The organism is Pseudomonas psychrophila HA-4 (assembly GCF_000282975.1).
GTDB lineage: Bacteria > Pseudomonadota > Gammaproteobacteria > Pseudomonadales > Pseudomonadaceae > Aquipseudomonas > Aquipseudomonas psychrophila_A.
This window is the reverse complement of record NZ_ALJC01000087.1, coordinates 115,344-172,566: the sequence shown is the minus strand read 5'-3', so window position 1 is coordinate 172,566 and position 57,223 is coordinate 115,344. Positions and strand designations below refer to the sequence as shown.

General features: G+C 56.1%; 56 protein-coding genes and 1 pseudogene (2 of these 57 only partly in view). 25 read left to right on the top strand and 32 right to left on the bottom strand.

The genetic code is table 11. From position 1 onward, the window contains the following. From B347_RS24980 to B347_RS0112945, 3 genes are all read right to left on the bottom strand, one after another. Positions 1–566, bottom strand: partial view of an efflux RND transporter permease subunit gene (locus B347_RS24980; RefSeq protein ID WP_019410129.1) — the start only. It extends 2,653 nt beyond the left edge of the window; the window shows 566 of its 3,219 coding nt (coding positions 1–566); the start codon lies at positions 564–566; its stop codon lies off the left edge, out of view. Between the two features lie 14 nt (positions 567–580). Continuing rightward, positions 581–1,765 (bottom strand): efflux RND transporter periplasmic adaptor subunit, encoded by a 1,185-nt coding sequence (locus tag B347_RS0112950; RefSeq protein ID WP_019410128.1) that lies wholly within the window; start codon positions 1,763–1,765, stop codon positions 581–583. 188 nt (positions 1,766–1,953) lie between these two features. Next, positions 1,954–2,841, bottom strand: a complete 888-nt coding sequence (locus B347_RS0112945; protein ID WP_026014161.1) for a LysR family transcriptional regulator — start codon at positions 2,839–2,841, stop codon at positions 1,954–1,956. Between the two features lie 88 nt (positions 2,842–2,929). Between B347_RS0112945 and B347_RS0112940 the strand changes: the two genes are divergently transcribed. From B347_RS0112940 to B347_RS0112930, 3 genes are all read left to right on the top strand, one after another. Then, positions 2,930–3,841, top strand: coding sequence for a LysR family transcriptional regulator (locus B347_RS0112940; protein WP_019410126.1), 912 nt, complete (start codon positions 2,930–2,932; stop codon positions 3,839–3,841). Positions 3,842–4,563: 722 nt separating this feature from the next. Beyond that, positions 4,564–5,304: an SDR family NAD(P)-dependent oxidoreductase gene (locus B347_RS0112935; RefSeq protein WP_019410125.1), complete on the top strand. Its 741-nt coding sequence runs from the start codon at positions 4,564–4,566 to the stop codon at positions 5,302–5,304. Positions 5,305–5,411: 107 nt separating this feature from the next. Then, a complete protein-coding gene (locus B347_RS0112930) occupies positions 5,412–6,596 on the top strand; it encodes an MFS transporter (RefSeq protein ID WP_019410124.1) in 1,185 nt (394 codons plus the stop codon). A gap of 77 nt (positions 6,597–6,673) precedes the next feature. Here the strand turns inward: B347_RS0112930 and B347_RS0112925 are convergent, their stop codons facing one another. After that, positions 6,674–7,120, bottom strand: coding sequence for a GNAT family N-acetyltransferase (locus tag B347_RS0112925; protein ID WP_019410123.1), 447 nt, complete (start codon positions 7,118–7,120; stop codon positions 6,674–6,676). A 147-nt stretch (positions 7,121–7,267) separates the two neighbouring features. Continuing rightward, a complete protein-coding gene (locus B347_RS0112920) occupies positions 7,268–7,852 on the bottom strand; it encodes a DUF6630 family protein (protein WP_019410122.1) in 585 nt (194 codons plus the stop codon). 240 nt (positions 7,853–8,092) lie between these two features. Here B347_RS0112920 and B347_RS0112915 point away from each other — a divergent pair, with 240 nt between their 5' ends. The 3 genes from B347_RS0112915 to B347_RS0112905 all read left to right on the top strand — a co-directional run bounded on the left by B347_RS0112915 (position 8,093) and on the right by B347_RS0112905 (position 10,422). After that, on the top strand, positions 8,093–8,713 hold the full coding sequence (locus B347_RS0112915; protein WP_019410121.1) for a LysE family translocator: 621 nt from the start codon (positions 8,093–8,095) through the stop codon (positions 8,711–8,713). Between the two features lie 56 nt (positions 8,714–8,769). After that, positions 8,770–9,171 (top strand): GFA family protein, encoded by a 402-nt coding sequence (locus B347_RS0112910; protein ID WP_019410120.1) that lies wholly within the window; start codon positions 8,770–8,772, stop codon positions 9,169–9,171. A 186-nt stretch (positions 9,172–9,357) separates the two neighbouring features. Beyond that, positions 9,358–10,422 (top strand): NAD(P)/FAD-dependent oxidoreductase, encoded by a 1,065-nt coding sequence (locus tag B347_RS0112905; protein WP_019410119.1) that lies wholly within the window; start codon positions 9,358–9,360, stop codon positions 10,420–10,422. Positions 10,423–10,500: 78 nt separating this feature from the next. On the opposite strand, the gene B347_RS0112900 is transcribed toward B347_RS0112905, so the two are convergent. Continuing rightward, positions 10,501–11,712, bottom strand: coding sequence for a YeeE/YedE family protein (locus B347_RS0112900; RefSeq protein ID WP_026014159.1), 1,212 nt, complete (start codon positions 11,710–11,712; stop codon positions 10,501–10,503). 261 nt (positions 11,713–11,973) lie between these two features. Here B347_RS0112900 and B347_RS0112895 point away from each other — a divergent pair, with 261 nt between their 5' ends. Next, on the top strand, positions 11,974–14,220 hold the full coding sequence (locus tag B347_RS0112895) for a TonB-dependent siderophore receptor (RefSeq protein ID WP_019410117.1): 2,247 nt from the start codon (positions 11,974–11,976) through the stop codon (positions 14,218–14,220). Positions 14,221–14,387: 167 nt separating this feature from the next. Here the strand turns inward: B347_RS0112895 and B347_RS0112890 are convergent, their stop codons facing one another. Genes B347_RS0112890 through B347_RS0112880 form a run of 3 tightly spaced genes read right to left on the bottom strand, consistent with a single transcriptional unit; the run spans position 14,388 to position 16,745 of the window. Beyond that, on the bottom strand, positions 14,388–15,602 hold the full coding sequence (locus B347_RS0112890) for a CynX/NimT family MFS transporter (protein ID WP_019410116.1): 1,215 nt from the start codon (positions 15,600–15,602) through the stop codon (positions 14,388–14,390). Then, a complete protein-coding gene (locus B347_RS0112885; RefSeq protein ID WP_019410115.1) occupies positions 15,589–16,050 on the bottom strand; it encodes a nucleoside deaminase in 462 nt (153 codons plus the stop codon). The genes B347_RS0112890 and B347_RS0112885 overlap by 14 nt, the downstream gene beginning before the upstream one ends. Before the next feature lie 20 nt (positions 16,051–16,070). After that, on the bottom strand, positions 16,071–16,745 hold the full coding sequence (locus B347_RS0112880; protein ID WP_019410114.1) for an ankyrin repeat domain-containing protein: 675 nt from the start codon (positions 16,743–16,745) through the stop codon (positions 16,071–16,073). A gap of 125 nt (positions 16,746–16,870) precedes the next feature. On the opposite strand from B347_RS0112880, the gene B347_RS0112875 reads away from it, so the two are divergent. After that, positions 16,871–17,728 (top strand): LysR family transcriptional regulator, encoded by an 858-nt coding sequence (locus B347_RS0112875; RefSeq protein ID WP_033387701.1) that lies wholly within the window; start codon positions 16,871–16,873, stop codon positions 17,726–17,728. Between the two features lie 5 nt (positions 17,729–17,733). On the opposite strand, the gene B347_RS0112870 is transcribed toward B347_RS0112875, so the two are convergent. The 4 genes from B347_RS0112870 to B347_RS0112855 form a co-directional block, all read right to left on the bottom strand. Next, a complete protein-coding gene (locus B347_RS0112870; protein ID WP_026014158.1) occupies positions 17,734–18,597 on the bottom strand; it encodes a sensor domain-containing diguanylate cyclase in 864 nt (287 codons plus the stop codon). A 326-nt stretch (positions 18,598–18,923) separates the two neighbouring features. Then, positions 18,924–19,253: a hypothetical protein gene (locus tag B347_RS0112865; RefSeq protein ID WP_019410111.1), complete on the bottom strand. Its 330-nt coding sequence runs from the start codon at positions 19,251–19,253 to the stop codon at positions 18,924–18,926. Between the two features lie 322 nt (positions 19,254–19,575). Further along, the gene (locus B347_RS25940; RefSeq protein WP_019410110.1) at positions 19,576–19,737 is read right to left on the bottom strand and encodes a DUF2986 domain-containing protein; all 162 of its coding nucleotides are present in this window, start codon (positions 19,735–19,737) and stop codon (positions 19,576–19,578) included. An 85-nt stretch (positions 19,738–19,822) separates the two neighbouring features. Continuing rightward, complete coding sequence (locus tag B347_RS0112855) at positions 19,823–20,179, bottom strand: VOC family protein (protein WP_019410109.1); 357 nt, start codon at positions 20,177–20,179, stop codon at positions 19,823–19,825. Positions 20,180–20,455: 276 nt separating this feature from the next. Between B347_RS0112855 and B347_RS0112850 the strand changes: the two genes are divergently transcribed. Further along, positions 20,456–21,151, top strand: a complete 696-nt coding sequence (locus B347_RS0112850) for a tRNA (adenine(22)-N(1))-methyltransferase (RefSeq protein WP_026014157.1) — start codon at positions 20,456–20,458, stop codon at positions 21,149–21,151. A gap of 14 nt (positions 21,152–21,165) precedes the next feature. Here B347_RS0112850 and yghU read toward each other — a convergent pair whose 3' ends face one another. Further along, a complete protein-coding gene (gene yghU / locus B347_RS0112845) occupies positions 21,166–22,005 on the bottom strand; it encodes a glutathione-dependent disulfide-bond oxidoreductase (protein WP_019410107.1) in 840 nt (279 codons plus the stop codon). 295 nt (positions 22,006–22,300) lie between these two features. On the opposite strand from yghU, the pseudogene B347_RS27175 reads away from it, so the two are divergent. The 3 genes and pseudogenes from B347_RS27175 to B347_RS0112830 form a co-directional block, all read left to right on the top strand. After that, positions 22,301–22,468, top strand: a pseudogene (locus B347_RS27175) (serine hydrolase); the annotation flags it as partial. 183 nt (positions 22,469–22,651) lie between these two features. Further along, positions 22,652–23,248 (top strand): class I SAM-dependent methyltransferase, encoded by a 597-nt coding sequence (locus B347_RS0112835; RefSeq protein WP_019410105.1) that lies wholly within the window; start codon positions 22,652–22,654, stop codon positions 23,246–23,248. Positions 23,249–23,375: 127 nt separating this feature from the next. Continuing rightward, positions 23,376–24,032, top strand: a complete 657-nt coding sequence (locus B347_RS0112830; RefSeq protein ID WP_019410104.1) for a peroxiredoxin-like family protein — start codon at positions 23,376–23,378, stop codon at positions 24,030–24,032. Here the strand turns inward: B347_RS0112830 and B347_RS0112825 are convergent. Next, on the bottom strand, positions 24,021–24,935 hold the full coding sequence (locus B347_RS0112825; protein WP_019410103.1) for a LysR family transcriptional regulator: 915 nt from the start codon (positions 24,933–24,935) through the stop codon (positions 24,021–24,023). The genes B347_RS0112830 and B347_RS0112825 overlap by 12 nt on opposite strands. A gap of 245 nt (positions 24,936–25,180) precedes the next feature. Between B347_RS0112825 and B347_RS0112820 the strand changes: the two genes are divergently transcribed. Continuing rightward, entirely contained in the window at positions 25,181–25,750 is a 570-nt protein-coding gene (locus B347_RS0112820) for a DJ-1/PfpI family protein (RefSeq protein ID WP_019410102.1), read from the top strand. A 105-nt stretch (positions 25,751–25,855) separates the two neighbouring features. On the opposite strand, the gene B347_RS0112815 is transcribed toward B347_RS0112820, so the two are convergent. Together B347_RS0112815 and B347_RS0112810 are read right to left on the bottom strand one after the other, a co-directional pair. Next, a complete protein-coding gene (locus B347_RS0112815) occupies positions 25,856–26,332 on the bottom strand; it encodes a DUF2867 domain-containing protein (RefSeq protein WP_026014156.1) in 477 nt (158 codons plus the stop codon). Positions 26,333–26,372: 40 nt separating this feature from the next. After that, positions 26,373–26,669 carry a chorismate mutase gene (locus B347_RS0112810; RefSeq protein WP_019410100.1) on the bottom strand — a complete coding sequence of 99 codons (297 nt, stop codon included), beginning with the start codon at positions 26,667–26,669 and terminating at the stop codon, positions 26,373–26,375. A 266-nt stretch (positions 26,670–26,935) separates the two neighbouring features. Here B347_RS0112810 and B347_RS0112800 point away from each other — a divergent pair, with 266 nt between their 5' ends. Further along, positions 26,936–28,123, top strand: coding sequence for an MFS transporter (locus B347_RS0112800; protein WP_019410098.1), 1,188 nt, complete (start codon positions 26,936–26,938; stop codon positions 28,121–28,123). Here the strand turns inward: B347_RS0112800 and B347_RS24975 are convergent. Next, complete coding sequence (locus tag B347_RS24975; protein ID WP_337459898.1) at positions 28,093–28,416, bottom strand: dihydrofolate reductase family protein; 324 nt, start codon at positions 28,414–28,416, stop codon at positions 28,093–28,095. The two genes, B347_RS0112800 and B347_RS24975, sit on opposite strands and share 31 nt — an antisense overlap. A gap of 121 nt (positions 28,417–28,537) precedes the next feature. Here B347_RS24975 and B347_RS0112790 point away from each other — a divergent pair, with 121 nt between their 5' ends. The 8 genes from B347_RS0112790 to B347_RS0112755 all read left to right on the top strand — a co-directional run bounded on the left by B347_RS0112790 (position 28,538) and on the right by B347_RS0112755 (position 37,043). Further along, positions 28,538–29,215, top strand: a complete 678-nt coding sequence (locus B347_RS0112790; RefSeq protein WP_019410096.1) for a GntR family transcriptional regulator — start codon at positions 28,538–28,540, stop codon at positions 29,213–29,215. Positions 29,216–29,414: 199 nt separating this feature from the next. Continuing rightward, entirely contained in the window at positions 29,415–30,149 is a 735-nt protein-coding gene (locus tag B347_RS0112785) for an SDR family NAD(P)-dependent oxidoreductase (protein WP_019410095.1), read from the top strand. Continuing rightward, complete coding sequence (locus tag B347_RS0112780; protein ID WP_237719127.1) at positions 30,142–31,206, top strand: phosphotransferase; 1,065 nt, start codon at positions 30,142–30,144, stop codon at positions 31,204–31,206. Before B347_RS0112785 ends, B347_RS0112780 begins: the two co-directional genes overlap by 8 nt. After that, positions 31,203–32,468, top strand: a complete 1,266-nt coding sequence (locus B347_RS0112775) for an aspartate aminotransferase family protein (RefSeq protein ID WP_019410093.1) — start codon at positions 31,203–31,205, stop codon at positions 32,466–32,468. The genes B347_RS0112780 and B347_RS0112775 overlap by 4 nt, the downstream gene beginning before the upstream one ends. Positions 32,469–32,694: 226 nt before the next feature. Beyond that, the gene (locus tag B347_RS0112770) at positions 32,695–33,810 is read left to right on the top strand and encodes an ABC transporter ATP-binding protein (RefSeq protein ID WP_423812780.1); all 1,116 of its coding nucleotides are present in this window, start codon (positions 32,695–32,697) and stop codon (positions 33,808–33,810) included. 39 nt (positions 33,811–33,849) lie between these two features. After that, positions 33,850–34,878 carry an ABC transporter substrate-binding protein gene (locus tag B347_RS0112765; RefSeq protein ID WP_019410091.1) on the top strand — a complete coding sequence of 343 codons (1,029 nt, stop codon included), beginning with the start codon at positions 33,850–33,852 and terminating at the stop codon, positions 34,876–34,878. An 82-nt stretch (positions 34,879–34,960) separates the two neighbouring features. Then, complete coding sequence (locus B347_RS0112760) at positions 34,961–36,208, top strand: ABC transporter permease (RefSeq protein ID WP_019410090.1); 1,248 nt, start codon at positions 34,961–34,963, stop codon at positions 36,206–36,208. 10 nt (positions 36,209–36,218) lie between these two features. Beyond that, on the top strand, positions 36,219–37,043 hold the full coding sequence (locus tag B347_RS0112755) for an ABC transporter permease subunit (protein ID WP_019410089.1): 825 nt from the start codon (positions 36,219–36,221) through the stop codon (positions 37,041–37,043). Between the two features lie 46 nt (positions 37,044–37,089). Here the strand turns inward: B347_RS0112755 and B347_RS0112750 are convergent, their stop codons facing one another. Next, complete coding sequence (locus B347_RS0112750) at positions 37,090–37,545, bottom strand: MAPEG family protein (RefSeq protein WP_019410088.1); 456 nt, start codon at positions 37,543–37,545, stop codon at positions 37,090–37,092. Further along, positions 37,542–37,859: a hypothetical protein gene (locus B347_RS0112745; RefSeq protein ID WP_019410087.1), complete on the bottom strand. Its 318-nt coding sequence runs from the start codon at positions 37,857–37,859 to the stop codon at positions 37,542–37,544. Before B347_RS0112745 ends, B347_RS0112750 begins: the two co-directional genes overlap by 4 nt. Before the next feature lie 120 nt (positions 37,860–37,979). On the opposite strand from B347_RS0112745, the gene B347_RS0112740 reads away from it, so the two are divergent. Next, positions 37,980–38,792, top strand: coding sequence for a helix-turn-helix domain-containing protein (locus B347_RS0112740; RefSeq protein ID WP_019410086.1), 813 nt, complete (start codon positions 37,980–37,982; stop codon positions 38,790–38,792). Here B347_RS0112740 and B347_RS0112735 read toward each other — a convergent pair. From B347_RS0112735 to B347_RS0112720, 4 genes are all read right to left on the bottom strand, one after another. After that, a complete protein-coding gene (locus B347_RS0112735) occupies positions 38,789–39,229 on the bottom strand; it encodes a GNAT family N-acetyltransferase (protein ID WP_019410085.1) in 441 nt (146 codons plus the stop codon). The genes B347_RS0112740 and B347_RS0112735 overlap by 4 nt on opposite strands. Positions 39,230–39,316: 87 nt before the next feature. Beyond that, positions 39,317–40,552: an MFS transporter gene (locus B347_RS0112730; RefSeq protein ID WP_019410084.1), complete on the bottom strand. Its 1,236-nt coding sequence runs from the start codon at positions 40,550–40,552 to the stop codon at positions 39,317–39,319. Beyond that, complete coding sequence (locus B347_RS0112725; protein WP_026014155.1) at positions 40,549–41,589, bottom strand: methyltransferase; 1,041 nt, start codon at positions 41,587–41,589, stop codon at positions 40,549–40,551. The genes B347_RS0112730 and B347_RS0112725 overlap by 4 nt, the downstream gene beginning before the upstream one ends. A gap of 12 nt (positions 41,590–41,601) precedes the next feature. Further along, the gene (locus tag B347_RS0112720) at positions 41,602–43,593 is read right to left on the bottom strand and encodes a TonB-dependent receptor (RefSeq protein WP_026014154.1); all 1,992 of its coding nucleotides are present in this window, start codon (positions 43,591–43,593) and stop codon (positions 41,602–41,604) included. Between the two features lie 160 nt (positions 43,594–43,753). Between B347_RS0112720 and B347_RS0112715 the strand changes: the two genes are divergently transcribed. Continuing rightward, the gene (locus tag B347_RS0112715; RefSeq protein WP_026014153.1) at positions 43,754–44,719 is read left to right on the top strand and encodes a helix-turn-helix domain-containing protein; all 966 of its coding nucleotides are present in this window, start codon (positions 43,754–43,756) and stop codon (positions 44,717–44,719) included. Positions 44,720–44,865: 146 nt separating this feature from the next. Here the strand turns inward: B347_RS0112715 and B347_RS0112710 are convergent, their stop codons facing one another. From B347_RS0112710 to B347_RS0112680, 7 genes are all read right to left on the bottom strand, one after another. Next, positions 44,866–49,206 (bottom strand): hypothetical protein, encoded by a 4,341-nt coding sequence (locus tag B347_RS0112710; RefSeq protein ID WP_026014152.1) that lies wholly within the window; start codon positions 49,204–49,206, stop codon positions 44,866–44,868. A gap of 227 nt (positions 49,207–49,433) precedes the next feature. Further along, positions 49,434–51,044 (bottom strand): gamma-glutamyltransferase family protein, encoded by a 1,611-nt coding sequence (locus tag B347_RS0112705; RefSeq protein WP_019410079.1) that lies wholly within the window; start codon positions 51,042–51,044, stop codon positions 49,434–49,436. A gap of 17 nt (positions 51,045–51,061) precedes the next feature. Continuing rightward, the gene (locus B347_RS0112700) at positions 51,062–52,153 is read right to left on the bottom strand and encodes a polyamine ABC transporter substrate-binding protein (protein ID WP_019410078.1); all 1,092 of its coding nucleotides are present in this window, start codon (positions 52,151–52,153) and stop codon (positions 51,062–51,064) included. A gap of 20 nt (positions 52,154–52,173) precedes the next feature. Further along, complete coding sequence (locus B347_RS0112695) at positions 52,174–52,953, bottom strand: amino acid ABC transporter ATP-binding protein (protein ID WP_019410077.1); 780 nt, start codon at positions 52,951–52,953, stop codon at positions 52,174–52,176. A 2-nt stretch (positions 52,954–52,955) separates the two neighbouring features. Further along, on the bottom strand, positions 52,956–53,732 hold the full coding sequence (locus B347_RS0112690; protein WP_019410076.1) for an amino acid ABC transporter permease: 777 nt from the start codon (positions 53,730–53,732) through the stop codon (positions 52,956–52,958). An 11-nt stretch (positions 53,733–53,743) separates the two neighbouring features. Further along, positions 53,744–54,550, bottom strand: a complete 807-nt coding sequence (locus B347_RS0112685) for an ABC transporter substrate-binding protein (protein WP_019410075.1) — start codon at positions 54,548–54,550, stop codon at positions 53,744–53,746. A gap of 66 nt (positions 54,551–54,616) precedes the next feature. Then, complete coding sequence (locus B347_RS0112680) at positions 54,617–55,285, bottom strand: GntR family transcriptional regulator (protein ID WP_019410074.1); 669 nt, start codon at positions 55,283–55,285, stop codon at positions 54,617–54,619. Between the two features lie 392 nt (positions 55,286–55,677). On the opposite strand from B347_RS0112680, the gene B347_RS0112675 reads away from it, so the two are divergent. Continuing rightward, a complete protein-coding gene (locus B347_RS0112675; RefSeq protein WP_019410073.1) occupies positions 55,678–57,018 on the top strand; it encodes an MFS transporter in 1,341 nt (446 codons plus the stop codon). Here the strand turns inward: B347_RS0112675 and B347_RS24970 are convergent. Next, a protein-coding gene (locus B347_RS24970) for a GlxA family transcriptional regulator (RefSeq protein ID WP_019410072.1) crosses the window boundary here: on the bottom strand, positions 57,005–57,223 show its 3' end. It continues 789 nt past the right edge of the window; only the last 219 of its 1,008 coding nucleotides appear in the window; the start codon falls outside the window, past its right edge — the gene reads right to left on this strand; its stop codon occupies positions 57,005–57,007. The two genes, B347_RS0112675 and B347_RS24970, sit on opposite strands and share 14 nt — an antisense overlap.

Genomic DNA, 57,223 nt, shown 5'->3' with positions numbered 1-57,223 from the left:
ATGCGCATGGAATAATCACCCCCGCCCCACAGCCTCGCTTCACCGACACCAGGAATTCGCGCAAGCCTGTCCCGCACGTTGATCAGCAGATAATTGCGCAGGTAGGGCATATCGTAGCGACGGTTCGGCGAGACCAGGTTCACCGCTATAGTCAACGTGGGCGATGACTTGATTGAGGTCACCCCAAGGCGCTGGACGTCTTCCGGCAAACGCGGCAACGCTTGGGCGACCCGCGTCTGGATAAGTTGTTGAGCAAGGTTGGGGTCAGTGCCGAGTTTGAACGTCACAGTGGTGGTCATGTTGCCGTCACTGGTCGCTTGCGACTGCATGTAGAGCATGTCCTCGACGCCGTTGATTTGCTCCTCGATCGGTGAGGCGACGGTGTCGGCTATAACCTTGGGATTTGCCCCCGGATACTGAGCATGCACAATCACTGAAGGCGGTACGACCTCTGGGTATTCAGAGGAAGGCAACTTAAATAGAGCAATGAGTCCGGCCAAAACAACCAATACCGACAACACGCCGGCGAAGATCGGACGGTCGATAAAGAATCTTGAGATATTCATGGGGCTTTTTCGCCTTAGGCTGCGGGCTTAATTGAAGGAGCCAAGCTCGCCATATCGACGCTTTGTACATTCACAGTGTCTTGCGGCCGAACCCGTTGCATGCCATTGACGATGACCCTGTCTCCAGCCTTCAGCCCACTCGTCACCACACGCAGCCCTTCATGCAGATTCCCCAGTATCACCTCGCGGTAGTGGGCGCGATTCTGCTCATCCACGGTCAACACGAACTTACGCGTCTGGTCGGTGCCGACCGCCGCATCATTGATCATCACTGCGGTGTGCGGCTGACCGCCGATGACTTTAATACGGGCGTACAAGCCCGGAAGAAGTGCGCCATTGGCATTGTCGAAACGGGCGCGTACACGGAGGGTGCCTGAGCGGCTATCCAATTGGTTGTCGACCGAGTCGATCTGGCCTTGACGCGAGTATCCCGACTCATTCGCCAACCCCATCGATACCGGCACCGCTAGTCGGGATCCGTCACTTAAGTAGTTCAAATACGTGTGTTCATCGACATCGAACGACGCATAAATCGGAGACACCGACACCAGCGTCGTCAAACGCGGCGCAGCGGCACCGCTTGCCACAATATTGCCCACAGTCAGTTCGGCGCGAGATAACCGGCCAGCAATAGGCGCAACGATCTGCGTGTAACCAAGGTTGATTGTCGCCGTGTCCACCGCAGCCTGCGCAGTTTTGACCTGAGCTTTGGCTTCACGTAACGCATTGTGCTTCTCGTCCCGATCACGCTTGGAAATCGCATTGGCGTCAATAAGCCGATCAGCACGCGCGGCGTCCAATGTCGCGAAAACGGTGCGCGATTGCGCGGCGGCTAACACGCCTGCTGCGCGGTCCAACTCAGCCCGATAGGGCTTGGGATCGATGCTGAACAATAAATCGCCGCGCTTTACGACGCTGCCATCTTTGAAGTGCACGCCGACAATTGCGCCGGAGACAAGAGGCCGGATGGCGATGTCATCAATCGCCTCCAAACGCCCGGAGAAGGCTTGCCACTCGGTAATCGGTTGCGAGATGACCACAGCGACACCGACTGCAACGGCTGGCGCAGGCGTGTCAGCCGCTGACGCAGAATTGATCAACATACCTTGATGGCGTTGCGCAAATGGTACGCCCGCAGCACACACCACGATAAACAGCGCACTAAGCGCTACGGAGACATTTTTACGAGCAGCAAACATCGAGATGATTCCTGTTAAACAGATCAGTTAACGCTAGGCCTTACGGCCTATCGTCTGTGGCGGACCAGTTCAGCGGAATAATCACACGGGACCGGAGGCGGCCATTGTGGAAGGCGTCAACGGTTTGATAAACGATGCGCAAAGACACCCATTGTGGCGTTTATCGACACAATAAGAATCGAGGGGGATCAGCCGACTAACATCTCAACCATCCAGTTGATCAGCGGGCTTGATTCTGAGTTGGGATGCCAGGCCACAATCAATTCATACCCAGGCGGGCTGGCGTTCTCTTCGAGTTGCACTACTTTCAGGCCAGGGTAAGGCAGCAGGCGGGAGGGAATGAAGGCAACGGCCCCGGTGGCTTTTACCATTTGCCCGGCCAACAGAAAATGCGGCACCGACAGGATGATGTTGCGTTGCAAGCCACGTTGCTCGAACCAACCATCTGCCGAGCCCTGCAAATTTGCCCGCGCAGGTGACACTACGACATGAGGCTGCCGGGCCAGGGTCTCTAGACTGATAACGCTCTCGCAGAGCGCAGACGACTCATCCGCGACGCACACATAGTGCTCATGAAACAGCGTCCGTCGAGGAAAGTGGGCTGGCACGTACTCCGCAAGCGTGATCGCAATGTCGATCTCACCGCTGGCCATTTTGCCAGCCACAGCATCAATTTGCAGTTCGCTCAGGATCAACTTTATATGCGGCGCCTGCTGGCGAATGGCACTCAAGCGAGGCCCCATTGCCACGTGGTGCGCATAGTCCGCCCCGCAGATATTCATCTGGGCCACCACCTGCGCGGGATCGAACGGCGCACGATCCACTAGCCGGTCGAGAGCTGAAAGAATTTCATTAACCTCAATCGCAAGTTCTTGCGCCAGTGCCGTGGCCATCACTCCACGGCCCGTACGCACGAACAACGGATCGCCGAAAACCTCGCGCAACGTCGCTACATTTGCGCTGACAGCTTGCTGCGTCAGGCCCATATGGTTAGCGACAACGCTCAGATTTTTTTCCTTCAGCAATGCAGAGAAAATCCGCAATTGCCTAATACCTAATCTAGAGGCTCTTGCCATATTTGTATCTCATACAAGAAAAGATTGTTTGTTGTTGTATCAGAGTACTCCTAGGCTAACGACACGCCAAATGGCGCCAGGAGAGACAATGATCAGGCGTTCTGATATTTCAATGCCCGATATCGTGACGTTTACCGCGGTTGCGCAAACGGGCAGTTTTACCCGCGCTGCCGAAGCGTTAGGGACTGACAAATCCAACGTCGGGAAGGCCGTTCAACGCTTGGAAAAACGCCTCGGCACTCAACTGTTCCAGCGGACCACTCGCGCCGTTCGTCTCACGGAAGACGGTGAAACCTACCTTGTCGGGGCTCTGACGGCTCTGGATTATCTGAAAGAGGTGGAACATGCCCTAAAGGTCCGGCGCAACGAACCGATTGGACGCGTGCGACTCAACCTACCCGCGAGTTTCGGTCGCCTGCTATTACCTACATTCGCGGCTCTTGGCGTGCGTTACCCGAAATTAACCCTAGAATTGGCAATCACCGATCAGGTGTCCGATCCGGTAGCAGAAGGCTGGGATATCGTAGTTCGTATCGGTGATTTGCTGACGGACAGCGAAATGACCGTTCGAAAGCTGTGCGACACGACATTTGGCCTCTACGCTTCTCCAGATTACATCGCACGTCGAGGGGCCATTTCATCGGTGAGTGAAATCGCCAATCACTCAGCCCTGATCTTTCGCGGACGCAACGGCCGCTTACGGCCTTGGACGCTTCTTGATGGAAGCCACATCAGGGAAATCTCGCCTGAACCACAAATCATTACGTCTGACACTCAGGTGATCATCGACGCCATGGTCAAAGGCCTGGGCGTTGGGCAGATACTCGATCGCATGGCCCAGCCTTACCTCGCCGAGGGAACACTCGTCCAATTGCTGCCTAACTCAAGTACAGCAGGACTGCCGGTGCACGCACTCATACCCTCGGGACAGAAAATGTCGGCAAAAACTCGAGTGGTTTTAAACCACCTGTCGGAGAGTCTAAGATCTCCCGCAATTTAATAAATGGGCTAAATAGCAATCACGCCCATTAATCTAAAGATCGCGCATAACATAGACACCTGCATCAATACACCCTGCTACCTTCAATAAACGCGCATTGCTTTTAATAATAAATATCACCAATGTCGATTATGTTTGTGCAACTAACTCAGTAGACTCCTGTACAGCGAAATATAAAGCCAATGGATTTTCAACACGCCTTGTTTTTTTGTTTCGCTGACCTTTGGTTTACTTTTGACCCGCCCGCATGCGGGTCTTTTTTTTGCAAAAAAAACAGCCGGCTGATTGTGGCTTAAAACGCCACACTGCGTTTCTATATACGTCATTTATTACTACGCAAACACCGCCCATACTTCCAACACTTACTCAAACGTTTAGTACCAAGCCTGTTAAGTATCAATGCGAGTGCACCAATCGCATGAGCATTAAACACATTTAATTATGCTGGAGCGTCGGATGCCTTTTTTGGAAGCTGAAGCTTTTTACCTCATCAACACAAGTAGCGTTAGGTATCGCCCTATCCACCGTGCGTTCGCCTGCGATATTTGGGTTCAAGGCGGCGTAAGCGACGTTGATAGTGCCTGCAATACGTCCTCTACCCGCTACCAATGGCCGAGCAATAAGCACTCCAACTTTTCAGCGCAACAACACGACGTAGGATCACAGGCCAAACGCCCTACTGATTCAACTTCTGAATTTAAATCACCTCAGGAAATAACATCATGACGTCACTCATCGGCAAGCGGGCACTGGTCACAGGTGCAAGTCGCGGTATCGGAAAAGCCATTGCTCTAGCCCTGGCTGCTCAAGGTGCAGATGTTGCAATTACTTATGAACGGTCACAGGAAAAGGCTGAAGATCTGGTTAAACAACTCAAGGCCAGCGGTCGTAACGCGTTCGCCTTGCAGGCAGATAGTTCAGACCCAGAAGCCGTGAGAAATTCGGTTAATCAAGCGGCTGAGGCGTTAGGTGGTCTGGACATACTCGTCAACAACGCAGGGATTTTTCAATATGGACCACTGGATGACCTAGAACTCGACGCTCTGAATTCGATCATCAACGTCAACATTAGATCTGTCGTCCTTGCCAGCCAAGCTGCACTGGCTCATTTACCCGACGGTGGCCACATCATCAACCTAGGGAGTGTCTTGGCAGAACGCGTACCGATGGCAAACCTGAGCATTTACTCAATGAGTAAAGCAGCATTGATTGCACTGACCAAAGGGCTGGCAAGAGATCTCGGCCCACGGGGCATTACCGTCAACATTGTGCATCCTGGCCCTACCGATACCGACATGAATCCCGCCGCAGGCGACAGTGCCGACTCCATGCGTAAAGACATCGCCTTGGGGCATTACGGAAAGGCTGAAGATGTGGCCGCCATGGTGACCTTCCTCTGCGGACCGGACGCACGACACATTACTGGCGCTGGCTTCGCCGTTGATGGCGGTTACAGCGCGTAGCGCAACGAACACGCGCCTGTCGGTTCTATTACGAGGGCGCGACCCGCTATTGGCTCCTACTTTATTCCTCAGCCCCATTGCACGCCGCGCGCGTCGCAGGAGTTCCTGTGTCCGGACTAACAGTCGCTGAAAAGACTAGTCACAACCTACCACCTGCCGTTTTCGTCCTGACGTTAGGCGTCTTCGTCCTAGGCACGTGCGAATTTATGATGATGGGTTTGTTGCCGAACATGGCTTCCGAACTGGGTGTTTCAATTCCAATGGCCAGTTGGGTAGTGACCGCGTATGCCCTCGGCATTGCCATCGGTGGTCCTATCATGACGGTGATGACAAGTAAGCTCTCGCGTAAAAGTGCGTTAATCGTTTTGATGGGGCTGTTCGTGATCGGCAATGTTATGTGTGCTTTTGCGGCAACCTACAGTTCCGTTATAACAGCCCGTGTTCTCACTTCGCTCGGTCAAGGCGCTTTTTTTGGCGTCGGCGCCGTTATGGTCGCGAGCCTTGTTCCTGAACATCGAAAAGCGTCCGCAATCGCAGCCATGTTTTTGGGCCTGACTCTCGCCACCGTGGCCGGAGTTCCCTTAGGAACAGCTCTCGGCAATTGGGAGGGCTGGCGAACACCATTCTGGGTTATCGCCGGGTTGGGAGTGGTGTCGTTGATGGGGCTGATATTTATGATTCCAACTCGCACCGACGATATCAAACCTAACTTTAAAACCGAACTTAGTGCTCTTAAAGACAGGCGTATATGGGCAGCACTGGCAACGACGATTTTACTGACCGCCTGCGCGTTCCCGTTGTTCACTTATATTGTGCCTATGTTGCAGGGACTATTAGCGCTGTCCCCTGCGGGGGTAACAAGTAGCCTATTTATAGTCGGCATTGGAATGACCATTGGCAATTACCTTGGAGGTCGACTGGCTGACTGGAACGTCAACCGAGCACTCATTGTTATCGCCATTGCAATCGCAGTAGTGTCACTGGCGCTATGCTGGACGAGCACGCACTTGATTCCAGCTCAGATCAATTGGTTTCTTTGGGGAATAGTCACATTTGCAGCCATTCCAGCGTCACAGGTCAGTGTCATGCGTTTCGGCGCCGGTGCACCTAATCTGGTGTCTACGCTGAACATATCCGCATTTAATGTCGGGGTCGCACTGGGCGCGTGGATCGGCGGCCTAGTGTTGTCATGGGGTTATTCACTTATCGCAATTCCTCTAACGGCGGCAGTCGTCGCCTTGGTGGCAAGTCTTGCCGCAATTATTTGTGTACGAGTCTGGCGAAAGGTTTGAACTTCACAGTTTCATATCTTCTATGAAACGCTTTGTCCAAGGTGTATTACTCTTGCTCCCAGCGCGACTCAAAACAGTTAAGGCAGCCGTTTCTCCATGGGCTGATAGACCAGACCGGAGAACTCTCCCACTTGCCCTGAGAGGACGAATCCGTAGCTTTCGTAAGCGGCTACTGAAGACAACGATGCCCTGACCGTTAATACCTCAGCTCTAGCGTGCTCCAGTACCGCGTTCATCAAGTGCATGCCGATGCCCTTACGCTGCGCGTCGGGTGCGACGAACAACATCGCCACGTGACGCCCTTCCTTAAGCTCGATCAATCCGTTTATTGCGCCATCCGAGGCATGGACCAGTATCAGGTTGTCGCCCTGCATGCGGTCGGCAAACGCTTGCACCGCTGCCACCTTGGAGAAGGTTTCCACACCTTGATCTGAAAGCGAAGGCGCAACCGCCAGCAGGAATGCGTCCATGCACAAGGCACTGGCGCGAGGCAGATCATCGAGGGTCAGTTGGCGTATCGGCATAGGCAATCGTCCGTGTCTGTAATCAATATGAACCGTAGTCAGGCTCGTTCTTACACAATTATTGCGGGCGTTAAATAGGATCGAAGCAGTGGATGGCACCGTCTAACAATATCTACGCCCTCACTTTTTGCTTATGCACTCTGCTGGCTAGAAATTCTCAAGACTGACTTTTATGCCAGCACGGCCCGCCAATTCAGTGATTTCTTCCAGCCGATCAGCGTTAACGATGAAGCCATCGTAATTGTCACCTCCTGAATCAAGGTGCAGGTAACGCTTGCCTGACCGAGACAACCACTGATCGAAGTCGTTGAGCAGTTCTGGCATAGACGAGAAGTCATTACGTGCATAGACGTAGGGCTCTTTCAAGCCAGTAGCGCTCACCAGATAGGGCACTTGATACTCAAATACGTCATAACCTTTCCAGTCCACGCTAAGGAGGACGAGGTGTTCAAGTTTTTGCCCCCTTGAGTCATTCAACAACCCTTCAGTAAGGGCACTGGCAGGGTCATCTCCCATCGAGTATCGGCGCATTACGCGCCGGACAAGTCTGGCGCCTTCCTTTTCCGGAACGACCGCCATCAACGCTTGGGCAAAAGACTCGAGCGCTTTTTTCTGAGCAGGATCGAGTCGCACGGGCCGCAGCTCTTTCATGATTGCTGAAGCGCTGAGGTTGGTCTCCTCAGGTGGAGGCATGGTAAAGCGCCCACCAAATAACCGATCTAAAAAGCCCATGCCACTCCTTGGAATGCCTAGAGGAAGACCCGCAACGTGCTGTCTTCCATTTTGGATAGAGGTCGAGCTTACTGTCGGTGAATGAAGTTTGTCGACCAACTGCTTTGCCCAAGCGGGCATCAATCGACCGAGCCACAATCACCGAGGCTACGGCCCCTGCGTTGTTCGGGTTGCCATTGCTTGTTCCTGCACGTCCTTGTGATAACGTGCCCAACGGTTCACTTTGCAGTGTTTGCGCCTATGCCTTTTGCCGACAATCTTCTCGCCTTTACCTTTGCCGCCACGCTGTTGACGCTGACACCGGGGCTCGATACGGCATTGGTCCTAAGAACGGCGACTGTTGAAGGTAAACAACAGGCGTTACGTGCTGCGCTGGGGATTAACGCGGGCTGCTTGCTGTGGGGCGCGGCCGTGGCATTTGGCCTGGGCGCTTTGATTGCGGTGTCGGAGTTGGCCTTTAACCTGTTGAAGTACTGCGGCGCGGCCTATCTGGCCTGGTTGGGTCTGAACATGCTTATGCGCCCACGGACTTCGCTGTCTGCGGTTGAAACAGGCGGTAAACCCAACGCTAACTGGTTTCTGAAGGGCATGCTGGGGAACCTGCTTAACCCCAAGATCGGTATTTTCTACGTCTCCTTCCTGCCACAGTTCATTCCCCAAGGCCAACCACTGATTGCTTGGACCTTTGGCTTGGTCAGCATTCACGTACTGATAGGTTTGATATGGGCTGCGGCGCTGATTGGGGCTACACAACCCCTTGCGGGTATTCTGCGGCGCGAGAAAGTGATCACGTGGATGGACCGCACTACTGGCGTGATTTTTCTGCTGTTCGCTGTTCGGCTGGCCATCAGTAAACGTTGAGCGCCCAATCAACCCGCGATTAGATTGACACTCTCCTTATAGGGAAAATTGCCAACATGACCCCCCTCTTCTTGGGCAGTTGCCTTTGCGGTGCTGTCAAATACCAAACATCAACACGGCCTGAGGTCATTTCTCACTGCCATTGCGGCCAGTGTCGCAAAAGCCACGGGGCCGCCTTTGCCAGCTATGGCAATGTGTTGCGCAAGGAGCTTGAGCTGACGCACGGTGCAGACAGCCTTAAGTCGTTCTCCTCTTCGGAGTCGGTGCTGCGTCAGTTTTGCGGTGAGTGCGGCTCATCGTTGTTTTGGTCGTCGGGCCAAGGAAAATACGCCGACTGGATCTCAATCGCTTTGGGTACCCTGGACACACCTCTCACCTGCGACAAACAAAAGCACATTTATGTTTCATCGAAGGCTGTGTGGCATGAGGTCACCGATGCTTGGCCGCAACATCCGTGACGGCATCGAATTTAAACAGCAGGCCATGACTCATAGCGATCCGCAGAAAAGGCGCTGGCAATGTTGCTGAGCCAGGTGAGGCGCTTAAGGCAGACACCACGGCGGTGATGGTGATCGAACATCCTTGAATGACCGGGTATGGGTCCACGCTGTGGGCTGCCCATAGACGCAACAATGGAGAGTGGCATGACGAAAGATTCAGGCAAGAAAGTCGTGGTCATAGGCGCGGGTATCGTGGGTGCGTCTTTGGCGTATCACCTGGCTGTCAAAGGCGCGAATGTCACCTTGATTGAAGCGTGCGAGATAGCGTCAGGCGTGACGGCCACCTCGTTTGCATGGATCAACACCACACACCGCGAACCTGACCCAATTGCAGCGTTGCGCGGCGAGGCCATAAAGGAATACCGCCGTCTCGAAGCGCAGTTACCTGAGCTGAAAATACGCTGGACCGGTGCCTTGTCATATGGCTCGTCGTTGCCGAGCGCCTCGGACAATCAGAGTTCGACAAACCTAGTGTCACGATCACAGATTCTTGACCTTGAACCGAACCTCAAGAACCCCCCGATGCAGGCGTTGTATGTCGCCGAAGAAGGCGCATTAGACGCCGTTGCAGCCACTCATGCACTGGTCGCAGGAGCCCGGTTGAATGGGGCAACCGTGCTCACTCAAACCCAGGTTCTCGGCTTTATAACCCATAGTAAAAAGGTCACGGGTGTCGAAACCTCAACGGGCGTGATCGATGCCGATAGTGTCGTTCTAGCGGCCGGCACAGGCACCGCAAAGTTGACCGACATGCTGGGCGTGACCCTGCCCATTGAAGCCTCCCCTGCCATTTTCATCCGTTACACATCACAACCCAAGTTGGTGCACACACTCATTTCCAATGCACACATGGAAATAAGACAAGGTTGTGACACTACGTTGTTGGCAGCAGAGGACTATGTGGACGATGCCGAGGAGAATCAGCCCGCTGCAATAGCACTGCGCACTGCCAAGGCAATCCACAGCGAACTCAGCGGCGTCGTTTCCATTGAGCCGGAGCTTGCATGTATTGGCCTCAGGCCCATCCCGGCCGATGGCATTCCGATCATCGGGTATCTGCCAAACGTCAGCGGCGTATACGTGTGCGCAATGCACCCAGGCGTTGCCTTGGCGGCGATAGTGGGCCGCCTTGCCAGCGAGGAAATCAGCGACGACAAGACGTTTGAAGCGCTTGCGCCCTGTCGTCCTGGCCGATTCTTCCCAGCGTAGGGTACTGGTGCAACTGTTCCTCTTGCACGATGCGTGGGGCTATCGAGGTGTCGGTTGAAGGGATTTGGGTGGCGCAGATCAGCAACCGCTCAATGCCACCTGTCGACGTTCGCCCGCAAAGAAAAACGGCCGTAGACGTACACCCACGCTATTGCCGAGAAATGCAGCGATCAGCCACACCCAGCCATGCACACTGCCCGAGGCAATGCCGCTGAAGTACGCGCCAATGTTGCAGCCGTACGCCAAACGCGATCCATAGCCGAGCAGCAAACCGCCGATGACCGCTGCAACCAACGAGCGGAGCGGGATTTTCAGGCTCGGAGCAAAACGCCCAGCCAAGCCTGCCGCCAAGAGCGCGCCAAGAATGATGCCGATGTCCATGACGCTGGTGATGTCTTCCCACACGGGTGCCGCCAGTGCCTTGGCATTGCCTGGCACCTGCCAGAACGCCCAACTGCTGACATCCGCCCCTAGTCCGCTCAGAGCCTTAGCGCCCCACAGCGCAAACGCTGAGGTAATGCCCCATGGCCGGCCGGCCAGCGCTAGCGTGGCGTAGTTGAGCAAGGCCAAGCCAATCGCCCCCCCTACCAATGGCCAAGGTCCGCGCAAGAAACGCCGCAAGCCTTGGTGCTCGCTGGTCACACTCTCTTCAAGTTGACCATGACGGGCTTTTTCCAGTCGCACCGTCAACACAGCAATGATCCCGAACACCGCCAGGCTCAAAAGCAATGCAGGAACGACGCCGAAGCTTTTAACGATAGAAGTGGCCGGAAAGGAAGGCAGCGCAAACCACCAGTCAACGTGATGGGTCGCAATCACTGAACCACAGATAAAGAAGAACAACGTCACGAGCATGCGTGCATTACCGCCGCCCACTGTGAACAGCGTGCCCGATGCGCAGCCGCCACCCAATTGCATGCCGATGCCGAAAATGAATGCCCCGAATACCACCGAAATACCGACCGGTGCCACCAGCCCGACCACTGGCTGGCCAAACAACGTACCCGCACCCAACGCCGGAAAAAACAACACCACAGCCACCGCCAGCATGACCATTTGTGCCCGCAAACCAGCGCCGCGCCGATCATTGATGAACACCCGCCACGCCGAGGTAAATCCGAAAGCAGCGTGATAAAGCGTTAGGCCCAATGCCGCGCCCACGACCAGCAACACCACTTGGCGTGTACCAACGGTGCTTTGCAGGAAACCTGCACCCAGTAATAGCAAGACAAAAGCCACCAGCGGCGCAAATGGCTTGCGCGCGGATGTCATAGAAAGAGAACGGCTCATGAAGAATCTCGGTTCCTGTGATTTCGATTAACGCTCAAGACGCCGAGTATAAGTGATGAGCCTCTCCTTCAGTGCGTGCCGGGCTCGGCGGTCAGCTTGACGCCAACACTGACCAGCACCCCGCCGTTTACTGTCATGGCTACGCGCTCAGGGTTGAATTGACGTGCTAGCGGAGATTTTTGCCGCGCGTCCCTAACTATCTCCTGCGTCATTCGTTTGAAGAACTTAGGACTTCATAAAAATGATAAGGAGCCGGCTGCAATGTTTGCGCCCATTACCCGTTCCATGACACTCACCCTCGGTCTTTTCGCAGGGACTACCAGCTCATACTCACTGGCAGATACTGAGCCGCTGGATGATGCAGATACAAAAACGTCTGCCATGGAACTCGCCAGCACCCGCGTCAGCGCCCAAGGTCTGGGCTCGACGACTGAAAACACCGGGGCCTACACCACCGGTTCAACCAACACTGCGACGAAACTCAACTTGAGCATTCGCGAAACCCCGCAGTCGATTTCTGTGGTTACCCGCCAGGAAATGGATGACTTCAACCTCAATACACTCACTGAGGCCATGCGCCACACCACCGGGGTGGTCGTGCAGCATAACGACTCGGACCGGGTCGGGTACTCCTCACGCGGTTACACCATCAGTAACTTCCAGATTGACGGGATGCTCAACACCTTCAGCTTTATGAAGTCTGATGCTGACACCATCATTTACGACCGCATTGAAGTGGTACGCGGCGCCACGGGCCTGACCACCGGCGCAGGTGATCCTTCGGGCACAATCAACATGATCCGCAAACGCCCCACCCACGAGCTCGCAGCCACAGTCGGAGTCAGTGGCGGCAGCTACGATGACTATTACAGCTATGTCGATGTGGGGGGGCCGCTGGCCTTTGAAGGCCGTTTGCGTGGCCGCACCGTACTGGCGTACCGCGACAGTCAATCGTTTCGCGATAACTACTCGCTCAAGCGTGAAGTGGCCTACGGCATTCTGGAAGCCGATTTAACCGACGACACCACCGTAGCGGTCGGTTACGACTATCAGGACAAACAGGTGCAAGGCTCCTCGTGGGGCACAACGCCTTATTGGACCGGTAGCGGCGAAAAAGCCAAGCTGGGGCGCTCAACCAACTGGGCCACACCCTGGAGTTCGTGGCCGATGAAGGACAAAACCGCGTTTGTGACACTCGACCAACAACTGGTCGAAAACTGGCGCCTGAAAGCCGCGTATACCCACCGCACCAGTGACTCCGACGGCACGGTGTACTACGCCGGCGGCGGCTTCCCCAACCCCGATGGTAGCGGCATGTCGGCCTACAGCAGTCACTTTACCGGCGACGAAACCATGACCGCTGTCGACGTCAACGTCTCGGGCACGTATCCCTTGTTTGGGCGTGAACATGAGTTGATGGTCGGTTACGGTGAAGCCAAGAATGACAACACCTCGCTCCTGATGACCAATCTGAACCCGGCGGACTATGACACTGTGCCGGACTGGCGTGACATGAGCACAATTCCCAAGTACCAAGACCGCGATTCCGGTATTGAAGGCAGCCACAACGTCATCAAGCAGAAATCCGGCTACCTGGCCACGCGCTTAAACCTGACAGATGAGTGGCATGCAGTGCTTGGCACACGTTATGGCAGTTGGAAAAGCGCTAAAGCCAGCAACGAGTTCGACGAAGATTCGCCAGGGGGCGTGCACTATCAAAAGGTCACCCAAACCCACAACGATATGCTTACGCCCTACGCGGGCGTGCTCTATGACTTCACCGAAAATCTGACCGCTTACGTCAGTTACACCGACATTTTCAAACCCTCAAACTCTGAAAGCGCGAGCGGCTCGTACCTTGAGCCGGTGGTGGGCAGTAACTATGAACTGGGGCTCAAAGGCAGTTTCTTACAAGAGCGCCTGAACTTGTCGAGCGCCGTGTTCTGGAGCAAGCAGGACAACGTGCCGGAAATCGACGACTCGGTGCCACGCGGCCCCAACGGCGAGCAATATTACAAGTCCGGCGGCAAGGGCAACAAAATCAAAGGGTTTGAAGTTGAGTTGGCCGGTGAAGTCATGCGCGACTGGAACATGATGGCGGGCTACACCTACACCCACTCGCGCAACGCCGCCGGTAAACGCATGAACACCGCATCACCCTTGAACTTGGTCAAGGTATCAACCACCTACCGTCTGCCGGGGGAATGGAATGCCATGACCGTTGGCGCTGCCGTCAACTGGCAAAGCGACATCTACCGCGCGGCCTATCGCCCGACTGGCGGGAAAGACAGCAATGGCTATCCGGTCACCTTCAAGGAAAACATTACTCAGAAGTCCTATACCCTCGTCGACCTGATGGCGCGGTACCAGTTTGACCCGCACGTCTCGGCATCAGTGAACGTCAAAAACGTGTTGGATCAGAAGTACTACGAAAACGTTGGTTTTTACAACGGCGTGTTCTGGGGCGAGCCAAGGACCTTGAGCTTGGGCCTTGAGTGGAAGTTATAAGCCCATCGCTCTATAGGCTACATCCTCTGTAGACGCGAGATTGTTCGCGATCTTTTGATCGTTAAAAGATCGTGAGCAAACTCGCACTTCAAAAGTCGTTTTCGCGTAGGTGAACACACCGCCGCACCGTCGCTAACATGGCTTGATCTGCCCCATAACCCGGCCACTCACGGGGTTACTGACAGCGCCTCCGAACGCACAGAGGACGATGGTATAGGGCCATAACTCGCGGGACTGAACGTTCGGGTCAGTACCAACATCGACACAACACCAACCATCAGCACCCACCACGCACTGACGAAACTGCCCGTGAGCTCACGCAGCCAACCGGTCAACCACGGCGACACAGCATTGATCAGAAACCCCACGCCTTGCACAAAGGCCGCCAGTTGCCCAGCCTGTTGCGGTTCGCGGCAATGATCCAGGGTCAGTATCAGGCTCAAGGCAAAGCAAGCACCTAGGCCGAAACCAATTAATGCGACCCACACGTGTGGCGTTTCAAGCGGCCACAGTACCAGGCCAAGAAACCCGACCGCCTGGGCACCAAGGCTTATTGCCAAAAACGGACGCCGATCGATGCTACGTTGTGCCAACGCTGGCATCAGCAATGCTGCAATCACCTGAAAAATGGTCATAAAGGCCAGTAGCGAGCCACTTTGCGTCGCACTCCAGTTCATCTGCAGGTAATACGCCGGTAGCCAAGCAACCATGCTCATGTAGCCGCAATTCACGAGCCCAAAGTACAAGGCCAGCAGCCAAGCCCGGCGGTTACGCCACGGGTGTGCGGATGGCCCATCGACGCGTCGGACAACGCCTGCGAACGGCAATCGCCACCACAGCAACAGCGCTGCCAGTGCCGGCAATAACCAGACCCCAAGCCCGGCTTGCCAATGGCTGAAGTGCCCGGCCACTAACGGGCTAAGTAAGGCAGCCAAACCTCCACCGCCCATCAGCGACGCTGAATACACGCCCAAAGCCAAGGCCACTTTGTGCTGGAACTGACGTTTGATCAGCGCTGGGACCAATGCCTGGATCAATGCAACACCGGCCCCACCCAACAAAGCGGTTACCAATAGCGCCTCGGCCTGATGCCCCAGCAAACGCCACAAGCAAGCACCGAGAATCATCAACAAACCCAGGGCCACACCCCGTCGCTCACCCAGACGCGCTTCAATGCGAACGCCGAGCAAGGCCACAAAGCCCATGCAAATCACTGGCAGGCTGGTCAACCAGGCGCTGCTTTGAAAGCTCATGCCCGTGTCGCCGCGAATCTCCATCAATAGCGGACTGATGGAACTGAGGATCGGCCGCAGATTAAGCCCCAAAGCAATGATCAACGCCCAACTGGCCAAGCTGCGCAGACGTGACTTAGCGGGGTGCATGGCGAGCCTGCCAATGGCGGTAGATTTCAGCCATCGCTGGCTGCGGCAAATGCTGCACGGGCATCGACTGCTCGCTTAATGGCAACGCCATTTGTCGATAGATGGCCTCGGTCGACAAACCAAACGTTTCGCCCAGCGCGTTTGCCGCGCCATACACCGCCCGCGAGACGCCGCACAGGTGCATGGCTGCCAGGCACATGGGGCAAGGCTGACCGCTGGCGTAGATCACGCAGCCTTCCAGGCGCGTACCCAAACGCTGACTGGCGAGGCGGATAGTCAGCAACTCCGCATGAGCGGTAGGGTCCTGAGTGAGATGAATTTCGTTAACCGCCTCAGCGATTATTAGGTCGTCCTTGACCAGTACCGCGCCAAAAGGCCTACCACCGGCTGCAACATTGTTGTCAGCCAGCTCAACGGCACGTTGCAAGTAATGTTGATCGTTGTGCATGAAGACTCCTTGCGGGTTAATCACTGCGCGCCAGCGTCACGCAGCAGTGTTGCGATAGCGTTCTGGCCACGGGTTTGCGCCTGATACAAAGGGCTGCGGCCATTGCTGTCCGGCAGGTTCAGGTCTGCCCCGGCGTGGATGAGTTGGCCAACGATCTGCTGATGCGCCAGGCCATCCTCCGAAAGCACGATGGCTTCCATCAAGCAGGTCCAGCCCAAGCGATTGACGTGATTAAGATCAACGCCGGCCTCAATCAGCAGCCGCACAGTCTCGACATGGCCACGTTCACATGCCGGAATCAGCGCAGTACCACCGTAACGGTTGGTGCTCTTCAAGTCCGCACCATGGGCCAGCGTCAGCTTAAGGATCTGGTTATAGCCACTGGCGCCAGCCAACAGGTAGGGGCTGTCTTGCATCAAGTTTTTCTGATTGACGTCCGCTCCCGCCTCCACTAACGCTTGGGCGATCTCGACCTTGTTCTGCCGGGTAGCCAACAGCAGCGCACTGCTGCCATCCAGCCCTTGGGCGCGGAGGTCTGCCCCTTCTGCGATTAGGTGTTGCACGCTAGACAGCTCACCGTCGCGTACCGCGGTCAGCAAACTCTTTTCGCTCGCTTTTACACCACCCATCATCAGCACTCCCATCAACAAAAGCCCGGTTTCCAAAAGACCAGATTTAAACGTCAAGTTACCCATGGTTATTTACTCTCTGCACACGTTCTGTCTGTACATCCCATGAAGAACGAGTATGGTCAGCCCATTAACTATTATGAAATTAAATATAACCATGCTAACCAGTGGAAGTCTGAATGGTGACGTTGATGTTTGATCCAGTGCTGTTGCGCAGTTTTGTCGCCGTTGTGGACTGCGCCAACTTCACCCGGGCAGCCCAGCGGCTTCACCTCACTCAGTCCACGGTCAGCCAGCAAATACGCCGGCTGGAAGACAGCCTTGGCTGCAAGCTGCTTGACCGCGAACAGCGCCAGGTGATCGCCACAGCCGAAGGCGAACAATTGTTGGTGTATGCGAGACGTATTTTGGCGCTGCAAGAGGAGGCCCGAGAGGTGCTACTCAACCAGCAAAGTGCAGGTGTCTTGCGTCTCGGCGTGCCCGAGGACTTTGCCGCAGAACGTATGATGCCCTTGCTTTCGCACTTCGGTCTGGAACATCCGGGCGTACGCCTGGAAGTCACTAGCGGTTTGGGGCCTGAGTTGATGCGGTGCTATCGGCGGGGCGAGTTCGACCTGCTATTGGTCAAGCAAATGGGTCGCAGCGATGATTGCCTGGCCTGTTGGCCAGAACCGTTGTGCTGGGTGGACAGCCGTTCTCAGCCGGCGCTGGGACGCGATCCGTTGCCATTGGTGGCGTTTCCGGTGGGAGGCCTGTACCGCAATGAAATGCTGCATCACCTGGAGGTGGGCGGCTGGCACTGGCGTATCGGGTACTCCAGCGCCAGCCTTGCCAGTGTCTGCTCGGCAGTGGCGGCAGGCCTGGGCATCAGTTTGCTACCACGTCGGGTAATCAGCGCCGATCACCAGGTGCTGGACGCCAGCAGCGGCTTGCCGGATATCCAAGGTATTTTTCTGGCGCTCTATGGTCACAGCGGGCTCAGTCACGCAGGCCAGTTGCTGCAAGAGCATTTGCTCCACTTATGTGAAGCACTTGCACATACCGACTGACCCAGTCAGCTCGCCACGGAGCGCAGCCTTTTGATCTGGTACATATCGACATCCGCATGGCTGAGCAGCGTGTCGGCATCCACACCATCTGCGGGATAACACGCCACGCCAATACTACACGACGGCATTTTGATCCCTTCGAACTCAGCGCCCAGCGGCTCAGCCATGACCGAGAGTATCTGTTCCACTTTGCGGGACGCGTCGTCCCTCGACTGAATATCGCTTAACAACACTGTAAATTCATCGCCGCCTATGCGAGCTACCGTGTCAGTTGCCCTGACGCAACCTTCGAGCCTTCGTGCAATGACACAGAGCACGTGATCGCCTGCCGCATGCCCATAAACATCATTGATCAGCTTGAAGTCATTGAGGTCCAGAAACAGCAACGCAAACGTGAGCTTGCCACGGCGCGCCGCTCGCAGGGCCATGCTAAGTCGATCATTGAACAGCAAGCGGTTAGTCAGCCCCGTCAGCGCGTCATGGTGTGCGAGAAATTCTAATTCTTCTTCGGCTTTTCTCAGGGCTGTCACATCGCGAGCCACGCCGATGCGTGCACCGATTTCCTCAGACCAAAAAGCAGCCCACAGAATGTGCACTACCCCGCCATCCTTGCGGATATATCGGTTGCGAAAATCAATATGCGGTTGACCATTCATGACCCGGATAATCGAGGCTCGCGTACCCGCCTGGTCTTCGGTATGCATGTAGTCGGTGATCGTTGTTCCGATCAGTTCTTCGGCACGGTAGCCGAGCAGCGTTTCACAAGCATTGCTCACGAATACAATCTGATTGTCTCTGTCGACCACGAAAACTGTGTCCAGCATTAGATGGATCAGTCTGGGGTAAAGCGCTTGTAGGTCAACAGCCATAAGTCTGAGAGTCCGGTTTTTTGAGTTTAATCATAGCCCGGTAACGGTCACTGGATTTAGAGCCGTTCATCGCAAATCACTGTCAACTTACTGCCCGGTTCAATCCAACTGATAAAAAGAAGGAAATCACCCAGCAGTGATGACGACTCGACCGTGCGGATCAATGTAGTAGGTTTTAAATGTGCGGAGAAAGCAAGCATGGGCGAGCGCCCCGCGAAGCGTGGTCGAGGTCATCAAAACTAATGAGTACTGGACGTCACACAGAACGTCTACGTGCTCGCGTCAGCCATAAAAGCTCATAACCATAGTTAGATAAAGCACTTGGATTAAAACTTGGTTCCCTGACAGACCATCAGTTGACTATTAACCTTGCTATACAACCTGCGCGTATCGACTGACTGCACAGAGGGTGTTTCGGAATAGTCCACTTGAATGGCATCAAGCTTCGCCTTGGTTTCAACCATTTGCACAATACAACGGTTCAAACTGTCTGACGATATAGGTTGAGTAACCGAAACATCGACTAGCCCCGAACGACGAGCCTCCAGCATATTCTTGATCGCTTCTATTTTTTCACGCGCTACTTTTTCTTTATCCACCTCGCAACCGGCCAACATCAGCACGGACACCACACCCACTACGTAATATTTGATCAATTAAGTGCCCCTTGATTCATTGAGGGAAGCAATCTTCATTGTGTGTAACGTTTGTGGCCCAATCATCTATGGCTGCTTGCTAGGTACTAAGCGATCTCCGACTCCATTGATACGAAGCCTGCTACGAATCGCCAACGCCCTAAATCGTGGCTGAGTCACGCCTGTACTGACTCAAGATGAAGCACATGCATGACACTTTTGCGTTGCCTAACATGAAACATTGCTGGCACTGCTCGCGCTCGTTAACCGGGCAGTCAACATTTGCAAAGCACGTGCCATTTAGGCTTTGCCTCAACCTGAACGCAGGGTTGAGGCCTGTTGATCAGCTTTCAGAAGAAACCGTCGCTTCAGCGCTGGATTCAGCTGCCAGCTTCAAGCGGTCCGCCTTGCAGATGTACTTGGTCTTACTTTTCGGGGCTAATTTAGCACTGGCTTTTTTGGCATGGGCTTTTAATAACTGCTGTATTTTTTTACGACGATTCATTTTTTTTCACTCAATTTGTAAGCGCCGGAATCATATCAGTTTCAGGATCGAGCCCGTCCCCTATGGAGCGCATTACGTTCACAGCCTATTCCTGGCTTGTCCACACGGCCAATTCATAACCATCAGGATCAATAAAGTGGAACCGACTTCCGCCTGGAAACGAAAAGGTCTCGCGGCTGATAACGGCACCCAGCGCCTTAAGGCGCAATTGAGTGGCATCGAGATCATCCGAATACAAAATGATTAAAGGCCCGCCCGGCCGTACAGGCTCGCCGGTCGTGAAACCTCCCGTGAGCCGACCATCACTGAACTCGGTATAGGTGGGGCCGTAGTCGACGAATGTCCAACCAAACGCACCAGCATAAAAGGCTTTGCTGCGTTCTATATCACCGACATTGAACTCAATATTGTCGATCTGCCGATCGTTAGCTCTGACGCTCATAAATGCCTCCTGACGGATTTAAGAGGCAAATCATAGCGTGTGAGCCATTAAATTCCCGCCCCCCTTCAGGCTTTTTATCGCTGCAATGGCCGGTGGGAGGCACCGATGCGCGTAGAGGATCATTGACTCTGCAAAATGCTTGCTTACGTTACTATTCGCCATCGCTCGCAAGCCTTAAGCGTTGTAACTCATAGGGTTACCTCCCACAGTGACTTGGCTAATCAGCATTAATCGTTAACAGAGCGGCACTCGCTTAATGGCAATAAGGAACTGCAGTTGAACGAACACACATTGTCCATGCGCTTGGAGCGCGTGGCGGCACACATACCAGCCGGTGCGCGGCTGGCCGATATCGGCTCAGATCACGGCTATCTGCCGGTGGCATTGATGCGCCGTGGTGCCATTTCTGGCGCAGTGGCTGGCGAAGTTGCATTAACGCCTTTTCGTGCCGCACAACGCACAGTGCTCGAGAACGACTTGGAGCAAGAAATCACCGTGCGTTTGGCCTGTGGCCTGACGGCGATTGAGCCGGAAGACGGGATCACGGCGATCAGCCTATGCGGTATGGGCGGCGAGACCATTCGCGACATTCTCGACAGCGGCAAAACGCACCTGAGCGGTAAGGAACGCCTGATTCTGCAACCCAATGGCGGCGAACAGCCTTTACGCCAATGGTTGATGGAACACAACTACCGCATCGTCCTCGAAGAAATCCTCCAAGAAAACCGTTTCTACTACGAAATCATCGTTGCCGAGCATGCCGAGCCAGTGAAATACAGCCCCGAAGAACTGTATTTCGGCCCCCTGCAAATGCAAGCGCGCACCTCAGTGTTCTTGGCCAAATGGCAGCGGATCCTGCGCGAGAAACAGAAAACCTTGAGCCAGCTCGCCCGAGCCCGGCAAACCGTGCCCGAAGAGAAGGTGCAAGACATCACGCTGCAAGCACGCTGGATCACCGAGTTGCTGGCTTAACGATTAACCGTCCTTCAATCCAGATCAGACGCCTGATGCCGTTCAGCAACTTGACTGGCCTCGTCCCCCCAAGTCCGGTTGACTCGCTGCCCGCGCATGACCGCAGGCCGCTTAGCTATGTCCTCGGCCCAACGTTGCAAATGGGTGTATTCGTGGGCCGAAAGGAACTCAGCAGCCGAATACACATTGTTGCGCACCAATTGGCCGTACCAAGGCCAGACAGCAATATCGGCAATGGTATAGCTGTCACCGGCCAGATAAGGGCTTTGCGCAAGACGGCGATCAAGGACATCCAGCTGACGCTTGGCCTCCATGGTGAAGCGATTGATCGGGTATTCAAGTTTCTCTGGCGCGTACGCATAGAAATGCCCGAAGCCACCGCCCAGATAAGGGGCCGCTCCCATTTGCCAGAACAGCCAGTTCAGCGTCTCGGTGCGCCCTGCCAGATCGGTGGGAATAAAAGCCCCGAATTTCTCCGCGAGGTAAAGCAGGATTGAACCTGACTCAAACACCCGAATAGCGGGTTCAGCGCTACGATCCAGCAATGCCGGGATTTTGGAGTTCGGGTTGATGTCGACAAAACCGCTGGAAAATTGATCACCCTCGCTGATACGGATCAACCACGCATCGTACTCGGCGCCCGTGTGCCCCAGCGCCAGCAACTCCTCAAGCAGAATCGTCACCTTCACCCCATTGGGCGTGGCCAGCGAATAGAGTTGCAGCGGATGCTCGCCGACTGGCAGTTCCTGGTCATGCGTAGGCCCGGCAATTGGGCGATTGATACTTGCAAAATGGCCGCCAGACGGAGATTCGCTGGTCCAGACTTTGGGCGGAACATAAGGGGTTTTACTCAAGAGACGGACCTCATCGGTTGTGTGCTGAGATGACCAGCACCCTTATAGATACTGGGCGCGATACCGACAGCACACCACAGTGCGCTACTGAATGCCACAGGCGCGTCGTCAGATGCCCACGTGTCACAGATGATCCGTTCTGATAACGCAACGCATCGACCAGCACTTAAATCAGCCACCCCGCCTGCACATGCGGTGTGATCACTGCGCGAGGTCCAAGCAATGCGGATGGCCAGGAACAGTGAATGAGCTATCGTGTGGCGCTGCCGAGCCGTTCAACATTCAAAGGAAGCCGATGCTCAGTTCACTCATATCAAATGGTCAGCCGCAAACGCCAGCCCCCTTGGAAGTGATGGTCCCTTGGTGGAGTTTTACCAAAACAGTCTTGGCTGCGACTGCCTTGTCGTTGGTACGTGACGGGCTGATGCGACTGGACGATCCACTACTTGATCAACCTTACACACGCTATGCGGGCACACAGGCTGCGGGCCAGGCAGTGTCATTGCGGTCTATTGTGTGCTCGATGGCGACGCATCAGCGTGCTGTGCTGTTTTTGAAGCGGACGCCCATGAAGGTGCCGTCGAAGCCACGGTTGTCACACAGTTGATGCACGCTCTGCGGCAGGGATTCTGATGAGGTGTTATCTGTGACCGGCTGGAACACTTTTTACGATAAGGCCGAGAGTCGCGGCCCTTCTGTTCTTTTATCGCGAGCAATCAAGCTTGTACACAATCAGACAGGGACTTACCAAGCCGTTGACCTCGGATGTGGTGCAGGCATAGAGGCACAACAGCTTATGCAGTCAGGCTGGGACGTATTGGCCATCGACCATGAGCCTGCCGCCATTGCTCGAACCCTTACGAACTGTTCAGGGCCGCAAGCTGGAACCCTAACCACCTGCCTCTCGAAGTTTGAACAGTTGCCGAAGTTACCAAGATCAAGCCTGATCCATGCTGGGTTGGCGCTCCCTTTTTGTCATCCGACAGGCTTCCAGCACCTCTGGAGCCAGGTGCTGGAGGCTTTGGAGCCTGGTGGCGTGTTCGTCGGCCATTTCTTTGGTCTGCTTCATGGTTGGTCGGCACTGGCACATCTTACGTTCCACACCGAACAGCAGATTCGCGAGATGTGCCAAGGCCTTGAAATCATGCTTCTGCGTGAGACGCAAACATCCACTGCTGCCCAGCCTGCCCCACTCAACTGGCACCGTTTTGACCTGATCGCTCGTAGGCCTTCACACCCATAGCGCGCATTCCCGTAAGGAATAGTTGTAATGCCTTGGCCCTGACTACTGCTGCGCTCTGCGATGAGGAATCCTTATCAGGCGATTAACGCCATGCGCCTTAAAATCTCGGCGCTCTAAGGAACTGATAATGACCCTTCAAGAAAAACTCGATGCATTTAACGCTGACTTCGTAGCCGGCAAACCACCCTACAATGCTCCCCCCCAAGTTCACGTTGTGATGAAACGTGCAACTGCCGAGCTGATTGCTTGCGGCCAAGCCGAGCGGGCACTGAAGGTCGGCGACAAGGCACCCGCGTTCACGCTGAGCGACCCAGACGGCAAGCCAGTGTCGTCTGTGGAGCTGTTGGCGAAAGGCCCGCTGATTATTAGCTTCTATCGGGGGGTGTGGTGTCCGTATTGCAACATGGAGCTGCAAGCACTCGAAGCGGCGTTGCCAGCGTTCGGTGATCTGGGTGCCAGCCTGGTTGCCATTTCGCCACAAAATAACGTCAACAGCCGTAAGTCTGTACGCGAGAACAAGCTGACGTTCCCGATTCTTTCCGACACCCTGAGCGACGTTGCCAACGCGTTCGGCCTGCGCTTTGCCTTACCCGACTATTTGGTTGACCTGTATAAATCCTTCGGTAACGACCTGCCCAGCTTTAACAATGACCCTGCGTGGGTGCTGCCAATGCCGGCACGTTTTGTCATTGGTCAAGACGGGGTAATCATCTATGCGGAAGTCAATCCTGACTACACCCAACGCCCAGACCCGTCTGAGTTGCTTCCCGCACTACGTGGCTGAAGTATTAGAGACCGAAGCCTGGGTTTTCATCAGTTGCTCGACGAAGTCGACAAATGCGCGAGCCTTAGCGCTCGCCATTCGCCCGGTCGGAAAGATGGCCCACAAGTCCAGCCCCGGGAGCGTCCAATCCTGTAGAACCTTCACCACGTCACCGCTCGCCAGTTCTGGCGCAAACATCCATTCTGACGAGAGCGTGAGGCTGTAGTTTGACAACACGGCAATGCGAACGCCCTCGGCAGCTGAGACCTTGATACGCCCAGTCACTGTGACCGACTGCTCTGCCCCGGCCTTTTTGAATAACCACGAGGTTCCCCCGCCCCCCAATGTGTAGATCACCGCCTCATGATCGACCAAGTCAGCAGGTGACGCGGGCACGCCGCGTCGTTTGAAATAAGCGGGTGTGCCGATAACACATCGCGGGCAGGTGGCAATTTTCCGTGCGGTCAAACTCGAATCACTGAGGTTGCCCATTCGCAGCGCGACATCGATCCCGTCTTCAATAAGGTTGGTTGAGCGGTCCTCCAATCGCACATCGACATCCAGCAGAGGGTGCTTGTCCAGAAACCCACCCAAGTGGGGAAGAATGTGCAGTCGGGCGAACGTTACCGTGGTCGAGATACGCAATGTTCCTGTCAGACCGGCACCTGCACTGCGAACAACGTGTTCCGCTTCGTTTGCCCCCTCAATGACCTTCCTAGCGTGCTCAAAAAACAGCGTACCCGCCTCGGTCGCCGCTAGCCCACGAGTTGAGCGCGTGAGCAAACGAACAGCCAAACGCTCTTCAAGCTGCGCGATACTTTTAGAAATTGCCGGCTGCCCAACATTCAGGCGCCGGGCAGCCGCAGAAAAAGAACCTGTCTCTACCACGCAGACAAAGGTTTCCATAGCCGCCAGCCGATCCATTTATGTCTCCCCTGAATGCCCAGTAGCACGTCGGTCAGTCTGCCGATATTGACTGAAGAGGTGCAAACATTTATCTCGCCCTTCAGATCTCAGGACAGTGCTGATACTTTGCACGCCGTGAGGGCCAGCTCACATTGGCAAGGTGTCTATGCCTGTTAACTTTCCCCTATCACAGCCTATAAAATAGCGACCCTAGACCCACGGCAACCTACTTAACCGGCACTCAAATAAAAGGACGCTCATTCATGCCAAGCATAGGCTTGATACTGACACCCGGCTTTGCAGACTGGGAATACGCCTTCATAGCGGGCACTGCATCACCGTTTTACGGGATCGAGGTCAGGTTTTTCACGCCGACTTGCGGGCAGCTCCGCTCACAAGGCGGGCTGGCAGTCGAGGTGAATAGCAGTTTGCAACAATGCTTGGAATGGGCACCTGACGTGGTTGTCGTGATCGGCGGCATGATTTGGGAGCGCGAAGACGCACCGGACCTGCAAGACTTTCTTCACACCAGTCGTTCACGTGGGGCGACGATTGCGGGTATTTGCGGCGGGACACTTGCACTGGCAAGAGCCGGTATGTTGGACACAGTGCCTCATACCTCGAATAGCGCTGAATTCTTGCACCTGAATGCGGCGGGATATTCAGGTGGCGCGAATTATATAAACAGCCCTGCCGCAATCGCGGCGGACCGCATCGTCACCGCACCAGGTACTGCCCCTGTTAGTTTCACCTGCGCCGTTTTCGAGAGCACCGGGCTATCAGCCGAAAGCATTTCGCAGTTCCGATCCATGTTGGCGGCGGAACATGGGTAAGCGCTTAAGCCTGTTGCGGCCTTAATCCTTCGAGCTGCCCGCGAAGGATCGCGAGCACGCTCATTGCGACAGGGTTTTTAGCCACGTGCCAAAAGGTATCAATACCTAGGCCAGCTTTCGCTGCAAGCGCTTCAGGTAGTTATTGACGATCAGTTTGTGTGCCGGGCCCACCGGCAGCATGTAAATGCGTCCGTAGGTGTTATGGGTGACAACAGATGAGGTGATGGTAATCACACGGTCACTGATCGACAGGCACGTCATCACATCCAGGTGTCGATCACGCTCGGTCAGCACCAATAGGTCGGGCGCAATGTGCTCAACCAAAAAGAAATCAAGCCGGTCGCCCACCTGCACCCTTTCTCGCCTATTGCCTGCGAACCCGCCGATGCGCCTCACACCAAACAATGAGGAAATCGCATCTCTAATTCGAAAAGCCGCCCGCAAGAGCGGCCCCGTATCCTTGGTCATGATGTTCCAGGCATCAAGGGCAGTAATGTGAGTGGGCAGCAGGACTGACCTGCTGTCGAAGTAATCAAGTTCAGACGGTTCACGCAGCGTCTTCGCAATACGGTTAGTCGTCAACGGTGTCTCCCTTCCTTGGCTCACAGGTGAGTAACAGCAATCACTCTTTCGTCAGTGCGGCATGCACACAAAGCTCTTGATCGATAAACGCACTGATCATCGCTCTGTAAACCCGCTCAACCACCTCGGGCGAGGCCCCAACATCGGTTGCAATCGTGCGTACTTTAGCGATGACTTGTTCGACCCTGGCCGGGGCGCGGACATCGGCCGTGGACTTCTTAAATGCGGCTGCCTGCGTCACCAGTTGTCCGCGCTGGGCGAGTAAGGCCACGATCTCGCGGTCGATGAGATCAATGCGTTGGCGAACGTCGTCGATTGATGTGCACTGCATGTCCATATGATTATTCCTTGGTGAAGTGTGTGACGAATTTCGCATGGATGTTACTCAGCTAATTGCCCTTTGAACACTCGCTGGCCATCACACGTCTTTGTCGACGCGGGTTTGTTCAGGGGTAATCACTCGTCCATCTGCGGCAATTGGTTGCATTAAAGGCAGAGGCTGCTCTGTAGCGGTGTCCAGTAGCCGCGAATGTGCTTCGTGCGGCCCGAACAGATTTTGCTCGCCCCATTGGCGCAAAGCCACTACCAACGTAAACAGACGGGTTGTTTGCCTGCGCCAGCGGCTTGAGTGTGGCTAACGTTTACTACGCTCAACCCCTGCTGGATCAAGTAGCCGCTGACTTTGCCATCAGCCCCGCGGCTGTTGGCGGGGTGATGACGGCGACTCAGGTCGGCAGCATTCTGGCGTTGCTGCTTATTGTGCCGCTGGGTGACCAGATGGACCGGCGCTACTTGATGCTGATGCAGATCGTTGTATTGATCGGCGGGTTATTTTGCGTCGGCCTCACGCATTCCCCGACATTGATGCTGTTAAGCATGCTGGTCATTGGCCTTATGGGCACCGCCATGACCCAAGGCCTGATTGCCTATGCCGCGACCGCTTGCCTGACGCAAGAGCGCGGCCGCGTGGTGGGAACGGTTCAGGGCGGGGTGGTGATCGGTCTGTTGCTGTCCCGCGTGACCGCCGGACTTATCGCTGACGTTGCAGGGTGGCGCTGGGTGTATCTGGGCGCGTCGCTGGTGATGATGGCGTTGGCGCTTATTCTCTGCAAAACCCTAGTGCCGCAGCGTCCGGCAAGCGCGCCAATGGCGTACCCCAAGCTGCTTGCATCAATGTTTACGTTGCTCAAACACGACCGGATTCTGCAAGTCCGCGGCATGCTTGCGCTGTTTATTTTTGCGGTCCTGAGCATTTTCTGGAGCGCGCTGGTGTTTCTGCTGACCCACCCGCCCTACTCCTTTTCTCACACCACAATAGGAACGTTTGGGCTGGTAGGCGTAGTCGGTGCTTTGGCCGCCGCTCGCGCAGGCGTATTGGCCGACAGAGGCTTGGGACAATGGACAACCGGCGTGTCAGTGGTGCTGATGATGCTTGCCTGGCTGATGCTTTGGCTCACACCCTATTCAATCGCGTGGCTGGTGATCGGCGTGGTCATTCTGGATTTGGGCGCACAAGCGATTCATGTGACCAATCAGAGCATGATTTTCAGCGCGCGGCCCGGCTCACACAGTCGAGTGGTCGGCTGCTACATGCTTTTTTATGCCGTTGGCAGCGGGCTGGGCGCCCTCGCCTCGACCAGCCTTTACGCAATGTATGGCTGGACGGGCGTGTGCGTGCTGGGTGGAGGCGTCAGTCTGGCCGCGCTGTTTTTCTGGGGCTTGACGCTAAGGTGCATGCCCGCCGTTCATAAAAACAGCATTCAGTTGGCCGTGCGAGGCACTACTCGATAGCGACTCTGGACGAACCCGTTATCAGACACCGACGACTCGATATGACATAAAGACTGCTCATCACCCAACGGGCCAAACAAGGGGATGCCCTTGCCCAACAACACCGGAATGCGCGTGATGGTGATCTCGTTGACCAGCCCGGCGCCAAGAAATGCCTGAATGGTCTGCCCACCATCGATGTACAGATGCTTCATGCCACGGGCCGCCAATTGCTTAACGATAAAGGCCGGATCGCCCGCCAGCACATCGACCCTGCCGTGCAATCTTTTTTGGGCGCTGTTTAAAGCATGCAAATGCAGAGGTGGTGATGCCTTAAAGGTTTAGCGTTGATCGCTGCACGGCAATTTCCCAGGAGGCTTAATGCATCATGTTGTATAGTCTTTGGCCAAGCAGCTTCATGGCAATCGGTGATCCATGTCTTACCCCCTCGACGCTATCAATCACACCTATCTGGGTAGCAATGTTTACTCCCAATTGCGTAACGCGTTGATCACCGGCGGGCTTAAGCCGGACGACAAGCTGCGCATCCGGGAGCTTGCCAGTCAGTTGGGCACGAGCGTCACGCCAGTACGCGATGCCATTTTGCAACTGGCCAAAGAGAAAGCACTGGTACTCAAAACCCCTAAAGACATCAGGGTGCCCGTGCTCGACAGTGACGCCTACCTTGAAATCCGTACCTTGCGCCTGAATCTCGAAGGGCTGGGCGCCGAAACCGCTGCGCGGCTTGCTACCTCCAGCGATTTGGCGCGTATCGATGCCAACATCAAGAACAACCTTGAGGCCATCAACAACAACGACCTTCCCGAAGCTCTACGGCTCAATAGCGAGTTCCACTTTTTGATCGCAGACGCCGCGCGAATGCCTTTGCTGCGCAGTTATCTGGACAGTCTGTGGATGCGTGCAGGCCCGTTGATCGCTCAGGCATATGTCCATTTTTCCCTGACGATGGCCATCGAACACCATGTTGAAGTGCTCAATGCCCTGCGCAATAAAGACGCCGCAGCGGCCAAGCACGCGATCCAGACCGATATTCTGGACGGCAATCAGAAAATGCTGGAATTCATAGCCGCCTCACAAGAAACCACGTCCTAAGCCAGAACTCCCCCAGTAGGCCGCAATGCTGTTCACTTAAGCGATTTCTGCATCTGTAGGAGCGGGCTTGCTCGCTCTTACAGAGGCGGTGTGACGTTCTTATTTGTCGCCTAGAAGCAGCTTTCTCACGAACAGCTATTGACAGCAATCACGCCTTAAAAACATGATGCATCAAATATCAACAGATAGAGATGCGTCCATGAGCGAGAAAAAAAAGCTACTGCTGACCGGTGCCAGCCGCGGTATCGGCCATGCGACGGTCAAGCACTTCAATGCGGCGGGCTGGGAAGTGTTCACCGCTTCACGACAGAACTGGGTTGCCGAATGCCCATGGGCTGAAGGCCTGCTCAACCATATCCATTTGGATCTGGAGGACATCGACAGCGTCAGCGCGAGCTTGGCGATCATCAAAGAAAAACTGGGCGGGCGCCTGGATGCCTTGGTAGACAACGCCGGTATGTCGCCAAAAGGTCCGGAAGGCAGCCGGCTCGGCGTGCTTGAAACCGATTACGCCACCTGGCTGAAGGTGTTCAACGTCAACCTGTTCTCCACGGCACTGCTTGCCCGCGGTCTGTTCGATGAGCTGAAAGCCGCGCAGGGCAGCATCATCAATGTCACCTCCATCGCGGGTTCCAAGGTTCATCCTTTCGCCGGGGTCGCCTACGCCACCTCCAAGGCCGCACTCTCGGCGCTGACACGAGAAATGGCCTTTGATTTCGGCCCACACGGGGTGCGGGTCAATGCCATTGCCCCAGGCGAAATTGACACGTCCATCCTGTCTCCAGGCACCGCCGACATCGTAGAGCGACTGGTGCCGATGCACCGTCTGGGTAAACCAGAAGAAGTGGCCTCACTGATCTATTTTCTCTGCACCAGCGGCGCGTCCTATGTGAACGGCGCAGAAATTCACGTCAATGGTGGCCAGCATGTCTGAAGCGATCATGGATAAGGCATGTGGCGCCGATTTGATGACAACGCAAGCGCCAATCGTGCAGGCAAGCACAGCTCTGGAGATAGCCGAGCGGGTGTACGGCCTTAAGGGTTCGCTGAAGCGGCTGAATGGCGAACGCGACACCAACTTTCTCATCCAGTCCCAGCACGGGGCCTTCGTCCTCAAATTCATCAATCCGGCCGAAGATCCAAACGTCATCAGTTTTCAGACCCAAGCGTTGCTGCACATCGAACAGCACGGCGCGCACCTGCCCGTTCCCCGCGTTTTGGCCGCTCGCAATGGCGAAGCGGAACCGACCGTGCGGGTCAATGAGCAATTGCTGACCCTGCGCACCGTCAGTTACCTGGATGGCATCTCGCAAAATCTTGGCAAGCCCAGCGTCGCGCTGATGCACGAACTGGGCACCTCTCTTTCTGAGGTCAACCTGGCCCTCAAGGACTTCAAGCACCCGGCAGCCCACCGCGATTTGCTGTGGGATGTCGGCCACGCCGAACGCGTAAGGCCGTACCTGGATTACCTGGAAGCCGAGCAACTCCCGCTGGTTGCAGCGCTCATGGACAATCACGAAACCTCTGTAAAGCCACGTCTGGCCAAGCTCCGAGCGCAAGTGATCCACAACGACCTGAACCCTCATAACGTCATGCTCGACAGCGAAACCGGCAGCCGCGTCTGCGCCATCATTGACTTCGGTGACGCACTGCACGCGCCGCTGATCAACGAACTGGGTACAGCACTCTCTTATCAGTTCGACGCCGACGCAGCCGATCCGCTGTGGCAGATAAAAGCCTTTATCGCCGCCTACAACAGGCGGATTCCCTTGCAACATGAGGAGCTCGACGTCGTGGGGGAACTGATAGCCATGCGGATGGCCATGGCTATCACCATCGCCCAGTGGCGTGCCAGCCTGTATCCACAAAATCGCACCTATTTGCTGCGCAACCTGCGCTCCAGCTGGCGCAACCTGCAAGGTCTGACCGCGATGCGCGAAGGGCTGCTGACTCAAAGCCTGATCAATGCCTGCTCATCGGAGGTTCAATGAATTCGCCCGCCACGGCTCAATTACTTGCCCGCCGCGAACGCGCACTGGGCGCCAGCTATCGACTGTTTTACGAGGAACCTTTCGCACCCATTCGGGGTGAAGGGGTGTGGCTGTATGACAAAGACAACACGGCCTATCTAGATGCCTACAACAACGTGGCGTCCATCGGCCATTGCCACCCTGCCGTGGTTGCGGCCATTGCAGAACAAAGCGCCCAGCTCAATACCCACACGCGCTATCTGCACCCCTCGATCGTGGACTATGCCGAAGACCTACTGAGCGAATTTCCCGATCCACTCGATAACATGACCATGACGTGTACCGGCAGCGAGGCCAACGATCTGGCACTGCGCATTGCGCGCTGTCACAGCGGCGGAACCGGGATCATCGTCACCCGCTGGGCCTACCATGGCGTGACGAGCGCATTGGCCGAAATATCGCCTTCACTGGCCACCGGGCTGCCCACTGCCAGCCACGTGCGCCTAGTCGATGCCCCGGATTCCTACCGCAAAAAGGGCGATTTTGTCACCAGCGTGAAAGCCGCGTTACTGGATATGCAGGCCCAAGGCATCAAGCCCGCCGCGTTACTGCTAGATAGTATTTTTTCCAGCGACGGCGTATTTAGCCCAGCAAATGGTGAGTTGGCCGCCGCCGCGCAGTGCGTGCGCGACGCGGGCGGGTTGTACATTGCCGATGAAGTACAACCCGGCTTTGGCCGCACAGGCGGGCAACGCTGGGGGTTTGCCCGTGACAACGTGATCCCGGACCTGGTCACGCTGGGCAAACCCATGGGTAACGGCCACCCGGTGGCTGCCGTGGTCGGGCGCTCGGCGCTCTTCGATCAATTCGGTCGTCAGCAGCGTTACTTCAATACATACGGCGGTAATCCGGTGTCCTGTCGGGCGGCCCACGCCGTGCTGCGGGTACTGCGCGAAGAAGATCTGCAAACCAATGCCAGACGTGTCGGGGACTACCTCAAGCAAGGTCTGCAAACACTCGCAGAGCGCCATCAGCTCATCGGCGATATACGGGGCGAAGGCCTGTTCATCGGCGTCGAGCTGGTGACTGATCGATACACCCAAGCCCCGGCAACGGCGTGTGCGGCATCTGTCGTCAATGGTTTGCGTCGCCGTCAGGTATTGATCAGCGCCACGGGGCCTAAGGCCAATATCCTGAAAATCCGCCCGCCTCTGGTCTTTGCTAAAGAGCACGCCGACCTGTTGCTTGAACGCCTGGATCAAACCCTGAACGACCTAGGCTGAGCGCCACTGTTAGCCAAGGCAGGCTGGGTAGCGCCTGCTTTGACACGGGCCAAAAAAGTCCGATCCGGGGGCAAACGACTGCACATTCGGATACCCAGGCACCCGCATGGTGCAAGGTCCACAGGGCTTTCATCTAAATCCCCTTGAACCTAACAGTCATCACTCAATGGCACAGAATCTGCTTAATATAAAAACATGATGCATCATGTTTTGTTTTTAAACCGCAATGGGGGGGTTTGAGATGACAAGTAACAGTGCAAGCACTTTCGTCCGCTTCAAAGGGGTGGAGAAAAGTTACGACGGTCTGAAGACCGTGGTTAAGCGATTGGACTTGGATGTCTTTCGGGGTGAATTCCTGACCCTCCTCGGCCCTTCAGGTTCGGGCAAAACCACCAGCCTGATGATGCTGGCCGGTTTCGAAACGCCGACCCAAGGTCAAATATTTCTCGATGGTATTGCCATCGAAAACGTCCCAGCCCATCGCCGTGGCATCGGGATGGTGTTCCAGAACTACGCCCTGTTCCCGCATATGAACGTAACCGAAAACATGGCTTTCCCCCTGCAAGTGCGGGGCATGGGTCGCCATGAGATAGAAACACGCGTTAAGAAAGCCCTGGAAATGGTGCGTCTAGGCGACCTTGCAAAACGCTTCTCCGCACAACTCTCAGGCGGCCAACAGCAGAGGATTGCGCTGGCCCGTGCACTGATTTTCGAACCCAAGCTGGTGCTGATGGATGAGCCGTTGGGAGCGTTGGACAAGCAGCTGCGCGAACAGATGCAGCTGGAAATTCGGCGCTTACACCGCGACCTCGGCCTGACCGTTGTGTTCGTGACGCATGATCAAGCAGAAGCTTTGACTTTGTCGGACCGCATCGCGATTTTCAACGACGGCGTTATCCAGCAAATAGACACCCCGCAAGCACTCTACGAGCGCCCGGCCAATGCCTTTGTGGCCACTTTTATGGGCGACACCAACGTCCTGCCAGGTGTTTTGACCTCACTCAACACCCACCAATGCCAAGTACGGCTTGATCTGGGCGAACAGATGTTTGCCCGCACCACACCGGGCCTTACCAGCGGTAATCGCACCTCGCTGTCCATTCGTTCCGAACGGGTGATCCTCGATGGCGACGAGCGTTATGACAGCCGCCTGCCCGGTTCTATCGAGGAATGCATCTATCTGGGCGACCACGTACGCATACGCCTGAACGTTTCGGGCAGCAATGACTTCAACGTAAAAGTACCCATCGCCCAGATGCAACCTCACTGGCGAGAAGGCCACCGCCTTCCCGTCTGTTGGCACAGCGCAGACGCTTCGGCGCTCGATGCTATGCCTGCTTGAACCCTCCCCTTCCTTGTTGATGACATCAGGATATTTGCCATGCTCAAGCGTCTATCTGCACTGATTGTTCTGGCTGCCTTCGGTGGCCACGTAAATGCGCAACCGCTGACTGTTGTGTCGTTCGGCGGCCTGAACAAGGATGCCCAGGAGAAAGCGTTCTACAAACCCTTCACCGCAGCGGGCAACGGCCCGGTACAGGCCGGGGAATACAACGGGGAAATGGCCAAGATCCGCGCCATGGTTGAAACCGGAAACGTCAGTTGGGACGTGGTTGAAGTCGAAAGCCCTGACCTGATCCGAGGGTGCGCCGAAGGTATGTTCGAGCCTCTGGACTGGAGCAAGCTGGGCGACGCAGGCAAGTTCGTCAGCGGCGCGGTCAATGAATGTGGCGCGGGGATTTTCCTCTGGTCGACCAACCTTACGTACAACAATGCCAAGCTCAAGAGCGCGCCAAAAGGGTGGGAAGCTTTTTGGGACACCAAAACCTTCCCCGGCAAACGTGGCCTGCGCAAAAGTGCCAAGTTCACCCTGGAAATCGCCCTGCTGGCCGATGGGGTCAAACCTGCCGAGCTGTATCAGGTATTGGGAACACCAGAAGGTGTCGACCGCGCGTTCAAAAAACTCGACCAGATCAAACCCGATATTCAATGGTGGGAAGCTGGCGCTCAGCCCCTGCAATGGTTGGTTGCAGGCGATGTGGTCATGACATCCGCCTATAACGGCCGAGTATCGGCGGCACAGGCTGAAGGCCATGATTTCAAGATGGTGTGGAATCACAGCCTGTATGACATCGACAGTTGGGCCATCGTTAAAGGCTCACCCAACAAGGCCCTTGGCGAGAAGTTCATCGCCTTCGCCAACGAGCCGCAACACCAGAAAGTGTTCGCTGAGAACATTCCTTACGGCCCGACAAACAAAGATACCTTGGCGCTGATTGACGTTAAAACGCGCGAACAACTGCCGACCGCTCCAGCCAACCTGGAGAACGCCCTGCAGGTCAATACCAGTTTCTGGATCGACCACGGCGAAGAACTGGAACAACGCTTTAACGCGTGGGCCGCGCGCTGATCGATAGCCCCACAGACTCCCCGGACCGCGTCGGCACAAGCTGGCGACGTGTCCGGGCCCTGTAGACGAAAGGAGACCCCTCATGCCCGAAGCGCTAGCCTTCGAATCGGCGCCGTCAGTGGTTCAGACGCAACGATTACAGCAACGATTACACGCCAACAAACGTGCTTACACGCGACGCTCGCTGCTGCTCATCCTGCCCCTGCTGGTATTGCTGGTCGCAGGTTTCATGACGCCCATCGGCTCGCTGCTGACCAAGAGCGTAGAAAACCCGGAGGTGGCCAACGCCCTGCCAAACACCTTGAAATTACTGAACAGCTGGGACGGTACAACACTGCCTGCCGAATCTGTCTTCAACACGTTGGGCCAAGAGTTACGCACTGCCCGCGCCCAAGGTCAGCTGTTTGCACTCAATCGTCGGCTGGGCTACGAAAGTGCCAGCTTGCGTAGCCTACCAACCGCCATTTTGAGCCGGTTACCCGCCGATGGCAGCCCAGTGCGTGACACGTTGATAAACGACGTGCCAGCGCTGGGCGACATCAAGACTTGGGCAACCCTTAAGCAACTCGGCAAGCCCTATACCAGTCTGTATTGGCTGGCAGCATTCGACCTGAAGATGGACGCGGGTCAGGTCCGCGCCGTGGCGCCGGATAAAGCGCTGTATGTGGACGTACTCAAACGTTCACTGACCATCGCAGCCCTGGTAACCGTGCTCTGCGTGCTGCTGGGTTACCCACTGGCCTATTGGCTCTCGCGCCAACCCGCCCGCCGCGCCAATCTGTTGCTGATCTTGGTACTGCTGCCGTTCTGGACATCGCTGATCGTACGCACTGCTAGTTGGATCGTGCTCTTGCAATCGGGCGGCCTGATCAACAACTCGCTGATCGATCTGGGCATCCTCGACAAGCCCCTGCAACTGGTCTTCAACCGTGCCGGGGTACTGATTTCGATGACCCATATTTTGCTGCCCTTTCTCATCCTGCCACTGTATGCCGTGATGAAAGGAATCGACTCGCGCTACGAGCGCGCAGCGATTTCACTGGGCGCACATCCCTACACGGCGTTTCGACGGGTCTACTTGCCGCAAACGTATGCGGGTGTGACGGCTGGCGCGTTACTGGTTTTTATCATGGCGATTGGTTACTACATCACCCCTGCACTGCTGGGTGGGCCGGGCGACCAAATGCTTAGCTACTTCGTCGCGTATTACACCAACACCACCATCAACTGGGGCATGGCAACCGCACTGGGCGGCCAGCTTCTGATTATCGTGCTGTTGCTGTACTGGGTGTACGCGAGGATCTCGCGCCCTGCCAATCGCGCTGCCTGAGGAGACTGCAATGAAGCACGTCGAACCGCTGGAGATCCGTCTGCTGCGCCCGCTGTTAAGCGTCTACAGCTTGGCTTTGCTGATGTTCCTGATCATTCCCATCCTGGTCATTATCCCGCTGTCATTCAATGCGGGGTCTTTTCTGAGCTACCCGCTGAGCGGATTTTCGTTGCGTTGGTACCACGAGTTTTTCAATTCCAACGACTGGATGCCAGCCCTGCTGAACAGCTTGAAAATTGCCCCGGCCGCCACCCTGCTCGCCACGGTACTGGGCACCTTGGCGTCGGTAGGACTGTCTCGGGGAGAGTTTCGCGGCAAGGCGCTGATCATGGCGGTCATGATTTCACCGATGGTGGCGCCCGTCGTCATCGTGGCGGTGGGGATGTACTTCTTTTTTGCCAGTTGGGGGTTGCTTAACAGCTACCTGGGTCTGGTGATCGCCCACGCCGTGCTGGGCGTGCCTTTTGTGGTCATCACCGTCAACGCCACCCTGCAAGGCTACGACCGCAACTACACCCGTGCGGCTGCCAGCCTTGGTGCGACGCCTTGGTATGGTTTCAAACGCGTGACCCTGCCACTCATTGCCCCAGGGGTATTGAGCGGCGCGCTGTTCGCCTTCGCGACCTCGTTTGACGAAGTCGTTGTGACGTTGTTTCTGGCCAGTCCAACGCAACGCACCCTGCCGATGCAAATGTTTGCCGGTATCAAGGAAAACCTCAACCCGACCATCGCGGCCGCTGCAACCATGATGGTGCTCTGCGCATTGCTCTTACTGCTGGCCATGGAAGTGCTGCGACGCAGAACCGAGCGCCTTCGTGGCGCCAAGACTGAATAAAACACCCGCCCAATGTATGAGCGAGCTTGCTCGCGATCTTTTGATCTTAAAGATCGCAAGGCAAGCTCTTACAGGGGGTAGGCATACCCCCATACGCAACCATCCCCGCCAAGCCTAATAAACAAACGACACCGACCGCATAAGCAACCGTTCGCCAAGGCTGCCAACTCGCCAGATAAAAAACCGTATGCAGCACCCGGGCCACCGTGAATAGGCAAAACAACCCAACCGTAGGACCGCTCCACGTCGCCAACACACAGCACAATCCGCCTAGCACAAAGAACAAGGGGATGTTCTCCAGATCATTTGCCCAGGCTTTGGCAGCCCGACTGACCTGTGGCAACTCGTTGTGATTAACAGGGCGATTGAAGAAGCGCGCATCTTCAGGGTTGGTGAATGCAAGGGACCTGATGCGATAAAACCCCTGATAGCTCGAGACCGCCAACATCTTCACACACAGCACCACCACGCAGAGCGCATAGACGGAGAACGTGCTGTTCATGCTTCGCGCCTTGAGCCTGAGAACCCATTGACCACGATGTACAACAACGGGCCTATGCAGACGAAAACGGCCGTAAGCACCACGTAAGGCAGTACCGCTATGAACGTTTTCCCTTTGGAGCGCGCATCCTGGTACATCCAGATGCAGGCCAAGATCGCCATCAGATACAGGTCAATAACGACTTGAGCGGTGTCCGGGCTGGACATCAGCCCGAGGCCAAAATCAATAAGCGATTGGTCCGCCAGCAACATCGTATAACCCGTGTACACAGAGAAGCCCAGCAAGGCGGCGAGTGCTAAATAAGGTTTTGTCATGTCTTCATCCTAGAAAACTGAAGCGGGTGATCGGTGCGCCACGTTAGTGGTACTTTTGGCGCATCAGCAATGACCTCAGAGGTCATGGACTCAGCCCATTCGCACTGCCAGAGTTAACCCATGAGCACTCGCCCCTTCCCTCGTGTTACCTCCCCAACCAACGCTGGCCCGCTACTGCGACAGCTGCGCCGTCAGGCTAGCCTGAGCCAGTTGGACTTGGCCCTGATCACGGGAGTGTCCCAACGTCATTTGAGTTGTATCGAGACAGGGCGCGCCAAGCCAAGCCCCGGCACGCTGCATAACCTGCTGATGGCTCTGGAAGCCCCCCTTGAGCAATGCAATAGCGTGTTTCTGGCATCTGGGTATGCGCCACGCTACGAAACGACGCCACTCTCATCTCCCGCCATGGACGCCGTGCGTGACGCCATCACTCACGTGCTTCACGCCAACAATCCCGCTCCGGCCATTGTGTTGGGCAGCCATTGGGAAGTCCTGGCCGCTAATGCCAGCACTAAAGTACTGTTCGATCTGGTGGGGCTGCCCGAGAACTCGGCACATCAACTGAACTTGCTGGTCACGCTGTTACAGCCCGGCGGGCTGGGCGACCATTTGCTCAACGCAGAAGAAATCAGAAGCCTGGCGTGGCAAAGGGCGACACGAGAAGCCTTGGACAACCCGGCCTTGGCGAATCTGTTAGCCGGCCTCGACACCCCGGCCAGCCCCGCCGTGGTCGCTAACGCGTTGCCGCCGCTGGTGCTGACCCGCATCAAGTCCCCGCACGGCGACTTGAACTTTATGTCGACCTTCACCACGTTCGGTATGCCGCTCGACATTACCGTCACGTCTTTGCGCATCGAGCACTTGATCCCTGCCGATACGCACACCTGGCAGATCATGACCCAAGCGTACGAGCGATCACTGACAACGGATTAACCACTGCGGCTCTTTTCAAAACGAACGTCACCCTGCGCTAAGTGCTCCACCGGCTGCCAGCCGAGTTTTCGATAGAAGCCGCTTGCGCGGCTTTCTTCAGCGGTTTCCAGCCAAATTGTCTGATGGTGTTCAAACAGGTAGGCCTCCGCTTTCTCCATCAAACTGCGGCCTAAGCCGTGCCCCTCGAACTCAGGCAACACGAACGCGGCAAACACGCATGCGTCTTCTCGATCAGCCATGGAAAACCCTGTGACAACACCGTCGACCTCTGCGACCCAGATACAGGGCGCATCAGAAATAGCGTCGCGTATGGCATCTGGCGTCACACCTATTTGCACCAACTGATCGAGTGACAGGTGATTTTCACGAACGCTTGTGCGGATATTAAAAATACAATCGATATCGCCCTCGTGGGCTGTTCTTATCGTTCTTTCCATAACGTACTGACTCCTTTGCATGACCTAAAAACGCCCCAATGCTATACGCATTTTTGGCCCGCACGTAAGCGGTCTTGATCAAAACGTTCATCTATGCAGCCGACCGTCTGTGGCCTGCAAGATCGAACGCCGGGACGCCAGCGCCACTGAACAGACCACACACATTGCCAGGGACAAGCCCGCCAGCATGCCCACGTAGCCGCTTCGGTCAAGCAGCACGCCAGCGGCTATCGGAACGGTCATGCGCGTGATCACGAAAAGGCTGGCTTGTAACCCGTAGTCAGCCGCCTGACGATGCTCACGTGAATAAAACATCATTAACGCAAACACGAGGCTCGACACCGCGCCCATGGCCGTGGCGAGCAGGAATGCCGACGCCAACAACCAGCCCATGCCCGCCTGCAAACCTAGCGCCGCAGTCATCGCCAGCAGGGCGAACAAGGCCCATAGCATGAACAACGGGATAGCGCGGCCGGGGCCAATACGCCGCACCACTGCGCCACCCAGCAAGCTGGCGAGCGCGCCCACTACGCCACCTCCGATGCCCGCGACCAGCGCTACGTTGGATGCGCCCATACCCAGGTCAAGCAGCAGCGGTTTGAGATAGAGCCACGCGGCACCGACAAAGGGAAAACTGCTCAGCAACACCAACGTCCAGATGCGAGCACCGTGCTGGCGGAAGTAACCCGCCCAGTCCGCCATGACAGGCTTTACAGGCTCGATTTCCGCGCCCCTTGCCTCTTCTTCTCGCAGCAGGGCCAGCGGCACCAGGGTCAGGAGTAAACCGACGGCCATCAACAGAAAAGGCGCCTGCCAGCCCCAGCGATTCTGGACCAGCAGCATGACCCCTGCGCCAACAATCGCACCCAGAAACAGCGCCGCAGAACGGATGCTCCCGGCACGAATCTGCTGCGCCGGTGCCAGCAGCTTAATCGCCAGGGCATTGACCGGGATGTCGGCCCACGTCGCCAACCCCGCGCAAGCAAATGCCAGCCCGAACAGATACCAGCGACTCGCAGAGATGGCCTGTTGGCTGACCAACACCAGCAGCGCGGCCAGCAGCGCGCACAGCACCAGCGCCCACATTCGATAGTGGCTGCGGGCAGAACGGTAGCGTTGCACAGGTAAGGCCAGGAGAAACTTGAACACGGCGGGCAGCCCGGCCAACTGAAACAACCCAATATCGGTACCGGACCAGCCGTGTTCGCGCATGACCAGAGGCAAGCCCAGCATCAGGTAAATACTGGGCACGACCAATACAAAATTCAGCCAGCCGAACAACAGTTGCAGACGCCAGGTTGCAGCTCCTTGCCAATGACTCATGTGACGTTCCTACGGGCTACCAACACTGAAACCGGGGATACCGCGAAGGCCACTTCAGGGTAATGCTCGATATGCACGAATCCGGCCTGCTGCATCGCTTTGCCTAAATCTCCGGCCTGAGTGACATGCCGGCCGAGCATTTGCATTGACAGGTAGTAAGGCATCACGCGTTGAGCCTGCTCCGCCGTTGCGGGTACCTCGGCGTGGGCGCTGACCAGTACCCCGCCCGGGCGCAGCGCCGCATACACCTTGGCCAAGGTGGCAGCCATGTCCGGCACAAAGTGCAGCACGGATGAACACCAGATCAGGTCATAGCCTTCGCCGATCGGATCGCTGGCCAAATCGCCGCCACGCACCTGCAAACGCTGTTCCAGCCCGGCGAGCCGGATGTTTTCCGCTGCCACGGTGACAGTCTGGGGAAAGTCAAAGACCTCCCCCGTCAGCAACGGATTGGCCTCAGCGAGAGCGATGGCCACCAGCCCCGGCCCTCCTCCCAGATCCAGCAGGCGCCGGGCGCTATGGAACTCTGGCACTTGAGTCATCAGGCGAGACGCGACGCCCACTGTTACGGCTCGTTGTTCCTGTGCGATCTGTACGCGTGCTGCCGCCGTCCAGCTGTCGATGTGGCCCGCGCCCTTAGGTGCTTGGCCGCTGGGTTTGCCGGAGCGCACTTGATCGCCCAGTTGACTGCCAAAATGGCGCAAACCCTGCAAACGAAACCCCCAGGCATCCCCGCAATAGTTCGGTGCATCAGCACGCAGGTATTCACTGGCCAGTGCCGAGTTGAGGTACTGCACAGACTGGCACTCGTCGCGTACCAGCAAGCCCATGCTCCATAACAGCTCCAGCCAGTAGCCGGTATTGTCCGGGTCGAGTTGCAACTGGCGGGCCACTTCTTGGGCCGTGCACGGCATGTGCAACAGGTCGAATAGCTTCCAGTCCAGCGCTATGCGCAAGGCATCAGCGCGGACCGCCGCCAAGGTCAGGTCCCAGTAGGGTTGCAACGCATGCGGCGTGGCCAGGTTGATCGTGTTCATGGTGTTCATCCCTCACATTTCGTAGCTGAGTCGCAGGCCGATTTCGCGCGGCGGGCTATAAACCCTCGCGGTGCCGCTGAGATAGCCGACCGCGTCGTAGCGTTTGTCAGCCGCGTTTTTCACGTAGGCAGAAATGCCGTAATGGCTGAAGTCGTAACCAGCATTCAGGTCAATCAGGCCATAGCCTCCCCGGCTGTACTGGTTGGCTGAGTCCAAATAGGTTTTGCCGATGGCGCTGACACCACCCTGGGCGTACCAACCCGCAGGCGCGTCGTAACGCAGGCTGAGGTGAGCAGTGACGTCTGGGACGAAGGGGTTGCGATTGCCTTTGTAGTCATTGCTACCTTCGCTGAAGCGCTCGAAACGGGTGCGGTTCAAGCCAACTGAGCTGACCACCCGCCAGCTCTCATCGAACAGGTATTCAGCTTCTACATCGAGCCCGGTAGAACGGGCCGATGCGGCGTTCGTGATGTAGACCAAGCCGGGCTGGATGATCTGCTGCACCTGCATGTCGCTGATGTCCATCCAGTACAGCGCTGCCGAATAACGCAAACGCTTGTCGTCGAGCCAGCCCTTTGCACCGACCTCGTAAGTCTTGACCTTCTCGGGATCGTAACCGGGATAATCGGCGCCACTGGCGAACGCATTAAAACCACCAGCGCGGAAGCCTTCGGCATAGCTGCCATAGAGATAAGCGTCAGGCTGCCATTCGTATTGCAGCGCCAGCTTGGGGGTGAAGCGTTGCCATTTATCGCTCTGGCTGCTGCCGATGGCTGGATCGATATGCACCTTGTCCTGCTCGACGCGTGCGCCCAGAGTCAAGGTCCAGCGGTCCGTCAGCGGTGCCAGCCACTGCCCAAACAACGCCGTGGTATTGCCACCCACCGTGACATCGGTTTGAGTCAGCCGAGCAGGCAGTTTTTGTTGGTATGAGAGGTCGTGGTCATCGCGGTCAGCATAGGCACCGAGCAGCCATTGGTTATCCCCCCACTGCCCTTCTAGGCGAAACTCTTGGGACAGGGTATTCATGTGGTAATTGCGCCGCAGGTGGAACAGATCGGCCGGCATGAAATCGGTGTCCTGCTGGAGCCGGTCATAGAAGTCGTTGCGCGCAGTGATGGAACGCAGCTTGAGCCCTGAATCAAACTCGTGCAGCACATCCAGAGACAGGCTTCGGCCACTGGAATGGTTCCAGCTGGGCGTGCCCGAACGGACGTCACGGTGGCGCTCAGTGAGTGCACCCCAGAGCGAGGCGCCATCTCGATAATCCTGACGGCTGTAGCGCAGGTTGATTTCGCTAGCCAGGCTTGGGGTCCAACGCAGCACCATTCGGGCGCTGTGGCGTTCGCGGTCATCGGCTTTGCCGCCCAGGTAGCGGTTATCGATAAAGCCATCCTGCTCAAGCCACTGACCCGAGACGCCGGCGTACAAGGTATCGGGAATCAGCGCAGTGCTCGCATCTGCGCTCAGGGTGCGCTGGTCACGACTGCCAACGCCGGCTTCAATGCGTGCATAGGGTTGAAGACTAGGCTGGCGGGTATGAATGCTCAACACCCCGGCTTCGGCGTTACGCCCGTAAAGGGTCGACTGCGGCCCGCGCAGCACCTCTACGCGCTCCACGCCCAACAAGTTATGGTCGAACCCTTGAGCCATCAGGGTGGGTACGCCGTCCACCAGCATCAACATCGACGACGAGAACGCCGTAGGACTGGATGTCAGGCCACGCACCACCGGCAAGTTGGTCCCCGACTGGCCAAACGGCTGGAAAGTGAACCCCGGCGTGACCTGAGCCAAGCGCGCCAAATCATCAATCGCTCCCTTACGCAGGTCCTCACCGCTGATCACTGACAGGCTTGCCGGGACTTGCTCTTGTTCCTGCTCGATCTTGTTCGCCGTGACCATGACCGGTTGCAATTCAGTCTGCGCGGCGAGCGTCACCGCGCTTCCCAACCAGCCGCCGACCACTAGCGTGTAGGCGCTGGCTTTAAAGACATAGCTGTTCATCATGCTCCCCATCATTAATCACTCCATGGCCGGGTGCTGGCGATGGCTGTGACGTGGGAAACATGCTATTAGCTAATGCGAATATTTATCATGTGGCAACGTATTCATTACGGATTAATACGTATGCGCGCGGGTGCTAAATCAAGGGAGGGCAATAAACATGGCGGCCTTACAGAAGATTTCTCAATCTTATCGACTGGCAACAACGCATTCGCGGCGGGTCAGTCACGATGAATGCGGCTGGATGCGCCAGCAACTACCTGAAGAATTGGGGGAGTGCTATTCCGAACGCCTGACGCTGGACAACGACCTGGTGCTGTTACGTTCGCGCTACCACGCCACCCGCAACCTGATCGAAGAAACTGCCAACCCGCACAATCGCCCAATGCTGGTCATCACGTTTGGCATGCAGGGTGACTCCGGCTACAAAGGGGTTGACGGCTCGGCAGTTGCGTTTCGCTCGGGCTATACCACCATCACCGCGTTTCAACAGAGCCAAGGGGAACGCTATTACGAGGCTGGGGCGACGGTCTCTCAACTGCGTTTGCTGATCGGCGAAAGCCTGCTCAACACCTACATTGGCGAGCAACGCACCGATCAATTGCTGGGTAACGGAAACGTTCGCCAACTGGCCTTTAAGAAAACGTCGGCAGCCAGTGCCAGCCACGTCACCGCTCTGACCCGCTACCTTAATCAGGGCGCGACCACCAAGCTGGACATGCACATTCATACCCTCACCGTGTTGTCCGAACAGTTGAAGCTGCTAAGTCCGCCAGCCCGCGAAAAAAGCCTGCAAATCAGTGCCGTCGACATCGAAAAGCTCGACCGCGCCAGAGACATCATGGTCGAACACATGGACCAGCCACTGACCATCCCCTATCTGTGCGCTGCCGTGGGGCTCAACGAGTTCAAACTTAAGGAAGGCATGCGCCATCGCTTCCAGTCCACCCCGCACCGCATGCTGCATGAACTGCGCATGCGCAAGGCTTACACCCTGCTGGAAAGTGGTTGCCAGGTGGCCCAGGCGGCCTATCAAGTGGGCTACACATTCCCCAACAACTTCAGCGCTGCCTTTACCCGTTTTTTTGGCAAGTCGCCGAAGTCGGTCTTTGGCAAACGTCGTTGAACACATGGGGGATCTTGCGCCCGACAAACCGACCTGCATACATGGAGGTAGAAGACGCTTACAGGTCTGTGGGCGTGACGGTCAGATCACGTCTGAGACGCCTACACATAATGGCCGTTCTTCAGCAACGTGACCGAAGAACCTCATTAAGCACTCTCCTTTGCCAATCTTGGGCGCAGATCCAGTATTTTCACGTAGAGAAGAACCGCCCCTCCCATCTCCGCCATAATCACTTGCGCCTCGGCTTCAAGCATTGCTAGCAGGCCATCAACATCAATCTTGACGCCACTGTCGGGGTGCTCCCATTGTCGATTTGAGGCAACGGTCACCATCAGGCAGCCTGACTTACAGCATTCTGCCGCCATGTATTTGGCGACCAATTGCTTGCGAAGTGTGTCCCTAAGAACCTTGCCTGACCAATCTTTCTCACCGACCTTTAGCTCGATTATCGCTTCCTGACCCGATAGTGCCCGTAAACGTATATCCGTTTCTTTTTCATCAGCTGTTACGGCTTCTTGATCGACGGTGTATAGCCTGTTGGCGGATGTTTTAAGTTGTGAAGCAATCCACTGACGCATCACTCGCTCTTCACTTATTAGGGCCAGAACTGCACGAGGTGATGTGTCTTGCACCAGCACATCATCGAAGTCGTCCAGTCGATCGACCATGAGCGCAAACATTTCATCACGCGTGACAGGTGGCGCCTCTCCACATCTGTCAATAACGGTTAATTGCACTTCGGTAAAGACGGACTGATCTACCTCTTGAGCCGCTTTTTCTATGGCCTGACGTTTGAGACGGTCCTGCATATGAATCACTAAAGGATCTGCCGCGAGCGTGAGTTTAGCCGCCCACGCGTCTGGGCCAGCACAAGACAACAACCCGTCCAGCAGGCGGTTACGCACAGTCTGCGCATCAGCTCGGGAGTTGGCCTGATAAACCCCCGTCTGATGAAGATCATCACACGGGGAAATATGTTGATAGGCAAGACGGACCAAACGTAAATATTGATCAGCCGTAAAGTTTCTTGGCGCGGACTCACCGACAAAATCGGCCCAGCGAGTACCCAAGATAGAAGCGAATAACTCTACTGCCGCCGCGTTAGACGTCATTGTAGAAAGAGCCTGCTCCATTTCATGGGTTGCAGCGTGCGGGTCTATATCGAAAAGAACACAAACCCACAGACACTGAAGTTTCAAGGGGACTTTTCGTTGCAACTGCTCAATCGCTATTGTTCGAATAAACGCTATGTTTTCGGGCTCATCACTGGAGATGATGACCTCTACAGCCCGTTTGAGGCGGCCTATCGCAAATTGCTCATATTGTGGGTCTTGCGGGCGGTCCAAATGCTCAACCAGCCACGTTTTAATAGAGGGTAGGAGTACAGCAGCAATCTGCGGCGCGCCAAAACATATAGTGTCCAGCAGGCCTGAAACGTTAGTGGGACCAAAGTCACGAAGTTCCCATGATAGTTCTTTGGACAGCACGTCTTTAATAGCGTCAGGATGGGCTTTGGCAAGCGCGTTTATCCACTCTGGAATGCCATTGAGTTCCATCAATATGTAATGAGCCGCCGTCGCAGCATCGTGTTGAGTTAAATGCTTTGCCCAGCCCGTTGTTTCTGCATCGGCAGCAACCGATGCAGCTCCGAGCAGCCAATCTTTTTGCACCCTATTGCGTTTATCTTTTGGCATGTCCACCGGAAGCGTCGGTCTGGCATCACGCCAAACTCGCACCATTGCATGGCGGATCCGGTCGGTCACAGCGCGGCCGAAGTTGCTCTCCAGAAAGTCCCGGTTCCAACCAGATGCTGCGCCCCCTCTGACACGATCACGCATGACCGTCCAAAGAAAATAGAGGAGCCGATATTCTCTTTTCGGGCTAAAAATAGTCTCCGAAGACTCTTTTAAAAGATGCCAGATTGTCACCAGCCTCCGGTGCTCTCTTTCAATACGGCGTTGCCTCTGGCGCTCTTGTTGCGCGTTTTCGTGTTTGATCTGGTCCGCTCGCGGGTCTTGTACAACCGGGCGTTTTGTATCCATCAAGCATGCGTCCAGCACGGGGTTATCTTCGATAAAGGGCTTGAGGTTCGCTACGATTGCACTCACATCCTCATCACCTCGACAAAGAACGCCCAATGAAGCTGCAAGCATTATTTGGCGCTCAAACAGCGGACGATGTGTGTCTGCCAACGCGGCATGGATCCAGTCTCTATCGACATCCACATCGAGGTTAAACGCTCCAAAATGATGGGCATCGACAAACCGCGCCACTGGGTCGCTCTTTGGATTCAGACGCTGGCAAAACGAATAGTCAGCCCAAAAAATCTCAGCCCTTAATTCTGAAGACGCTTTAGTTAATATCGCTTTAAGCTCATTCTTCGAATTACCCTCAGCCTGAAGCCTGGTTTCAATCCGCACGCTCAGAACTGTGGCACGGATGACGTTATAAGAGGCATCAGCAGCGCTTAAGAGACGTCTGCAGACGATACTTAGAAGTATGACGAGATCAGGTCGCGTGCTCGTATAACATGTCCGTTCAACCGACCAGCACACAGTACCTTCGATGGCGGCTAGAAGAACCTCCAGTAACGATTGAAGGTATTCATCCCCTACCTCGGCATTCTTTAAAGCATTGACGAATACTCTTCTCTGCATGATATCGGGGCTTTGGGGCACTCCGATTCTGTCAAGCAAGTAGCACAGCTCAACCGGTGCGATATGAGCAGGAAAGAGTAAAGTGGCAACCCTCTGACATAGGTTAGAACCCCAGCGCTCTGGCTGGGTTATAAGCGATTGAACCAATGTTTCCAGCCTTGAATCACTGAAATGAATCAGCGTTTCTATCGCCTCAAAACGTTCGTTGTCCGGGGCACTCTCATTAAAGGCCGCAAAGTTGGCGAGATCAGCGCAACCGCTCATATTGCCTGCGCAGATCATTTCAATCAGCAACTGACGAACTTCGGTGTTTTCAATACCTGTCGCCCAAGCGCGTACTACTTCGTCTTCCAGATCGCGGCTTGCAAAACGATAGGTTTGTATTGAGGGAATACTCATACCGCGCTTGCCACCGGAACCATATTTTTCAACGTATGCGCGAAGAGCGTCTACCCGTTGCGACAAGGTCAACGACCCTGGGTCCCCGTACGTCAGTAATACCTCAGGCTCTCGGTTTCGGACCTCTTGGAAAAGACTCTCCTGCGACGCTGCCAACCAACCTGCTAGCGGACGCATCGATGGCTTGATGACCTTGACCCCTTCCGGGGTCTCAGCCAAAAGCAGCCGCTTTACGGCCTTCATCGTCATCCCATGTGTAATGCGATTCTCAAGTCTCTGCGCCGCCAGATATTCCGTCACTGAGCGATGGTGAAACCTGACGCGTCCGTAGCTGGCAAACCCGAAAAGAGAGCGTTCCAAAAGGGTACGTATCTCTTTGCGATCCCAGTCTGGCAGGACCTGCTCGGGGTCGAGCGCAACCGACCCAGATCCCGATGCAGCCTCAAGATCCGCTTCCAGGCTATGTCGAATAGTCAGCTTTCGGGTAAGCAGCGCCGCCAAGGCCAGTCTGCTCGCGCCTTCAAGAGCACGATCGGGTGAAAGCTCAGCAGCCTCTTGCCGGTCAGTTCGAGGTTTGAGCTTTACCTGGATGTTTTGCTGAACCTGTTCACGGTGGGTACGGATTTTTTTGGAAACCCGCCAATCTGCACATAACTCAATGAGGTCTTGCGGGCGCCGTGCGAAATCTTGTGCGTTCTGGCGACGTATCGAATCCAACAACGCATCAGGGTCAGCGATATGTTGGGTGATCGACATTTGCTTGATCAGGTCATCCGATAACGGCATGAGCGATACCGTAATCCAGTCCGGTGGACCCTCATCTTCAGGTTCGATCGTGTCTGGCTGCTCCTGCCCCAAGACCAGGTCCGCGAAAGCCTCTGCGCTGGCTTCAACTACCGCTTCAGGCATTGGCGTTAAAGGAAAATTGGCTCGAATTAAGTGTTCATCAACAGGTACGGGCCTTGTGGTGATGACAATACGGGCCCGATTCAACTGATCACGCAGAGGTTTACTCAGCTTATTCAAGGCCGTTCTGAAAGACCCTAAAGTGAGCTGAAGCTCATCGATGGAATCCAGAAAAAATGTCGCAATGCCTGATCGTGCTGCTCGCCAAGCCTCAAAACGCTCTTCCTCATCCACGGTTAATAGATCATGGAGAGGGCTTTTTGCGAGTTCTGAAAGCTCAATAAAGAAAGCCGGCTCGCCCTCTTCCCACAGAAACTTGTGCTGCATTCGGCATTCGTAGGTCTTACCGGCGCCAGCTTCTGAGATGATCAGCACACGCATGGACGTCAGAAGCTCTTGCCAATCAATCCCGCCTCCAAAACCAATATGATCATTCAGCATCATCCGCTCTAACTCAGCAGTTCTGTCAGCAGGGATGACGTTGAAAGTTCTACGGATGTTCGGCGGGGTATTTTTTGATTGCACGGGAAGAGACCAATGAACGTTGTGCTGCTTTGTAACGTTTTTTGCTCAAAATGTCTTCGCCGGGGCACGCCGATTACAACGCGAAACGCAATGCCACAAGCGGCGGGCCATGCCCGTCGATGCGGTTTAACGAATAAACCGCATCGCTGGCAAGCCAGTTTCTCGCTGTATTTAAAACAGCGTTCCCTTAACTGACTGACATGACGCTACATATCAGTGGTTCACGGTTACCACACCGCAATATGGGAATCCGCCCGCGGCTCGGTGCCTCCGCACAGCACCCCGCTGACCGGGTCGCGCAGGATGATCTGCCCGCGTCCGTAGTCGGTGAGGTCGCTGGCAATTTGAACCTGATGACCGCGCCGTGCCAGGGCATTAGCCAGATCCCTGGATGCGCCCTGCTCGATGCCGACTTTCATGTCGCCCAGCCATTGCCAGCGTGGCGCATCCAATGCCGCCTGCGGGTTTAGGCCGAAATCCACCAGGTTCATCACCATTTGCACGTGGCCCTGGGGCTGCATGTAGCCACCCATCACGCCGAACGGCCCAAGGGCGTGGCCGTCTTTAGTCAGAAAACCCGGGATGATGGTGTGAAAGGTTTTTTTGCCGCCTACCAGACAGTTGGCGTGACTCGGGTCGAGGCTGAATTCCTGCCCTCGATTCTGCAAGGCGATACCGCTGTCGGGGAGCACCACACCAGAACCAAAACCGTGATAGTTGCTCTGGATGAACGAGACCATATTGCCCTCGGCGTCCGCCGTGGCTAGGTACACCGTACCGCTGGCGTGGGGGTCTCCAGGGGTGGGCATCTGCGCCTGTTCGCCAATTTGGTCACGGCGTCGGGTGCTGTAGTCATCGCTCAGCAGGTCCGCCACTGCGACACGCATATGCTGAGGGTCGGTGATGTAGTGCAGACCGTCGCTGTAGGCAAGTTTCATCGCCTCAAGCTGACGATGCCAGGTCTGCTGACTGTCACGGTGATCGAAGCTGAAACCTTCGAGGATTTTCAGTGCCATCAGTGCCACCATCCCCTGGCCGCTGGGCGGGATTTCCCAGACGTCTACGCCGCGGTAGTTGACATGAATCGGGTCCACCCACTGCGCGCGGTAATCCTTGAGATCACTGGCACGTAGGTAGCCTGCGCTAGCACGAGAATGGGCATCCAGGCGCTCAGCTAAGTCGCCGCGATACAGGCTTTCGCACTCGGTGGCAGCCAGCTCTTCCAGCGTGCGGGCTTGGGCTGGGTTACAGAATATTTCCCCCGCGCGTGGCGCACGCCCGTCGATCAGAAAGGTATCGAACCAGGCATCAAGCACCGAGTCGCGGTGTGGGCTGAATTCTTCAAGCGTTTGCTGCCACTGATGGGCAACCACAGGCGACACTGCAAAGCCGTCCCGCGCCATGCTAATAGCCGGTTGCAACAGATCGGCAAAGGGTAACTTGCCGAAGCGTTTCGACAGCTCCGCCCACGCCGATGGGCAACCGGGCACCGTTACCGGGGTCCAGCCGTACAACGGCATATGCTCATGCCCGGCCGCCTTGACCGCCTCGATACTCAAGGCCGCCGGTGCCTGGCCGTTACCGTTCAGCCCGTGCAACTGCCCCTTGCACCACACCAAGGCAAAGGCATCGCCACCTAGGCCGCAGCCGGTAGGCTCCACCACGGTCAGTGCCGCCGCCGTGGCAATGGCGGCGTCGATGGCATTGCCACCTTTTTGCATTATTTCAATACCCGCCTGGGCGGCCAGGGGCTGCGAAGCCGCGACCATGCCACGACGAGCAAACACGCTCTGGCGTTGCGACGGATAGGGGTACTCGTGAGCAGAAAATTTCAACATGGCAAAGGCTCTTCAATTCATTGACCGGATTTAACGCGGTTCCACTCACGGGTCATCAGGCGCTGGATGGGTTCTGGCAAGTCGGCAGAGACGAATGTATGGCTGATCACCTCATCACCCGGGTAGATGCCCGGATTGCCGCTGACCTTGGCATCCATCAATGGCGTTGCATCTGTGTTCGGGTTGGCGTAGCCCACGTAGTCGCTGATCGGTGCGATCACCTCAGGGCGCAGCAGATAGTTGATAAAGGCATGGGCATTGGCCACGTTGCTGGCATCCTTGGGAATTGCCAGCATATCGAACCACAGGTTCACGCCTTCTTTGGGGATCAGGTAGCGGATGTCGATAGATTTGCCGGCTTCCTTGGCGCGGGTTTGCGCCTGCATGACATCGCCGGAATAACCGATGGCCACGCAAATATCACCATTGGCCAGGTCGGCGGTGTATTTCGACGAGTTGAAGTAGGTCACCGAGGGGCGCAGTTCCATCAAGCGAGCCGAGGCTTGCTTGTAGTCGTCTGGCTTGACGCTATTGGGGTCCAGACCCAGGTAGAGCATGACCTGGGGAATGATCTTCACGGGCGCATCGAGAAACGCCACGCCGCAACTTTTTAGCTTGGCCAGATTGCCGGGTTCAAACACCATCGACCACGAGTCCAAGACCGCGTCCTTGCCCAGCACAGCCCGCACTTTTTGCTCGTTGTAACCGATGCCCACGGTGCCCCACATATACGGCACAGCGTAGCGATTGCCAGGGTCGGCAGCTTGCAGGCGTTGCATCAGCCGCGGGTCGAGGTGTTTCCAGTTATCCAGCAAGGCGCGTTGCAGCGGCTGGTAGGCGCCAGCACGAATCTGCTTGGACAAAAACTGGCTGGACGGCACCACCACGTCGTACCCCGAGTGCCCGGAAAGCAGCTTGGCTTCGAGCATCTCGTTCGTGTCGAAGATGTCGTACTGGACTTTGACACCCGTGTCTTTCTCGAAGTTTTTCAAGGTGTCGGGGGCAATGTAATCGGACCAGTTATAGACCTTCACCTCCGGGTCGGCGGCCAGGGTCATGGGCACAACGGCGGCGCAACACAGGGTGGCAAGCACGCTCGATAAACGCATGGTGAATTTCCTTGGAAGGGTCATAGCACTCGGCTAAGAAAGGCCCGGGTACGGGGATGGCTGGGGTGGCTGAAGATCTGTTCCGGCGGCCCTTGTTCGATGAGTTCCCCTTGGTCAAGCACCACCACGCGGTCAGCAACTTCACGGGCAAAGCCCATTTCATGGGTCACCACCACCATGGTCATGCCTTCCTCGGCCAGCTCTTTCATCACCTGCAGCACCTCGCCCACGGTTTCCGGGTCTAGGGCACTGGTGGGCTCGTCGAACAACATGGCTTGGGGTTTCATGGCCAGCGCCCGAGCAATCGCCACCCGCTGCTGCTGCCCACCCGATAGCATCGACGGGTAATGATTGGCCTTATCGGCCAGGCCAACCCGCGCCAACAACGTACGCGCCTGTTCTAGCGCCGCAGCACGGGACACGCCCAGCACGTGGATTGGCGCCTCGATGATGTTTTCCAAGGCCGTCATATGCGGGAACAGGTTGAAACGTTGGAACACCATGCCAATGTCCCGGCGCTGACGCGCGATATTGCGCTCCGAATCCCGAACCAGGCTGCCGTCGGCGCGCTCGCGATACCCCATCGCCTGACCGTTCACGCGGATGCGTCCGCCTTGGATGTCCTCCAGCAAGTTGATGCAACGGATAAAGGTAGTTTTACCGGAACCAGAGGCGCCAATCAGCACCACCACTTCTCCACGTCGAACTTGCAGAGAAATGCCCTTGAGAATCTGCAACTCGCCAAACGACTTTTGAACGTCCAGCGCCTCAATGATCAACTCTTCACTTTTGTGCGCCATGGCTATCGTCCCCTCAGCAATTTCAGGGTATTGCGGCCGAACATTCGGCTGGAGGCCCGCGGCAATGACGAGGGTCGGTCTGACTGGCCAAATCGTGCTTCCAACCAACGCTGGAAAAAGCCCCACAAGGTGGTGAGCATCAGGAAGTAAATCGCGACCACCAAGTACAACTCGAACACGCGGAACGTCGCCGAGGTGACCATTTGAGTACTGAGCAGCAACTCCTGCACACCAATCACGCTGACCAAGGTGGTGTTCTTGAGCATCACGTTGAACTCGTTACCCAGCGGCGGCACGATGACTCGGAACGCTTGGGGCAATACGATGCGGCGCATCAACTTGGCGAAACCCATGCCCAGAGAGCGCCCGGCTTCATATTGGCCCTTATCGACCGCACCGATACCGGCACGGATGATCTCGGACATGTACGCCCCTTCATTCAGGCCCAGGGCAATGATTGCCGCCTGGATATTGCCGGGAATGACCATGCCAAAGAGGTCGATATCCTCGAAGCGGAAAATCCCGCCCGCCGCCAACGCGGTGTACAGAAACACGATCTGCACCAGCAACGGCGTACCGCGCATCACCCACACATAAAAGCGCACTGGCAGGTGCAACAGTGGGGTTTTCGATAAGCGCAACAGCGCTGCCGCTAAGCCCAACACGCAACCCATCGCCATCGATAGCACGGCAATCAGACACGTCAGCCAGAGCCCAGTGAGGTACACCCCACTGGGTTGCAGCAAGTAGTGCCAAAACACATCCCAATTGAAATTCATCGCCGCAAACCTCAGTCGAGAGTGTCGCTGCTGACATGCCATTTGTTCAGCAACTGCACATAGCTGCCATCACTGCGCATATCGTTGATCACTTGCTGCACGGCGCCAGTCAGTTGCGGATCATCCTTGCGCATGCCCAAGCCGGTGAGGATGCGGCTGAACGCAGGCACACCTTCCTCGAACAACTCAGGCGCCATTGCCGCGTAATAACCGGCGGTTTCAACGGTGGTGCCATACGCATCGACTTGGTTGATGCGCAGGGCCTGAAAAGCATCGGTGTCGGTGTTGTAGACCACCAGTTTCATTGGTGGCTTACCGGCCTTCGTCAGGCTTTCGTTCTGGGTATCGAGAAGAGTCTTGATGGTGGAGCCGTTGAGCACTGCCACCTTGTGCCCGGACAGGTCATCCAAGGTCTTGATAACTTTGGGATTGCCTTTGGGCACAACCACCGACTGACTGGAATACATGTAATTGACGATGTCGATCACCTGCCGCCGTTCGGGTTTGTCGAACAATTGGTCGACAATCATGTCGCACTGCTGGGCGAGCAACGCCGGCACCAACCCGGAGAACGGAATTACTCGCCATTGCACCTGTTTGTCGCCCAGCCGCTTGGCAATTTCCAGCCCCAGATCGACAGTTAACCCACGCGGTTTCTGGGCTTCATCAAAGGACACGAGGGGCGGCGAATCCATCCCCGAGCAGTAGGTGAGTTTGTCGACTTTCTGCAGTCGGTCCGGCACCTGGGGCGCGGCGCTAGTCCATTGACTACAGAGACCGAGGGAGAAAGCCACCAGCAAGGCGCGGCGTTTATGCATGACCAGACACTCCAGTTCGTTGATTAACGGGGGGCAGTACTCAAAGTCAAAACACGACAGCTTTTTTTATTTTTCTGATTGCAGGAATTGGATCAGCTCTGGCACGGTGCCTTCGATGTGCTCGCGCACCACGGCTTCGGCGCGGGCCGCATCGCCGGCGCGAATCGCGTCGAGAATCACCGCATGTTCTTCACGGGCGCTGTGGAGTTTCTCGCCGTGGTGCAACCACAACCGCATGGGTGCCTCGACCAACGAATACAGCGCCGAAATCTGCTTCATCAGGCGCGCTCGGCCGCTGAGGCTGCATAGAAACTCATGAAAGGCACGGTGGCGGCTGACCCACTCGGCGCTGTCGTCGCGATAATCATCCATCTCGTCCAACAAACGCTCTAGAGCAGCCATTTGGCGTTCACCGATACGGCTGACCGCAACGCGCACCGCCAAACCTTCCAGGGCGCTGCGCATTTCAAACACTTCGTGCAATTCATCAATATCCAGGCCGCTGACGATAGCGCCACGGTTGGGGCGCAGCGTCACCAGGCCTTGCGCATCCAGACGGCGAAAGGCCTCGCGCACCGGCATACGGCTCATGCCCAGCTCAGTGGCAATGTCCTCTGCTATTAAGCGATCGCCCTTTCGATAGCGGCCGGTGCAAATAGCGTTGAGCAGAAAGTTGTACGCCTCCTCCTCAGCAGTCTGGGGCTGGCGCTCAACGTACGCGGGGGCAAATTGCATCGGTGGCTCCTTTTGTATTTTTGTATCCAATTATCCATAAATACAAAAATGCAGCGTTCGTGCCAACTGTGTGAATTAAAGGCAAGTGATTGATTTTTAATAAGTTGCCAGAGGGCTGAGGCGGTGCTGGCGAATGCGATACAGCCAACGTGCTACTAAACAGCACACGAGACGCACGATTAAGGGGCAAACCCGCACACAATAACAATCGGGTATTAAGCGCTACATCTGACGGTCTTCAGTCGTGGCGACCTCTGCCAACGTGGCCATGATTGCGCCGTCAACGCCTTCTCCACGTCGCTAGTGACTACGTAGACGACTCTTTTGAAACCCGCTGACCAAACGCCTCCTCCGATAATCAGTTATCCCTGAATAACCCCGAGGCCTTATCCATGACGAGCCCATCCACTGCGCAGGTAAGCCCGCAAACCTTGCGAAAAGTGATCATCGCCGCTGGCATTGGTAACTTCGTGGAATGGTTCGACTTCGCCGTCTACGGCTTTCTCGCCACCACCATCGCCCAACAATTTTTTCCTAGTGGCGACCCCAGCGTCGCATTGCTCAAGACCTTCGCCGTGTTCGCCGTGGCCTTCGCTTTTCGTCCTTTGGGAGGGATCTTCTTCGGCATGCTCGGCGACCGAATCGGTCGCAAGCGCACCCTAGCCATGACGATACTGCTGATGGCCGGTGCCACAACCTTGATCGGCCTGCTCCCCACCTACGCTGCGATCGGTGTCGCGGCGCCAATTCTCTTGTCGCTGATCCGCTGCGCCCAAGGCTTCTCAGCCGGGGGCGAATACGCCGGAGCCTGCGCCTATCTGATGGAACACGCCCCCAACGACAAACGCGCTTGGTACGGCAGCTTCATCCCGGTGTCGACCTTTTCGGCCTTTGCTGCGGCCGCTGTGGTGGCGTACGCACTTGAAGCCTCGTTATCTGCTGAGGCGATGGGCAGTTGGGGCTGGCGTCTGCCATTCCTGATTGCGGCACCCCTGGGCCTGGTGGGGCTTTACCTGCGTTGGAAGCTGGATGAGACGCCCGCGTTTCAGGCTGTGAAACAAGAACACGCGGTCGCCCACTCCCCGCTCAAGGAAACCCTGCGCAACCATGCTGCGGCAATCTGTTGCTTGGGCGCTTTTGTGTCTCTCACGGCGCTGTCGTTTTACATGTTCACCACGTACTTCGCGACCTACCTGCAAGTGGCCGGTGGACTGAGTCGTGCTGCGGCATTGTTGGTGTCGCTGATTGCATTGATATTCGCGGCGGCGATCTGCCCGCTGGCGGGGCTCTATTCGGATCGGGTCGGGCGTCGCGCCACAGTAATGACAGCGTGCGTATTGTTGATGGTCGTGGTGTACCCGTCGTTCCTGATGGCCAGCTCCGGCTCGTTCGCAGCCTCTATCATCGGGGTCATGATGTTGGCCGTTGGCGCCGTTCTGTGTGGTGTGGTCACGGCGGCTTTGCTCTCGGAAGTCTTTCCGACCCGCACGCGGTATACCGCCTCAGCGATCACTTACAACATGGCTTACACCCTATTCGGCGGCACCGCGCCGCTGATGGCAACCTGGTTGATCAGCACCACGGGGAGTAATCTTTCACCTGCGTTTTATCTGATTGTGGTGGCGTTAATGGCATTGGCGGGAGGGATGGCGCTGCCGGAAACGTCGAGGATTTCGCTGCATGACAGTGGTGCTCAGACAAAGACCAGCGTGCGAAGCGTCAAAAAATGCTAGCGCCCCCTACCCCGGTATCTTTAGATTTCTCGGGCTTCATTTCGCGAAAGAACATTTTTCGATAGTCCGACGGTGAGGTCCCCAGTTGTGCGCTGAACTGCTGCCTTAGAGACAAGGACGTACCAAAACCCGCTTCATCGGCAATGCACTCAATGGGTAAGTCAGTGGTTTCCAACAGTTGCTGCGCTCTGGCAACCCTTTGTGC

Excerpts from the sequence above, each read along its gene's own strand:
- B347_RS0112790 (WP_019410096.1), top strand. The coding sequence starts at position 28,538 with ATGTCTTACCCCCTCGACGCTATCAATCACACCTATCTGGGTAGCAAT.
- B347_RS0112925 (WP_019410123.1), bottom strand. The coding sequence starts at position 7,120 with ATGCCGATACGCCAACTGACCCTCGATGATCTGCCTCGCGCCAGTGCC.
- B347_RS0112810 (WP_019410100.1), bottom strand. The coding sequence starts at position 26,669 with ATGGACATGCAGTGCACATCAATCGACGACGTTCGCCAACGCATTGAT.
- B347_RS0112705 (WP_019410079.1), bottom strand. The coding sequence starts at position 51,044 with ATGTTGAAATTTTCTGCTCACGAGTACCCCTATCCGTCGCAACGCCAG.
- B347_RS0112775 (WP_019410093.1), top strand. The coding sequence starts at position 31,203 with ATGAATTCGCCCGCCACGGCTCAATTACTTGCCCGCCGCGAACGCGCA.
- B347_RS0112700 (WP_019410078.1), bottom strand. The coding sequence starts at position 52,153 with ATGCGTTTATCGAGCGTGCTTGCCACCCTGTGTTGCGCCGCCGTTGTG.
- B347_RS0112920 (WP_019410122.1), bottom strand. The coding sequence starts at position 7,852 with ATGGGCTTTTTAGATCGGTTATTTGGTGGGCGCTTTACCATGCCTCCA.
- B347_RS0112900 (WP_026014159.1), bottom strand. The coding sequence starts at position 11,712 with ATGAGCCGTTCTCTTTCTATGACATCCGCGCGCAAGCCATTTGCGCCG.
- B347_RS0112680 (WP_019410074.1), bottom strand. The coding sequence starts at position 55,285 with ATGCAATTTGCCCCCGCGTACGTTGAGCGCCAGCCCCAGACTGCTGAG.
- B347_RS0112690 (WP_019410076.1), bottom strand. The coding sequence starts at position 53,732 with ATGAATTTCAATTGGGATGTGTTTTGGCACTACTTGCTGCAACCCAGT.
- B347_RS0112695 (WP_019410077.1), bottom strand. The coding sequence starts at position 52,953 with ATGGCGCACAAAAGTGAAGAGTTGATCATTGAGGCGCTGGACGTTCAA.
- B347_RS25940 (WP_019410110.1), bottom strand. The coding sequence starts at position 19,737 with ATGAATCGTCGTAAAAAAATACAGCAGTTATTAAAAGCCCATGCCAAA.
- B347_RS0112915 (WP_019410121.1), top strand. The coding sequence starts at position 8,093 with ATGCCTTTTGCCGACAATCTTCTCGCCTTTACCTTTGCCGCCACGCTG.
- B347_RS0112770 (WP_423812780.1), top strand. The coding sequence starts at position 32,695 with ATGGGGGGGTTTGAGATGACAAGTAACAGTGCAAGCACTTTCGTCCGC.
- B347_RS0112675 (WP_019410073.1), top strand. The coding sequence starts at position 55,678 with ATGACGAGCCCATCCACTGCGCAGGTAAGCCCGCAAACCTTGCGAAAA.
- B347_RS0112685 (WP_019410075.1), bottom strand. The coding sequence starts at position 54,550 with ATGCATAAACGCCGCGCCTTGCTGGTGGCTTTCTCCCTCGGTCTCTGT.
- B347_RS0112950 (WP_019410128.1), bottom strand. The coding sequence starts at position 1,765 with ATGTTTGCTGCTCGTAAAAATGTCTCCGTAGCGCTTAGTGCGCTGTTT.
- B347_RS0112885 (WP_019410115.1), bottom strand. The coding sequence starts at position 16,050 with ATGCACAACGATCAACATTACTTGCAACGTGCCGTTGAGCTGGCTGAC.
- B347_RS0112745 (WP_019410087.1), bottom strand. The coding sequence starts at position 37,859 with ATGACAAAACCTTATTTAGCACTCGCCGCCTTGCTGGGCTTCTCTGTG.
- B347_RS0112935 (WP_019410125.1), top strand. The coding sequence starts at position 4,564 with ATGACGTCACTCATCGGCAAGCGGGCACTGGTCACAGGTGCAAGTCGC.
- B347_RS0112785 (WP_019410095.1), top strand. The coding sequence starts at position 29,415 with ATGAGCGAGAAAAAAAAGCTACTGCTGACCGGTGCCAGCCGCGGTATC.
- B347_RS0112945 (WP_026014161.1), bottom strand. The coding sequence starts at position 2,841 with ATGGCAAGAGCCTCTAGATTAGGTATTAGGCAATTGCGGATTTTCTCT.
- B347_RS0112880 (WP_019410114.1), bottom strand. The coding sequence starts at position 16,745 with ATGGGTAACTTGACGTTTAAATCTGGTCTTTTGGAAACCGGGCTTTTG.
- B347_RS0112760 (WP_019410090.1), top strand. The coding sequence starts at position 34,961 with ATGCCCGAAGCGCTAGCCTTCGAATCGGCGCCGTCAGTGGTTCAGACG.
- B347_RS0112830 (WP_019410104.1), top strand. The coding sequence starts at position 23,376 with ATGACCCTTCAAGAAAAACTCGATGCATTTAACGCTGACTTCGTAGCC.
- B347_RS0112755 (WP_019410089.1), top strand. The coding sequence starts at position 36,219 with ATGAAGCACGTCGAACCGCTGGAGATCCGTCTGCTGCGCCCGCTGTTA.
- B347_RS0112725 (WP_026014155.1), bottom strand. The coding sequence starts at position 41,589 with ATGAACACGATCAACCTGGCCACGCCGCATGCGTTGCAACCCTACTGG.
- B347_RS0112940 (WP_019410126.1), top strand. The coding sequence starts at position 2,930 with ATGATCAGGCGTTCTGATATTTCAATGCCCGATATCGTGACGTTTACC.
- B347_RS0112825 (WP_019410103.1), bottom strand. The coding sequence starts at position 24,935 with ATGGATCGGCTGGCGGCTATGGAAACCTTTGTCTGCGTGGTAGAGACA.
- B347_RS0112720 (WP_026014154.1), bottom strand. The coding sequence starts at position 43,593 with ATGAACAGCTATGTCTTTAAAGCCAGCGCCTACACGCTAGTGGTCGGC.
- B347_RS0112765 (WP_019410091.1), top strand. The coding sequence starts at position 33,850 with ATGCTCAAGCGTCTATCTGCACTGATTGTTCTGGCTGCCTTCGGTGGC.
- B347_RS0112730 (WP_019410084.1), bottom strand. The coding sequence starts at position 40,552 with ATGAGTCATTGGCAAGGAGCTGCAACCTGGCGTCTGCAACTGTTGTTC.
- B347_RS0112910 (WP_019410120.1), top strand. The coding sequence starts at position 8,770 with ATGACCCCCCTCTTCTTGGGCAGTTGCCTTTGCGGTGCTGTCAAATAC.
- B347_RS0112895 (WP_019410117.1), top strand. The coding sequence starts at position 11,974 with ATGTTTGCGCCCATTACCCGTTCCATGACACTCACCCTCGGTCTTTTC.
- B347_RS0112715 (WP_026014153.1), top strand. The coding sequence starts at position 43,754 with ATGGCGGCCTTACAGAAGATTTCTCAATCTTATCGACTGGCAACAACG.
- B347_RS0112875 (WP_033387701.1), top strand. The coding sequence starts at position 16,871 with ATGTTTGATCCAGTGCTGTTGCGCAGTTTTGTCGCCGTTGTGGACTGC.
- B347_RS0112855 (WP_019410109.1), bottom strand. The coding sequence starts at position 20,179 with ATGAGCGTCAGAGCTAACGATCGGCAGATCGACAATATTGAGTTCAAT.
- B347_RS0112735 (WP_019410085.1), bottom strand. The coding sequence starts at position 39,229 with ATGGAAAGAACGATAAGAACAGCCCACGAGGGCGATATCGATTGTATT.
- B347_RS0112820 (WP_019410102.1), top strand. The coding sequence starts at position 25,181 with ATGCCAAGCATAGGCTTGATACTGACACCCGGCTTTGCAGACTGGGAA.
- B347_RS0112750 (WP_019410088.1), bottom strand. The coding sequence starts at position 37,545 with ATGAACAGCACGTTCTCCGTCTATGCGCTCTGCGTGGTGGTGCTGTGT.
- B347_RS0112905 (WP_019410119.1), top strand. The coding sequence starts at position 9,358 with ATGACGAAAGATTCAGGCAAGAAAGTCGTGGTCATAGGCGCGGGTATC.
- B347_RS0112740 (WP_019410086.1), top strand. The coding sequence starts at position 37,980 with ATGAGCACTCGCCCCTTCCCTCGTGTTACCTCCCCAACCAACGCTGGC.
- B347_RS0112890 (WP_019410116.1), bottom strand. The coding sequence starts at position 15,602 with ATGCACCCCGCTAAGTCACGTCTGCGCAGCTTGGCCAGTTGGGCGTTG.
- B347_RS0112780 (WP_237719127.1), top strand. The coding sequence starts at position 30,142 with ATGTCTGAAGCGATCATGGATAAGGCATGTGGCGCCGATTTGATGACA.
- B347_RS0112870 (WP_026014158.1), bottom strand. The coding sequence starts at position 18,597 with ATGGCTGTTGACCTACAAGCGCTTTACCCCAGACTGATCCATCTAATG.